46 protein-coding genes and 1 pseudogene (1 of these 47 running past the window's edge) are annotated in these 57,671 nt (G+C 64.9%); 26 read left to right on the top strand and 21 right to left on the bottom strand.

Annotated features, from left to right (window positions below; genetic code table 11):
* The 3 genes in view from AC6LKD_RS16670 to acnA are tightly spaced (at most 33 nt apart) and all read right to left on the bottom strand, a layout consistent with a single transcriptional unit that may run on beyond the window.
* Positions 1-626, bottom strand: partial view of an isochorismatase family protein gene (locus tag AC6LKD_RS16670; protein ID WP_013396600.1) — the 5' portion only. Its footprint begins 103 nt before the window's first position; 626 of the gene's 729 nt are visible here — the first part of the coding sequence; the start codon lies at positions 624-626; its stop codon lies off the left edge, out of view.
* Between the two features lie 33 nt (positions 627-659).
* On the bottom strand, positions 660-2,021 hold the full coding sequence (locus AC6LKD_RS16665) for a dihydroorotase (protein WP_013396601.1): 1,362 nt from the start codon (positions 2,019-2,021) through the stop codon (positions 660-662).
* A gap of 30 nt (positions 2,022-2,051) precedes the next feature.
* On the bottom strand, positions 2,052-4,745 hold the full coding sequence (gene acnA / locus AC6LKD_RS16660; protein WP_498116861.1) for an aconitate hydratase AcnA: 2,694 nt from the start codon (positions 4,743-4,745) through the stop codon (positions 2,052-2,054).
* A 297-nt stretch (positions 4,746-5,042) separates the two neighbouring features.
* Between acnA and AC6LKD_RS16655 the strand changes: the two genes are divergently transcribed.
* The 5 genes from AC6LKD_RS16655 to AC6LKD_RS16635 are packed head-to-tail and all read left to right on the top strand — an operon-like array spanning position 5,043 to position 9,262.
* Positions 5,043-5,765, top strand: coding sequence for a GntR family transcriptional regulator (locus tag AC6LKD_RS16655; RefSeq protein ID WP_498116860.1), 723 nt, complete (start codon positions 5,043-5,045; stop codon positions 5,763-5,765).
* 21 nt (positions 5,766-5,786) lie between these two features.
* Positions 5,787-6,683: an isocitrate lyase/PEP mutase family protein gene (locus tag AC6LKD_RS16650; RefSeq protein WP_498116859.1), complete on the top strand. Its 897-nt coding sequence runs from the start codon at positions 5,787-5,789 to the stop codon at positions 6,681-6,683.
* Positions 6,684-6,693: 10 nt separating this feature from the next.
* On the top strand, positions 6,694-7,413 hold the full coding sequence (locus AC6LKD_RS16645) for an SDR family NAD(P)-dependent oxidoreductase (RefSeq protein ID WP_013396605.1): 720 nt from the start codon (positions 6,694-6,696) through the stop codon (positions 7,411-7,413).
* Complete coding sequence (locus tag AC6LKD_RS16640) at positions 7,410-8,183, top strand: SDR family NAD(P)-dependent oxidoreductase (protein WP_498116857.1); 774 nt, start codon at positions 7,410-7,412, stop codon at positions 8,181-8,183. Before AC6LKD_RS16645 ends, AC6LKD_RS16640 begins: the two co-directional genes overlap by 4 nt.
* Positions 8,184-8,242: 59 nt before the next feature.
* Positions 8,243-9,262 carry a Bug family tripartite tricarboxylate transporter substrate binding protein gene (locus AC6LKD_RS16635; protein ID WP_498116856.1) on the top strand — a complete coding sequence of 340 codons (1,020 nt, stop codon included), beginning with the start codon at positions 8,243-8,245 and terminating at the stop codon, positions 9,260-9,262.
* 52 nt (positions 9,263-9,314) lie between these two features.
* On the opposite strand, the gene AC6LKD_RS16630 is transcribed toward AC6LKD_RS16635, so the two are convergent.
* On the bottom strand, positions 9,315-11,570 hold the full coding sequence (locus tag AC6LKD_RS16630; RefSeq protein WP_498116855.1) for a TonB-dependent receptor: 2,256 nt from the start codon (positions 11,568-11,570) through the stop codon (positions 9,315-9,317).
* 310 nt (positions 11,571-11,880) lie between these two features.
* The gene (locus AC6LKD_RS16625) at positions 11,881-12,327 is read right to left on the bottom strand and encodes a hypothetical protein (protein ID WP_013396609.1); all 447 of its coding nucleotides are present in this window, start codon (positions 12,325-12,327) and stop codon (positions 11,881-11,883) included.
* A 117-nt stretch (positions 12,328-12,444) separates the two neighbouring features.
* On the opposite strand from AC6LKD_RS16625, the gene AC6LKD_RS16620 reads away from it, so the two are divergent.
* Complete coding sequence (locus AC6LKD_RS16620; RefSeq protein ID WP_013396610.1) at positions 12,445-12,834, top strand: SecDF P1 head subdomain-containing protein; 390 nt, start codon at positions 12,445-12,447, stop codon at positions 12,832-12,834.
* A 7-nt stretch (positions 12,835-12,841) separates the two neighbouring features.
* On the opposite strand, the gene AC6LKD_RS16615 is transcribed toward AC6LKD_RS16620, so the two are convergent.
* The 7 genes from AC6LKD_RS16615 to AC6LKD_RS16585 all read right to left on the bottom strand — a co-directional run bounded on the left by AC6LKD_RS16615 (position 12,842) and on the right by AC6LKD_RS16585 (position 21,077).
* A complete protein-coding gene (locus AC6LKD_RS16615; protein ID WP_498116853.1) occupies positions 12,842-14,704 on the bottom strand; it encodes a sensor histidine kinase in 1,863 nt (620 codons plus the stop codon).
* A complete protein-coding gene (locus tag AC6LKD_RS16610) occupies positions 14,701-15,411 on the bottom strand; it encodes a LuxR C-terminal-related transcriptional regulator (RefSeq protein ID WP_498116851.1) in 711 nt (236 codons plus the stop codon). Before AC6LKD_RS16610 ends, AC6LKD_RS16615 begins: the two co-directional genes overlap by 4 nt.
* Positions 15,412-15,516: 105 nt before the next feature.
* Positions 15,517-16,302, bottom strand: a complete 786-nt coding sequence (locus AC6LKD_RS16605) for an EAL domain-containing protein (RefSeq protein ID WP_013396613.1) — start codon at positions 16,300-16,302, stop codon at positions 15,517-15,519.
* Between the two features lie 79 nt (positions 16,303-16,381).
* A complete protein-coding gene (locus tag AC6LKD_RS16600; protein WP_498116849.1) occupies positions 16,382-16,780 on the bottom strand; it encodes an Hpt domain-containing protein in 399 nt (132 codons plus the stop codon).
* Positions 16,781-16,804: 24 nt separating this feature from the next.
* Entirely contained in the window at positions 16,805-17,434 is a 630-nt protein-coding gene (locus tag AC6LKD_RS16595) for a response regulator (protein ID WP_498116847.1), read from the bottom strand.
* An 11-nt stretch (positions 17,435-17,445) separates the two neighbouring features.
* Positions 17,446-19,149, bottom strand: coding sequence for an ATP-binding response regulator (locus AC6LKD_RS16590; protein ID WP_498116846.1), 1,704 nt, complete (start codon positions 19,147-19,149; stop codon positions 17,446-17,448).
* Entirely contained in the window at positions 19,149-21,077 is a 1,929-nt protein-coding gene (locus tag AC6LKD_RS16585) for a hybrid sensor histidine kinase/response regulator (protein WP_498116844.1), read from the bottom strand. Before AC6LKD_RS16585 ends, AC6LKD_RS16590 begins: the two co-directional genes overlap by 1 nt.
* Before the next feature lie 448 nt (positions 21,078-21,525).
* Here AC6LKD_RS16585 and AC6LKD_RS16580 point away from each other — a divergent pair, with 448 nt between their 5' ends.
* The 10 genes from AC6LKD_RS16580 to AC6LKD_RS16535 all read left to right on the top strand — a co-directional run bounded on the left by AC6LKD_RS16580 (position 21,526) and on the right by AC6LKD_RS16535 (position 33,694).
* Positions 21,526-22,056 (top strand): fimbrial protein, encoded by a 531-nt coding sequence (locus AC6LKD_RS16580; RefSeq protein ID WP_498116843.1) that lies wholly within the window; start codon positions 21,526-21,528, stop codon positions 22,054-22,056.
* 111 nt (positions 22,057-22,167) lie between these two features.
* Positions 22,168-22,950 (top strand): fimbrial biogenesis chaperone, encoded by a 783-nt coding sequence (locus AC6LKD_RS16575; protein ID WP_498116841.1) that lies wholly within the window; start codon positions 22,168-22,170, stop codon positions 22,948-22,950.
* A gap of 41 nt (positions 22,951-22,991) precedes the next feature.
* Entirely contained in the window at positions 22,992-25,475 is a 2,484-nt protein-coding gene (locus AC6LKD_RS16570; protein WP_498116839.1) for a fimbria/pilus outer membrane usher protein, read from the top strand.
* 41 nt (positions 25,476-25,516) lie between these two features.
* A complete protein-coding gene (locus tag AC6LKD_RS16565; protein ID WP_498116837.1) occupies positions 25,517-26,515 on the top strand; it encodes a fimbrial protein in 999 nt (332 codons plus the stop codon).
* A 35-nt stretch (positions 26,516-26,550) separates the two neighbouring features.
* Positions 26,551-27,351 (top strand): winged helix-turn-helix domain-containing protein, encoded by an 801-nt coding sequence (locus AC6LKD_RS16560; RefSeq protein WP_498116835.1) that lies wholly within the window; start codon positions 26,551-26,553, stop codon positions 27,349-27,351.
* Positions 27,352-27,674: 323 nt separating this feature from the next.
* Entirely contained in the window at positions 27,675-28,235 is a 561-nt protein-coding gene (locus AC6LKD_RS16555; RefSeq protein WP_013396623.1) for a fimbrial protein, read from the top strand.
* 13 nt (positions 28,236-28,248) lie between these two features.
* The gene (locus AC6LKD_RS16550) at positions 28,249-28,980 is read left to right on the top strand and encodes a fimbrial biogenesis chaperone (protein ID WP_498116833.1); all 732 of its coding nucleotides are present in this window, start codon (positions 28,249-28,251) and stop codon (positions 28,978-28,980) included.
* Between the two features lie 81 nt (positions 28,981-29,061).
* On the top strand, positions 29,062-31,692 hold the full coding sequence (locus AC6LKD_RS16545; RefSeq protein ID WP_498116831.1) for a fimbria/pilus outer membrane usher protein: 2,631 nt from the start codon (positions 29,062-29,064) through the stop codon (positions 31,690-31,692).
* Positions 31,689-32,468 (top strand): fimbrial biogenesis chaperone, encoded by a 780-nt coding sequence (locus AC6LKD_RS16540; protein ID WP_498116829.1) that lies wholly within the window; start codon positions 31,689-31,691, stop codon positions 32,466-32,468. The genes AC6LKD_RS16545 and AC6LKD_RS16540 overlap by 4 nt, the downstream gene beginning before the upstream one ends.
* Before the next feature lie 35 nt (positions 32,469-32,503).
* Entirely contained in the window at positions 32,504-33,694 is a 1,191-nt protein-coding gene (locus AC6LKD_RS16535) for a fimbrial protein (RefSeq protein ID WP_498116827.1), read from the top strand.
* Between the two features lie 67 nt (positions 33,695-33,761).
* On the opposite strand, the gene AC6LKD_RS16530 is transcribed toward AC6LKD_RS16535, so the two are convergent.
* Together AC6LKD_RS16530 and AC6LKD_RS16525 are read right to left on the bottom strand one after the other, a co-directional pair.
* Positions 33,762-36,788 (bottom strand): two-partner secretion domain-containing protein, encoded by a 3,027-nt coding sequence (locus AC6LKD_RS16530; RefSeq protein ID WP_498116825.1) that lies wholly within the window; start codon positions 36,786-36,788, stop codon positions 33,762-33,764.
* 80 nt (positions 36,789-36,868) lie between these two features.
* On the bottom strand, positions 36,869-38,503 hold the full coding sequence (locus AC6LKD_RS16525; RefSeq protein ID WP_498116823.1) for a ShlB/FhaC/HecB family hemolysin secretion/activation protein: 1,635 nt from the start codon (positions 38,501-38,503) through the stop codon (positions 36,869-36,871).
* Between the two features lie 493 nt (positions 38,504-38,996).
* Between AC6LKD_RS16525 and AC6LKD_RS16520 the strand changes: the two genes are divergently transcribed.
* The 4 genes from AC6LKD_RS16520 to AC6LKD_RS16505 all read left to right on the top strand — a co-directional run bounded on the left by AC6LKD_RS16520 (position 38,997) and on the right by AC6LKD_RS16505 (position 45,114).
* A complete protein-coding gene (locus tag AC6LKD_RS16520; RefSeq protein ID WP_013396630.1) occupies positions 38,997-39,695 on the top strand; it encodes a response regulator in 699 nt (232 codons plus the stop codon).
* Positions 39,696-39,924: 229 nt separating this feature from the next.
* Positions 39,925-43,305: a hybrid sensor histidine kinase/response regulator gene (locus AC6LKD_RS16515; RefSeq protein ID WP_498116821.1), complete on the top strand. Its 3,381-nt coding sequence runs from the start codon at positions 39,925-39,927 to the stop codon at positions 43,303-43,305.
* A gap of 184 nt (positions 43,306-43,489) precedes the next feature.
* Complete coding sequence (locus AC6LKD_RS16510; RefSeq protein ID WP_492274020.1) at positions 43,490-43,951, top strand: PaaI family thioesterase; 462 nt, start codon at positions 43,490-43,492, stop codon at positions 43,949-43,951.
* The gene (locus AC6LKD_RS16505) at positions 43,951-45,114 is read left to right on the top strand and encodes a CaiB/BaiF CoA transferase family protein (RefSeq protein WP_498116868.1); all 1,164 of its coding nucleotides are present in this window, start codon (positions 43,951-43,953) and stop codon (positions 45,112-45,114) included. Before AC6LKD_RS16510 ends, AC6LKD_RS16505 begins: the two co-directional genes overlap by 1 nt.
* Here the strand turns inward: AC6LKD_RS16505 and AC6LKD_RS16500 are convergent.
* Positions 45,091-45,882: an IclR family transcriptional regulator gene (locus AC6LKD_RS16500; RefSeq protein WP_207467860.1), complete on the bottom strand. Its 792-nt coding sequence runs from the start codon at positions 45,880-45,882 to the stop codon at positions 45,091-45,093. The two genes, AC6LKD_RS16505 and AC6LKD_RS16500, sit on opposite strands and share 24 nt — an antisense overlap.
* A 126-nt stretch (positions 45,883-46,008) precedes the next feature.
* On the opposite strand from AC6LKD_RS16500, the gene AC6LKD_RS16495 reads away from it, so the two are divergent.
* The gene (locus AC6LKD_RS16495; protein WP_498116819.1) at positions 46,009-47,025 is read left to right on the top strand and encodes an acrylyl-CoA reductase family protein; all 1,017 of its coding nucleotides are present in this window, start codon (positions 46,009-46,011) and stop codon (positions 47,023-47,025) included.
* 63 nt (positions 47,026-47,088) lie between these two features.
* Here the strand turns inward: AC6LKD_RS16495 and AC6LKD_RS16490 are convergent, their stop codons facing one another.
* The 6 genes from AC6LKD_RS16490 to AC6LKD_RS16465 form a co-directional block, all read right to left on the bottom strand.
* Positions 47,089-48,123: a Bug family tripartite tricarboxylate transporter substrate binding protein gene (locus AC6LKD_RS16490; RefSeq protein WP_498116867.1), complete on the bottom strand. Its 1,035-nt coding sequence runs from the start codon at positions 48,121-48,123 to the stop codon at positions 47,089-47,091.
* Between the two features lie 62 nt (positions 48,124-48,185).
* Complete coding sequence (locus AC6LKD_RS16485) at positions 48,186-48,953, bottom strand: glucose 1-dehydrogenase (RefSeq protein ID WP_207467858.1); 768 nt, start codon at positions 48,951-48,953, stop codon at positions 48,186-48,188.
* 20 nt (positions 48,954-48,973) lie between these two features.
* Positions 48,974-49,447, bottom strand: a complete 474-nt coding sequence (locus AC6LKD_RS16480; protein WP_173145130.1) for a MaoC family dehydratase — start codon at positions 49,445-49,447, stop codon at positions 48,974-48,976.
* Between the two features lie 22 nt (positions 49,448-49,469).
* Positions 49,470-50,624, bottom strand: a complete 1,155-nt coding sequence (locus AC6LKD_RS16475) for an acyl-CoA dehydrogenase family protein (protein WP_498116817.1) — start codon at positions 50,622-50,624, stop codon at positions 49,470-49,472.
* Entirely contained in the window at positions 50,600-51,862 is a 1,263-nt protein-coding gene (locus AC6LKD_RS16470) for a CaiB/BaiF CoA transferase family protein (protein WP_492274018.1), read from the bottom strand. The genes AC6LKD_RS16475 and AC6LKD_RS16470 overlap by 25 nt, the downstream gene beginning before the upstream one ends.
* Positions 51,863-52,065: 203 nt before the next feature.
* The gene (locus tag AC6LKD_RS16465; protein WP_492274017.1) at positions 52,066-53,040 is read right to left on the bottom strand and encodes a Bug family tripartite tricarboxylate transporter substrate binding protein; all 975 of its coding nucleotides are present in this window, start codon (positions 53,038-53,040) and stop codon (positions 52,066-52,068) included.
* Between the two features lie 193 nt (positions 53,041-53,233).
* On the opposite strand from AC6LKD_RS16465, the gene AC6LKD_RS16460 reads away from it, so the two are divergent.
* The 5 genes and pseudogenes from AC6LKD_RS16460 to AC6LKD_RS16440 all read left to right on the top strand — a co-directional run.
* Entirely contained in the window at positions 53,234-54,004 is a 771-nt protein-coding gene (locus tag AC6LKD_RS16460) for an enoyl-CoA hydratase/isomerase family protein (RefSeq protein ID WP_492274016.1), read from the top strand.
* A gap of 49 nt (positions 54,005-54,053) precedes the next feature.
* On the top strand, positions 54,054-56,072 hold the full coding sequence (locus tag AC6LKD_RS16455) for an oxidoreductase (protein ID WP_492274015.1): 2,019 nt from the start codon (positions 54,054-54,056) through the stop codon (positions 56,070-56,072).
* Positions 56,073-56,168: 96 nt separating this feature from the next.
* A complete protein-coding gene (locus tag AC6LKD_RS16450; RefSeq protein ID WP_492274014.1) occupies positions 56,169-56,978 on the top strand; it encodes an enoyl-CoA hydratase/isomerase family protein in 810 nt (269 codons plus the stop codon).
* A gap of 67 nt (positions 56,979-57,045) precedes the next feature.
* Positions 57,046-57,495 carry a MarR family winged helix-turn-helix transcriptional regulator gene (locus AC6LKD_RS16445; protein WP_207467849.1) on the top strand — a complete coding sequence of 150 codons (450 nt, stop codon included), beginning with the start codon at positions 57,046-57,048 and terminating at the stop codon, positions 57,493-57,495.
* A gap of 25 nt (positions 57,496-57,520) precedes the next feature.
* Positions 57,521-57,671: pseudogene (locus AC6LKD_RS16440) on the top strand (electron transfer flavoprotein subunit beta/FixA family protein); the annotation flags it as partial.

The following is a 57,671-nucleotide window of genomic DNA, read 5'->3' as shown; positions in this document are numbered from 1 at the left end:
CTCATGGCATGGCTGGCCTGGAAGCGGTCGAACGCCGCCTCTTCGGGAATGATGACCTTGAAGTTGTACGAATAGGCGTCCACCGTGGTGGCGCGCAGGCATCCCGACGAGGTGCAGCCCACCAGGATCAGCGTGTCCACGTCCAGGAAGTTCAGGTGGCTCATGAAGATGGTGCCGAAGAAGCAGGACGGCTTCTGTTTGGTGATGCGGATGTCCTGCGGCCGCGGCGCCAGCGGCTCCACGGTCTGGGTGGCGTGGGTATTGGCCAGCACGGTCTTTTCGCCGCCGCGATGGTTCTTGCCCACCTGCACGCCGCTGTCCAGCAAGTCGGCGCGGCGGCCGCTTTCGGTGTAGAAGACCGGAATGTTCTTGTCGCGCGCCAGCTCCAGCAGCGGCACGATATGCGCGACCGCGTCCCAGGCTTCTCGGCCGCAGTGGGTGCGGTACTGCTTCAGGCCTTCCAGGATGTCTTCGGGCGTGTCGCCGCAGAAGTTGTATTGCACGTCGATGATGAACAGGGCCGGCCGCTTGCCGAAGCCGCCGCGCTTGCCGTAACCGGCCTGCGCCAGCACCTGCTTGTCGCGCTCGGTCAGAAAGTCGTCCCAGATTCGCTTGGTTTCGCTCATGGTAATGCCTGCCAGAAAGAGAGTAGGTTCAGTTCAAAGACGCTTGAGATAGCGGCCGCCCGGGTTGCTGCGCGCGGCATCGGTGATGCGGCCGTCCAGCGCCACGGTGCGCCCGCGCACCAGGGTGCGCACGGGCCAGCCCTTCAGGGTCATGCCCTCGTAGGGCGAATAATCGGAATTGGATTCGAGCGTGGCGGGATCGACGGTGCGCTCCAGGTCCGGGTCCACCAGAACCAGGTCGGCGTCCTTGCCGATCTCGATGCTGCCCTTGCCCGGCATGCGATAAATGCGGGCAGAGTTTTCGGTGCAGACCTTCATCAGGGTTTCCAGCGGCACGCCGCGGCGGTGGTAGCCCTCGTGCAGCAGGATCGGCAGCATCAGGCCGGTGCCGGGGAAGCCGTTGCTGGCAGCCCAGATGTCCGTGTCCTTGGTGGCGCGCTTGCGCGGCACGTGATCGGTGCCGATGGTGGTGATGGAACCGTCCAGCACGCCTTCCCACATGGCGTCCACATCGCCTTGCCCGCGCACCGGCGGGTTGACCTTGGCATAGGTCCCGGCAGGCGATTCGTCGTTCAGGAACAGGTAGTGCGGGCAGGTCTCGACGTAGATGGGCGGCGCGTCCGGCGTGCGGCGGTGGCGCCGCGCCTCGTCCAGCGCTTCGCGGCTGCTCAGGTGCACGATGTTGACCGCGGCGCCGGTCTTGGCGGCGAAGTAGCAGACGCGGTGTACGTTTTCCGCTTCCAGGAAGTCCGGGCTCTGTTCGTTCCAGGCCTTCAGGTCGTCGCGGCCCGCGGCTCGCAGCGGGTCCCGCAGGACCGGAATCACTTCGACGTTTTCGCAGTGCACGCCCATGATCGCGCCGGGGATCGCGGCGGTGGCGCGCAGCGCCGAATACAGCAGGCCGTCGTCAATGTCGGTAAAGCCCTTGGACAGGCCCGCCGCGCCCTTGTACATCATGTAGAGCTTGTAGGAATTCACATTGAAGCGGCGCGAGATTTCCTCCAGCGTCTCCACATGCAGATTGCTGGTGATGCCGAAATGGAAGCCGAAATCCACGCAGCTTTGCGACAGGGCGCGGTCACGCACCTTGTCAAAGGATTCACGGATGTCCGCCGAGCGATGAAACGACAACACACTGGTGGTGCCGCCCAGCGCGGCGAAGCGCGACTCGGTTTCGAAGTCGGTCTCGGGCGAGCCAAAGCCGAAATGCACGTGCGGATCGATCAGTCCCGGCAGTACCCACAGCCCTTGGCAATCGATGGTCTCGCGAGCTTCCAGCGGCGTACCCGGCTCGGCAATGATGGCGATGCGGCCATCGATGACGCCAAGCACGCCTTCGGTCAGGCCCTGCTGAGGCAAAAACAGTCTTGCATTGGTGAGTAGCAGATCCAGCATGATGTCGTGTGTCCTGAGTGATGCGCGTTGTCAGCAATGGGCCGCATCCGCGGCCTCCGTGTCGTTCAAGAAGCCGTTGAGGACGCTGGCCGGGATGCCGCCTTCCGCCATGAGCTTGCGTTCGGCGTGCGTGAGGACCTGGGCGTAGGCATGGAAGACGATGCGGCGCTCGCCGTCCTCGGCGATGACGGTGATGGGCTCGCCCTGGAGCACACCCTTGGCCACGTTCTCGAAGCGCAGGCTTTCCGCGCCGGTCAAACCCAGTTGGCGCCAGCCCTCGTCCGCCACGAACGCCAGCGGTAGCACGCCCATGCCCACCAGATTGGCGCGATGGATGCGCTCGAAGGATTCCGCGATCACGGCGCGCACGCCCAGCAGCGCCGAGCCCTTGGCGGCCCAGTCGCGGCTGCTGCCCATGCCGTAGTCCTTGCCTCCCAGGATCACGCTGGCCTCGCCTGCGGCGCGATACGCTTGCGCCGCGTCGACCACCGCCATGCGCCGGCCGCTGGGGTAATGGCGGGTCACGCCGCCTTCCACGCCGGGCACCATGGCGTTCTTGATGCGGATGTTGGCGAAGGTGGCGCGAGTCATCACATGGTGATTGCAGCGGCGCGCTACATAGGTGTTGAAATCGCGCGGCGTCACGCCCTTGTCGATCAGGTACGCGCCGGCCGGGGTGTCCGCCGGGATCTCGCCGCTGGGCGAGATATGGTCGGTCGTCAGCGAATCGCCGAACGCGGCCAGCACGCGGCCGCGCGTCAGGCTGGCTTCCAGGTCGGCCAGCGCATCGCGGCCAGGCTCGGTCTTGAAGAAAGGCGGCTCGACCAGGTATTGCGATTCCGGATCCCAGGGGAAGCGCAGTCCCGAGGGCGCCTGCAGGTCGCGCCAGATGGCGCTGTCCAGGCTGGCCGGGTCATAGACCTCGGCGAACAACGCCGGGTCCGCGGCCAGCGGCAGCAAGGCTGCGATCTCCTCCTGGCTGGGCCAGACATCGCGCAGATAGATGGGTACGCCATCGGCGCCCGGACCCAGTGGCTCATGTTCGAAATCCACATCGATCCTGCCGGCCAGCGCATACAGCACCACCATTGCAGGAGAGCCTATGTAGTTGGCGCGCAGCAGCTTGTGGATGCGCCCTTCGAAATTGCGGTTGCCGGACAGCACCGCGGCCGCCACCAGGCCGCCTTCGGCGATGGCATCGGCCGCCGTGGCATCCAGCGGGCCGGACTTGCCGCCGCAGGTCGTGCAGCCATAGCCGATCACGTGGAAACCTTGCGCCTGCAAAGGCGCCAGCAGGCCGGCCGATTCCAGATAGCGCGTTACGGCGCGCGAACCCGGCGCCAGCGAACGCTTGACCCAGACAGGCGGTGTCAGGCCCAGCGCCAGCGCCTTTTGCGCGACCAGGCCGGCTGCCAGCATCACGCTGGGATTGGAGGTATTGGTGCAGGAAGTGATAGCCGCCAGCGCCACGGAGCCGTGGCCCAGGGAGGCGCGGCTGGGCGGGTGCGCGGTCGCCGCCTCCACGCCGAATCCGCCTTCGGCCAGCGACATGTTCAGACGACGGCGGAAGTCCGCCGCGACGTCGCCCACGTCCATGCGGTCCTGCGGCCGGCGCGGACCAGCCACGCTGGGGCGCGCCGCCGACAGGTCGATCTCTATCACCCGGCTATAGGCCGGTGCGGCTGCGCCGGCTTCGCGCCACAGGCTGTTGGCGCGCGCATAGGCTTCGATCAGCGCCAGCTGTTCCTCGCCCCGCCCGGTCATGCGGGCATAGTCCAGCGTGCGGGCGTCGATCGGGAAAAATCCGCAGGTGGCGCCGTACTCGGGCGCCATGTTGGCGATGGTGGCGCGTTCCGGCACGCCCAGCGCCTCTGCCGCGGGGCCGAAGAATTCGACCATGCAACCCACCACGCCCGCCGCGCGCAATTGCTGTGTGATCAGCAGGGCGGCGTCGGTGGTGAGCGCGGGCGCCTCGATGGCGCCGCGCAGCCGCACCCCCACTACCTCCGGAATCGGAAAGGTGTAGGCATGGCCCAGCAGTGCCGCCTCGGCGTCGATGCCGCCCACGCCCCAGCCCAGCACGCCCAAGGCGTTGACCATGGGGGTATGGGAGTCGCCGCCGATGACGAAATCGGGGTAGGCCCAGTCGCCATCCGGACGCGATTGGCGCGCGACCACCGGCGCCAGGTACTCCAGGTTGACCTGATGGATGATGCCGATGCCGGGCGTGATGACGCGCAGGCCCTGGTAGGCCTGCTGCGCCCACTTCAGGAACCGGTAGCGCTCGTCGTTGCGCTCGAATTCACGGCGCAGGTTGCGCTGCACCGCGCCCGCGTCGCCCCAATGGTCGACCTGCAGGGAGTGATCCACGATCAGGTCCACGGGAATCCGGGTGTCCACCCGCGCCGCATCCCCGCCCGCCTGAGCCACTGCGTCACGTAACGCCGCCAGGTCCTGCAGCACCGGCAGGCCGCTGGAATCGGGCAGGATCACCCGCGCCACATGCAGCGGCAAGTCGGCGCCGGGATGTTCGCGCCAATCCCAGAGCCTGCCGATTTCTTCTTCGGAAACGGCAGCGCCCCAGGCGCGGTGGCGCAGCAGGTTCTCCAGCAACACGCGGATGACATAGGGATACGCGGCGATGTCGCGGCCCGCCGCAAGGGCGGCAGCGGACAGGTCCGCGTAGCGCAGCGTCCTGCCGCAACAGGAGAAAGACTGGATCATGGCAGCGGTAATCGGGAAAATCTCAACTGGGTCCATCTTACGGCTTGCGAAACAATAGTGTCAACACTACAGCAGAGACACCGAGCAGAAAAAGACTCACCAAAAACAGTTCCGTGGAGTTCTGACGCAAGTGTAGATAGATTAATCCTCCACTCAGACTCAGGGATAACCCGTAAATTTCTCGGTAAAATAGACAAATTATCCGTATAGGCCAGGCAAACCAGGCCTGCATTCAAAACAATCCCAACTCCAAAAGAGTTGACACTTTTTAGATCTCTTTGATAGGCTGTCAACACTATGAACACCGTCACGACCTCCATCGCCATCAAGGAAGACGCCACCGGCCCGCTGGCCGACGTGGTCTTCGACCAGGTGCTGGATGCCATCTACCAAGGCCGGCTGGCCCCGGGCAGCGTCATCAATGAAGTCGCGCTGGCCCAGGAATTCGGCGTCAGCCGCGGTCCGGTGCGGGAGGCGGTGCGCCGCCTGCAAGGGATCCAGCTGATCACGCGCGAGCCCTATATCAAGGCGCGCGTGGTGACGCTATCGGCGGAGTCCGCGCTGGAACTGTTCCAGATGCGCATGGCGCTTGAAGGTGTGGCCTGCAACCTGGCCACCCGCCGCATGAGCGATGCGGAAATCGCGCAGTTGCTGGCCGAGTTGGAGCAGGATCGCCAGCGCCGCCTGGAGGCCGCCAATGGCGGCGCCGCGGCGCCGCGTGTCTTCGACTTCCATGAGCGCATCGTGCGCGCCAGCGGCAACAACCGCATCATCAACGCCCTTTGCGGCGACCTCTATCACCTGCTGCGCGTCTACCGCCGGCACTCCGGCACGGTGCTGGAGCGCAAGGACGACGCCTACGCCGAGCACTGGCAAATCCTTCGTGCAATCCGCGCGCGCGACGCCGAACTGGCTGAATCGCTGATGCGCTCGCACATCGAACGCGCGGCGCAACATCTTTTTGAACATCTGGCGGAAGGGGCGTCCGGCATCGCCGGGCACCCCGTCTCCGCTGCCTGACACTCTTTGGAGCAGTACGACATGAACAACCCGCGCCACCAGTTCCGGCAATTGCTGAAGAACGAACCCTTCATCGTCTCCCCCGGTGTGTACGATGGATACAGCATCCGCCTGGTCGAAGCCGCGGGTTTCAAGACCGCCTGCACCAGCGGCGCGGCCGTGTCGAACGCATTGCTGGGCATCGCCGATATCGGCGTGATGGGGCTGTCGGAAAACGTCACCCACTGCCGCCACCTGGCGCGCTCCGTCTCCATCCCCCTCACGGCCGACGCCGACACCGGCTATGGCAACCCCGTGAACGTCTATCACACGGTGCAGATGTTCGAGGAAGCCGGCGTCGCCGGCATCAACCTCGAAGACCAGGTCAGCCCCAAGCGCTGCGGCCACATGCCCGGCAAGGACGTGGTGAGCGAGGCGGAAATGGTCAAGAAGATCGAGGCCGCCTGCCTGGCGCGGCGCGACGATGACTTCGTCATCATCGCTCGCACCGACTCCCTCGCGATCGAAGGCATTGAAGGCGCGGTCAAGCGCGCCCGCGCCTATGCCCGCGCCGGCGCCGACATGCTGTTCCCCGACGCCGTGCGCACCGAAGACGACATCAAGCGCCTGGTGGACGCCGCCGGCATCCCGGTCAGCATCAATATGGGATTCGGCATCCGCAACCGCCCCACGACGCCCCTGATCCCCCTGCCGCGCCTGAAGGAAATCGGCGTCAAGCGCATCAGCCTGCCGCGCATGCTGCCGGCCGCCGCCATATATGGCATGCGACAGGCGCTGCAAGTGATGCAGGGCGTGATCGCCAGCGGTGAACCCGCCGACCGCCCCGACCTGCTGGTGGGCATCGAAGACATCATGCAGTTGATGGGCTACGAGCAGATGCGCGCCATGGAAAAGCGCCTGACGACGCTGGCCGACTGAGTACCTCGCCATGACTGAGCGGAATGCGCAGGCGCATTGCGTCCTGACGGGTTCATCGTCCGGCATCGGCCTGGCGTTGGCCGAACTGCTGCTGGCGTCCGGCTGGCGGGTGACGGGCGTGGACATCGCGCCTGCCGCCATCCTGGACCATGGGCAGTATCGCCATCTGCGTTGCGATCTGGCCGACGCCACCGCGCTGCGCGGCCTGTGCGCCCTGCTGGACGACTGCGCCCCGACCGCGCTGGCGCATTGCGCCGGCGTGGTGCGCACCGGCGGCGCGCTGGATACGCGCCCGGAAGACACGGAATTGCTGTGGCAGCTGCACGGGGCCGCGCCGATGGCGCTGGTCCGCGCGCTGGCGCCGCAACTGCCGGACGGCCGCGGCCGCATCGCACTGGTGTCCAGCCGCGCCGTGCTGGGACGCGCGCAGCGCCTGGCCTATGCCGCGACCAAGTCCGCGCAGATAGGCCTGGCGCGCAGCCTGGCGGCCGAACTCATCGGCCGCGGCATTACCGTCAACGTGATCGCGCCTGGCGCGGTCGATACCCCGATGCTGCACGACCCGCAGCGCGGCGCGCCGCCGCGGGTCGATCTGCCCCTGGGACGCCTGATCGAAGCGCGCGAAGTCGCCGCGGCCATCGCCTTCTTCCTGGGCGAGCAGGCCGGCGCCATCACCGGACAGACGCTTTATGTCTGCGGCGGCGCCTCGCTGGGAACGATGCCGCTATGACGACGACAGCCACACCCGCACTGGATGGCAAGACCGTGATCGTGACCGGCGCGGCCGGCGGACTGGGCCAGGCGATCGCCGCGCACTGCCTGCTTGCCGGCGCCCGCGTGGCCTTGCTGGACCGGGATCTGGAATCGCTCGCGCAATGCCGCCAGACACTGGGCGCGCCGGATGCCCGCGTGCTGACGCGCGTCTGCGACGTGACCGATGCGGACGCCACCCGCGACGCAATCGAACATGCCGCCGCGCACTGGGGCGCCATCCACGCTCTGGTGAACAACGCCGCCACCGTCACGCCGGGCAACAAGGTCGCGGACTTGACGCTGGAACATTGGCGACAGGCGCTGGACGTGAACCTGACCGGCGCGTGGCTGATGAGCAAGTACGCCATCCCTCACATGGCGCGGGCCGGCGGCGGCGTGGTGCTGAACATCGCGTCGCAGCTGGGCAGCGTGGCCGCGCCAGGCCGCGGCGCCTATGGCGCCAGCAAGGCCGGCCTGATCGCGCTGGCACGCGCCATCGCGGTGGACCATGCGGCCGACGGCATCCGCGGCCTGAGCCTTTCTCCAGGCGCGGTGCTCACCAGCCGGTTGGTCGCGCGCTACGGCAGCGCGCAAGCCGCCAGCGCCGCGCTGTCGGCCAAGTATCCCGCCGGACGCCTCGGCACCACCGACGAAATCGCGCAAACAGCAGTTTTCCTGATCAGCGATGCCGCCTCGTTCATCACGGGCGCGGACATACGCGCGGACGGCGGATACACGGCGCTATAGCGCGATCGCCGCCACCCACTTCACGCACGGCTTACATCACACTACAAGGGGCTTGAACCATGAAGTACTCGACTACCTCCCTAACGCACTCGCGGCCAACCACCCGCCGCACCATGCTGGCGCTACTCGCCGGCGCCATCGGGCTGGCCGCCGCCCCCACCTTTGCGCAGGGCACGGACAACTTCCCCACGCGCGCGGTCACCATCGTCGTGCCCTTCCCGGCCGGCGGCGCCACCGACATCACCGCGCGCCTGGTGGCCGAGGGGCTCTCCAAGAAGTGGGGGCAGCCGGTCGTGGTGGAAAACAAACCTGGCGCGGGCGGCAACGTCGGTTCGGAATACGTGGCGCGCGCCGCGCCCGACGGCTACACCCTGGTGCTGGGCGTGACCGGTTCGCACGGCATCAACACCTCGCTTTACAAGAACATGCGCTATGACCCGATCAAGGATTTCGAGGCCATCACGCAAGCCACGCTGTATCCCAACGCCATCATCGTCAACAACGACGTGCCGGCCAACAATCTGCAGGAACTCATCGCCCTGCTGAAGAAACCCGACGCCCATTACTCGTATGGCTCGGACGGCAACGGCACGGCCTCGCACCTGGGCATGGAACTGATCAAGAATCAGGGCAAGTTCGAAATCGCGCACATTCCTTACCGCGGCAGCTCGCCAATGGTGACCGACCTGCTGGGCGGCCAGATCCAGGTGGGCATCACGGGCCTGCCCGCCGTCCAGGCGTATGCCAAGAGCGGCAAGCTGAAGATCGTGGCGCTGACCACGGGCGAGCGCTTTGCCAGCGCGCCCGACTACCCCACGGTGGCCGAACAGGGCTTCCCCGGCTATGCCGCGCCGCCCTGGTCGGGCTTCTTCGCCCCCAAGGGCACGCCCAAGCCGCTGGTGGAGAAAATCTCGGCCGACATGCGCGAAGTCATGGCCGATCCGAAGACCAAGGAGAAGATCGTCGCCTCCGGCAGCGAGTTCACGCCGTCCACGCCTGCACAGTTCCAGGCTTTCGTGCAGCAGGAAATCGCGAAGTGGGCCGAGGCCGTCAAGATCTCCGGCGCGCGCATCGACTGACACGCGCAGCCGGAGCGCCAGCCCCGCAGGCGCGGGGCTGGCGCGATCCACGTCAGTTGTACCGGAACGTGGCGGTCAGCATCGCCGAACGGCCCGGTGCGACGTAGCTGAACAGACCCACGTGCGAGGCCTCGTAGATGGTCTCGTCGGTCAGGTTGTTCAGGTTCAGTTGCAGACCGAAGTTCTTGTTGAACTGATAGGCCGCCATCGCGTCATAGCGCCAGTAGGAAGGCAGCTGGTAGACGTTGGCGTCGTCGACGTAGCGCTTGCCGGTGAAGGTTGCGCCGGCGCCCACCGTCAGCTCGGGCAGGAACTTGTAGGTCGTCCACAGGCTGGCGCTCTGGCGGGCGATGAACTTCATCTGATTGCCGCTGAAGTCGCTGCCGCCGCTCTGGTAGCTGGTGACCTTCGGATCCATGTAGCTATAGCCGCCCCAGACCTGCCACTTGGGCGTGATGGAACCCGCCACGCCCAGTTCGATGCCGCGCACGCGGTTGCTGCCGGACAGCGTCACGTCGCCGGTGATGGGATCGGAGCTGCGCGCATCGGTCTTGCGGGTTTCGAACACTGCCGCGGTCAGCGACAGGCGCTCGTCGAACACATCCCACTTGGTGCCCAGTTCGATGCTGCGGCTCTTCTCGGGCGCCAGCGCCGCGGTGCCTGCGGTCAAGCGGCCGCCTGCCGCGCCGTCCGCGCCGCCGGACTGGCCTGCCGTTTCGCCGGACGGATTGGACGAGGTGCCGTAGGACACGTAGATGCTGCCGTTGGGCGCCGGCTTGTAGACCAGGCCCAACTGGTAGTTCCACATATTGTCGGTACGCTCGACATTGCCGCTGGTCACGCGGTAGTTGTCATAGCGCAGGCCGGCGTTGGCTTCCCACTGCTCGCTGAACTTGACCGTGTCGAACACGTAGGCCGCGCGCGTGATGGTCTTGGCGGCGTCGTAGCGCGGCCCCCAGCTCAGGCTGCCGGTATACGGCTGGCGGGGATTCGGGTTGTACAGATCGTCCACCAGGGTCTTGTCGAAGCCGCCCGACGGCACGCCATCGCGCTTGCTGATGGTTTCCGTGCTGAACTCCAGGCCGGCCACATAGCTGTGGCGCAGCCCGCCGGCGGTGAACTCGCCGAACATGTCGGTCTGGTTGATGAAGGAGCGGTTGGTCTGGTTCAGGCTGCGCAGAGCCTTGCTCATCTGCACGCCATCCGCTTCGTTCGAGCAGGGCGCCACGCCATAGGCGGGGTTGGGCCTGCCGCCCACGCGCGCCGCGCAGTTGTCGAAGGACGGGCGCGTCATCACGTATTCGTTGGTGGATTCGCTATAGCGCGTGCCGTTGCGCAGCTTCAGCTTGTCGCTGAACTTGTGCTCGACCATCAGGGTGGTCATGTCGGCCTGGTTCTTGCGGTAGTCGCGGCCGATCAAGCCGTAATAGTTGTCGCGGTCCACCTTGGGCGGAGTGACGCGGTCGGGGCGCGATTCGTTCTTGAACGGAATGCCCAGATCGGGCGTGTCGTCGTTCTGCAAGTGGTAGTAGCTGAGCGTGACTTGCGTCGGCGTGCCCAGGCCCCACGAGAACGAGGGCGCCACGCCCCAACGGTCGGTTTCGACGTGGTTGCGGCCCGGAATGTCACCGCCCTGCTTCATGAAATTCAGGCGGAACGCCGAGCTTTCGCCCAGGGCCCAATTGCCGTCACCCGTCAGGCGCCAGTTGTCGTCGGTGCCGACGCCGACCGTGCCTTCCGCGAAGTTCTCCAGCTTGGGGCTCTTGCTGACCAGGTTGATGCTGCCGCCGGTCGACCCGCGGCCGGAATACGCGGAGCTCGGCCCCTTCAGGATCTCGACCGACTCCAGATTGAAGGTCTCGTGCGAGAAACGTCCCAGGTCGCGCATGCCGTCGACCATCATGTCGGTGCTGGCTTCATAGCCACGCACGAAGGGCCGGTCGCCGGTGGGCGTGCCGCCTTCGCCGGCGCCAAAGGTAATGCCCGGCGCGGTGCGCAGCACGTCCATCAGCGAGGTGGCGGCCCGGTCGCGCATCAGCTGTTCGGTGATCACCGTGACCGACCTCGGCGTATCCAGCAAGGGCGCCGTCATCTTGGGAGAGGAGGCGATGTTGGCCTCGTAGCCGTCACTGACCGCCTGCCCTTGCACGTGGACGGGCGACAACTGATGCACTGCGCCTGGCGCCTGGCTGCCCTGGGCCAGGACCAGGCCCGGCGACATCAGCGCGCCGCACATTGCTGCATAAATGGAGGCCGAAGGGTTGCCACCGGCCTTGGCATGGGCCGTCGATCTATCTGCTTTGCTCATTGGACTCTTTCAGGAACCGCCCCGCGGCGGGTGCGCCATGCGCGCTCTTGGTTTTATAAGATCGCCAATGATATTCATTCCTATTTTTACATTCAACAAACAGTCAGCTTTTATTCAGAAAAATGTCAATTTCATGGAATTTAGTGGCCAAGGCAGCCGCAAAAGCGGCGTAATAACAACATTCCAGCACGAAAACTGCTTTCAGCACGCAGCCATCGCCGCGCATCCGCTGGCTTCAGACGGCAAAAAGCCCCTTTCCCGATGGGCAACCATCGGAACAAGGGGCTGGACAGTCGGACGCAGCGTCCGGCTACAGCGAGTAGCGGTATTCGCAGTTCAGCGTGGCCTTCAGCGGGGTATCCGTCTGCGCCCCCGACATCGTGCGCGGCCGCGCGGAGGTCAGCTTGGCCTGAAACTTGCCGGTGACGTCGCCGTTCTCGCGCTTCTTTACCGCGACGCTGGACGGCAGGGCGTACAGCGTCAATGGCAGGTCCCGGGTCGCCACCACCAGGGTGAACACCGACTGCGGGAAGTCTTCCGCCACGTAGCTATCATTCTTGCTCGAATTGAACGACAAGCCGCCGTCGGCATAACGCAACTTCAAGTCCAGCTCCTCCGAAGACGGCGAAGGAATCGAGCCTTCCAGCGCGACCTTGCCGCTATCCGAGACACAGCGCAGCTCCGCCGGCGCCGATCCCGCATAGGCCGCGCCCACCAGCAACCAGCCAGACAACAACCAGATTCCGCGCACTGCCATGAAACTCTCCTTGGTGGCGGCTCGGTCCAGAGCCGAGGCGCAATATTAGACCGCGCGGCCGGGCGCTGGTGCGACATGGGCTAGCATGGAGGGGCTGTCCCTCGGAAGGAGCTTGCCATGCCATCAATGAGACAACTCGGCCGCGCGGCCGTGCTTGCCGCGCTGCTGCCCTGCGCGGCCTACGCTGAAACCGTCGTGCTGCAGGTGGCGCGGGCCACCGCCGGGGCCGACCCGCAAACCTCCGCCAGGACGGTGGATGTCGAACTCAAGCCCGAAAGCCGCCAGGCCCTGGCCGACTTCACGCGAGACCGCGTGGGCAAGCGCATCCAGCTGCGCTCAGGCGGCGTGCTGCTGTCCTCGGCCACGCTGCAGAGTCCGCTGGAAGGCGACAGCTTCCGCATCACCGCGGGCGAACACGGCTTCGCCGGCAAGTCCGCCGAAGAGATCGCCCAGAGCATCATGAAAAGCGGCGGACTGACGGTGGACGACGAAAACACCGCCAAATAGACGCGCCTCAAGCCTGAGACGCGCGCAACTCCAGCGTGGCGGTCAGCACGGTCTGTCCCGGACGCGACGCCACTTCGAGCGCGCCCCCTACCCTGGCGATACGGGCGTGCATGCTGCGCATGCCCACGCTGATGCCGGCCCGCAGCACTGCGGCCACGTCAAAGCCGACGCCGTCATCCTCGATGCGCAGCTCCAGGAGGTCGGATTCAGACTGCCGCAGTTCCAGCTCCACGCGGCGGGCACGGCTGTGCTTGAGCATATTCACCAGCGACTCCTCCACCAGCCGCGTCAGCGCCATGCATTGCAGGGCGCTGGGCGGCGTACGCCATAGTTCGGGCACTCGCCAGTTGGCGCTGATGTCCAGCTCGTCGAACAGCTGCATGAAGCGGTGGCGCAAGGGCGCGATCCATTCCCGCGGCGTGGCCGGCACCTTGACGCCCGCGCTGGAGCCGCTGTCTATGGTCTGGCGCAGGTCATCGCGCAGCAACTTGAGCATCGACAGAAATTGCTGGCTCTGCAAGGGTTCATTGGCCTGCTCCACCATGGCCATCATGCGGACCAGGGAGCCGCCCAGACCGTCATGCAGATCGTGCGCAATCTGCAGCCTGTCCTGCAGCCGGGCGTTCGCCAGCGCCAGGCCGTGCTCGCGCTCCAGCGTCGTGGCAAGTTCGGTGCGCGCCTGCTCGATACCATCGGCCAGTTCCTGGTTGAAGCGCTCAATGCGGCGCACACTGCGCGCATGGCGCAACCCCAGCACCGCGGACATGCACAGCGTGACCACGACGCTGGTGAACGGCGTGTATGAACTCTGACTGCCGGAGAGCTTCAACAGCCGCAGCAGATCATGGACGCTGGCGGCAAGAAAGATCAGCAGGCACACGGCCAGCATGCCGTGCTCCGGCCGGCGGGTCCGCCACGCATGCACTTGGAACTGCAGGCAATTGGCGAAGAAAATCGCCGACACGATCAGCACGACCGCCAACTGCACCTCGGCCAGATACACCTGCGGCGTGAATGCTTCGAGCCCCAGCAATACGACTGCCAGCGTCCACAGCGCCTTTTCGATGCGCGGCAACGACTGCCCACCGAAGCGCCACGTAAAGATGCAAAAACACACCACGTACAGCACCAGGACCACGATGTTGGCCCGGGCCAGCATCATGCTGTTCGGGAACGGCCAGGGGCTGGTCATCAGCACATTGGCGATGAACAGCACCCAGAACAAGGCCATGAGCGCGTACCAGCCATAGGTGCGCTGCTCGCGGCGCATGAGCCAGATGCAGAAGCACAGTCCACCCATGACGGCCGAAACGATCAGGTTGAGCGTGAACAGGGTGCGATTGCTCCACCACAGGTCTTCGTACTGTTGCAATACCGACGATTGCCCGCCCAGATAGACCGGCCCCAGGCCCGGCGACTGTCCTGCCACGCCGACCACCCGGACCCATAACGTGTTTTCGCCAGGATGCACCAGCGCGTCGGGAATCAGCCAGTAGCGCGGCATGTTCCAGCTACGCGACAGCGGCTCGGTCAGCTGCGGATCGCTCCAGATCCGTTCGTCGTTGATATAGACCTCGCCCGCCATGACGACCGACTCCAGCGCCAACGCGACCTGCCCGTCCGCAGCGCCTGCGCAATCGCGCCGCCAGCCTATTCGATACCAGGCCGTGCCGCTGTATCCCGGCCAGCGGGCGCTCCAGTCATCGGGCAGCGCGACCGTCTGCCACTGCGCCGAATCGGGCCTGCGGCCGTCGTTGCCGCCCTGCGCGACCTGTATCGACAGCACCTGCGCCGTGCAGGCGCCAGCGGGTTCCTGGGCCCATGCCGGCGCCAGCCACAGCGCCAGCCACAGGACGGCAAGCCACTTCAATCGAGCAAGCCGCGCGTGCGCGCCGCGTGTATGGCCCGAGTCCGCGAAGAAACGGCGAGCTTGCGATAGATGTGCTTGACGTGGCATTCGACGGTATAGCGCGACAGGTGCAGTTCCTCGGCGATCTCGCGGTTGCCCAGCCCCTCGGAGACCAGGCGCAAGATCTGGCTTTCGCGCGGGCTCAGGGTTTCGCCCGAATCAGCGGACTCGGCCGGGTCGCCCGCTGCCGCATCGGACGGCTCTGTCCGCCTGGGGCGCAGCTCTTCGATGATGCGACGGGCCACGAAGGGATCGATCGGCGCCCCGCCGCGCAGCACGCTGCGGATCGACAGGGACACCTCCAGGTCGTCACGCTCCTTGAGCACATAGCCCGTGGCGCCCGCGCGCAACGCGGCAAGGATTGCGTCCTCCGTGCTCCATGCCGAAATCACCAGGATCGCCAGGCTGGGATCTTCCGCGTGCATCTCGGCGATCAGGTCCGTGCCGTTGCCGTCAGGCAGGCCCAGATCGACCAGCGCCAGCGCGAACGGCTGGCTGGCAAGGCGCTCGCGCGCCTGCGCCAGCGTCGCGGCGTACACCAGCGCCTCCGGCGCATAGCCCAGCTGCAGCAACAGGCCTTCCAGCCGGCGGCAGATCAGGGGTTCGTCCTCCACCAGCAGCACCGGGGCAGGCAGGGTCGACTCGGAAGCAAGCATGTGAGCGGTCATCGGATGAGAGCGGGCGGAATTGCCCAGCCTGAACTATGTCTCAGCCGGGTGAAACCGCATATCCCTGGAAATGGGTATTTTCACAGGAATTTGGCCCTGGCGCGGCTAGCGCTTGCGGCTTTCGAGAAACTCGGAAAGCAGGATGGGCGGGGACAGCACATAGCCCTGCCCGTGGCTGCACCCCATGGACTGGAGCAGGGCGATATCCGGCGCGCTTTCAATGCCTTCGGCGACCACGCGCAAACCGAGCCGCTCCCCCAGCAGCACCGACAGGCGGGTGATTTCGCGCGCCTTCCTGTCGCGGCGGATGCGGCGCACGAAACGGCCGTCGATCTTCAGTTCGGCGATGGGCAGCGCGTTCAAGAGCTGCAAGGAGGCGTAGCCGGTTCCGAAATCGTCCATGCTGACTTGGCAGCCCGCCTTCGCGAATTTCTTCAGCGACCTGCGCAACGGTTCGAGGCGGGTAACAGGCTGGTCCTCGGTCAACTCGATGCGAAACCGCGTCAACGGAATGTTCGCGGCTCCCGCATGGTGCACCAAGGCATCGATCGCGCCCTGGCTGGACAAGGTCGAGGCCGATGCGTTGATCGCCAGGGGCACGTCGATTCCCTGCGCGCGCAGGGCGGCCGAAGCGGCGACCGCCAGGCGGCAGATCTGTTCAAAAAAAGGCAGATCCACGCCAAGGCGATGAACGGCGGGAACGAATTCGGCCGGTCCGATCTCGCCCCTGACCGCGTGAGTCCAACGGGCCAGGCATTCCGCGGCGACCATTTCGCCATTCAGGAGATTGAACTGCGGCTGCAGCACGACGCTCAAGCCGTCGCCGCGCCGTGCCATCAACATGACTTCTTCGTCGCCAAGCTGCTGGCTTTGCGCTATGGCGCGTTTCATACTTCATTCCTGGTGGGCTTGGGGCGAAATTACATCCCGCCACTCTACGACGCTTTGGGAACGAAAAATGTAGGATGATTCAGAATGTGCGCCTCACGCGCTCCAGGATTGCGCTCAAGTTTTGGACCACCGGCACATAGTCGTCCAACAGTTCCGCACGCGCCTGGCCGCCTTCCTCGGCTAGCATTCCCTCGACGCGCAGGCAAAGCTCAACCAAGGCGCCACAGCCCAGCAACTGCGCGGTGTTCAGGATTCGATGCACATATCGCTTGACCTCCGCCCACCGCTCCTGCGTGACCGCCAGCAGCAAGCCATCGACGTCCTTCCTATGGTTCTGATCCAGGCTCCGAGCAAGCTCCGCGGCGATGTCCAGGTCGTTGCCGACTTTGGAAAGCAGCTCGCCGCGCAACACCTCCGCTACCTGCGCCTGCCGGGCTTCCTGCACGGGATGAATGGCCGGAGCCGATGGATTGTTCACGCGGGAATACGCCGTATTGAGTTTTTACATCGAAATTTTCGACTTTCTTGCGAAATCGACCAATTCAACCAGAGACCCGATCTGCAATTTGTTCATTATCCTGGTCTTGTGCGTGCTCACCGTTTTGTTGCTGATGAATAGCGCGTCGCCGATTTCCTTGTTGCTCAAACCCTGAGCCAGCATCTGGGTGACGACCATTTCCTTGTTGGAGAGCAGATCAAGTTTCTTCTGATGGGAATCCACCAGATCCGCGTTGCTGGCCGCCTTGGCCGAGTTCGGAAATACGCTATAGCCCGCCAGCACGGATTCGATGCAACGCACTAGTTCCTTGATTTCCAGACGCTTGCTGGCGTAGCCGCAGGCGCCAAGTTCCGCCACGCGCGGCGCAAATACAGAAGGATCATGCGCTGATACCACCAGTATCCGCAAGTCCGGATTGACGGCAAGGATTCTGGAAATGGCTTCCAGGCCGCCCATTTTGGGCATGTCCAGATCAAGCACGATCAAGTCGGGGCGTTCGCTCCTGGCCAGCGCCAGCGTGTCGACCCCATTGTCCGCCTCAATTATCCGGCTCGCGCTGGGCAACAGCGCAATCTGCGTCCTCAGGACCAGACGAAACGCGGGATGATCATCAACAATCAGCACAGTCGACATCTCGTCCTCCTTCAGTGAATCGTAGACCCGCGAGCCGGCGGTCGCCTGCCATGCGCGAGGATGAAGGATTGCAGCGTCTGCAGATCCACAGGCTTGATCAGCACGGCGTTCATGCTGGTCCGCGCGCCGGAAGCCAGATCGAGTTCAAGTTCGCTCGCGGTGTAGCCCAGCACCGGCGTTGCCGCATTCAGGCCGCCGCCCGCCCTCAGGGCGGCCGTGAACGCGGCGCCGTCCATGACGGGCATGACGCAGTCGCAGATGATCAGATCGAACTCCAGCCGCTCCGCCAATGCCAGGCCAGCCGCGCCGTTCTGCGCGAATTGCGCGGAATGCTTCAACATCCGCAGCTGATGCTTGAGCAGCAACCGGTTGGCTTCATGGTCGTCGATGACGAGTATGCGCAGGCCGCCGGCGTCGGCCGCCGGAGCCGCCGGAGCCGCCGTCACGGCAGCATGTTCGGAAGGCGGCAGCGCCAACGGCAACGGCACCGATATCCTGGCGCCCTGTCCCGCCACGCTGGAAACCTCCAAGGCCCCGCCCATCAACCGCGCGAGCTCGCTACATATGGACAGCCCCAGTCCGACGCCCCCGCCCTGCTCTCTGAACGCCGGCTCAAAGTGCCGCGCGGCCAGCCTGGCCTGAACCTCCGCGGCGATCCCGGGACCGGTGTCCGCCACGCAAAGCGTGATCCACTGGATCTCCTCGGTCGCCCGTCCAGCACTCAACGCGACATCGATGCGGCCATGCTCCGTAAAGCGAATCGCATTGGACAACAGATTGTCCAGCAGTTGCTTGATACGGATCGGATCCGAAAAATGACGCTCCGCGAGGTCGCCGGTAATCTCCAGCGACAGTTGCAGGCCCTTCGCTTCGGCGGCAACCTGGAACGGCGCCACCGTGCTGGCCGCCAGCGCGCGCAGGTCGATGATCTTGCGCCGCAGCTGGAAATGGCCAGTCTCCAGCTTGGATATGTCGATCAGGCCGCTGATCAGGGACAACAGCGATTGAGCCGACTGGCGCGACACAGCAAGCTTCTCTCGCGTGTCGCCAGACAGGCCGCCGCGCTCCAGCATCAGCTCGAGCATGCCGATGATCGCATTCAGGGGGGTCCGGATTTCATGGCTGATGAACGCAAGATACGTCGACTTCATCAAATTGGCCCTCTCCATGTCCAACCGGGTCTCGGACACTTCCCGGAGCAGATCGGGAAATCCGCGAAAACGCGCACTGCCGCCGATCAGGCCAATGGTGATGCCGTCCGCGCCGCGCAACGGCGCAGCCCACGCGGCCACCCCAGACATGGCATCATGCTTGAAGGCATGCTCGCGGACCAGCGTTTCGCCGCTGGCCAGCACCTGGCGATAGTCGCGGATGATCTCGTCCAGATTGGCGGGCTGATCGCTCCCAGGGGCCGGCGCGGACAAGGACGCCAGCGTGGCATGCAGAGGCAGGCCCCAGCCCTCGCTGCGGCAAGTGGCGGCGTACGTCTTGAGCGAGTCGTTGCGCGTCAACAGGTTGAGGTCGAGATCCCGGATGAAAAGCCCGGCGGGCAGCGTATCCGCCAAGCGCGCCAGCCCGGTCAACTCGCCGCGCGCAGACCTGGCGCCGCGAAGGCGCAGCGCGATCCAGACCAACGCGCCGACCAGCGCCGCCGCCAGAACCATGTTCAGGAACACGGAAAGCGTGAATACGGCGCTTGCCTCGCGATGGGCCACTATGCCGCTCCATCGCGCACAAGCCCGCCAGGGGTGCGTACCACAGGCAGGCAGAAAGCCAGCGCCTGTTCCAGGTCCCGCAGGCCCGCAGGCTTCACCAATACCTCGATCATGCCCGCCCGCAAGCCCGCCTCGCAATCGTCGGTACGCGCGTCAGCCGTGTAACCCAGCACGGGGGCAGCGGCGCTTTCACCTGCACCCGCACGCAGCATCTGAACGAACCCGGCCCCGTCCATATCGGGCAGCGCGCACTCGCAAATAATCAGATCGAACCGGCGTCCCCTGGACAGCGCCAAACCCTGCGCGCCGTGCTCCGCCACCTGGACGTCATGGCCGAACAGTTCCAATTGGCTTTTCAGCAGCAGGCGGTTGTCGGCCTGGCTCTCGACAACCAGCGTCCGCAATCCGGTGGCCGGCCGTTGCGCCAAAGCCGACTCGGCGTCTTGCGCCTCCTGGATCAATTGGCCGGCGCCGAGCGCCAACGGCACCCGGACATGGACATGGGTGCCCTCGCCCACAGCGCTGGAAATGCGGATGGTTCCGCCTATGCGGTGCACCATCTGCTGGCAGTAGTGCAAACCCAGGCCGGCGCCATCCGGAGAGGCGCTCAGTCCCGCCTCATAGCGGAACTCCGACAACTTCTGCTGTATGTACGGCTCGATGCCGCTGCCGGTGTCGATCACGGACAGCGTGACCCACTGCAGGCCATTCTCCACTGGCGCGCCGTCCAGGTGTATCCGGACTCCGCCGCGCGCCGTGTGACGTATGGCATTGGACAGGAAATTGTTGAGTAGCTGATTCAACCCTTGCGCATCCAGCAAATGACTGGCGGCCACCTCTGGAGCCACCTCCAGCGTCAGGCTTATGCCCTTCTCATAGGCGCTGGGCGCGAACAGCGCAACCACATCCGCAGCAACCCTGCGCAAGGAAACGGGTGCGTTCGTGCATAGCAGATCACCCCTCTCTATGCCGTGCGTATCGACGATGGACGGAAGCAACCGAAGCAGCGACTGGGCTGAAGATCGCACGGCGGCCAACATCTCTTTCGATTGCCGGGGAGTCGCGGGGTCGAGCGCAGCCATCTCCAGCAGCCCCGCCATGGCGTTCAAGGGATTGCGCACGTCGCGGCTGACCGCCGCGAGAAATCGGGTCTTCATGTCATTGATGCGCTCTGCCCTGCTGTGCGCGCTGACTGAATCGTCCAGCGCCTGACCATGGCCCAGGAAATACAAGCCCTGCGACAGCATGCCTATGACTTGATGGTCAGCGCCCCGCAATGGAAAAACCCATGCCTGATGCCGCGCCTTGACGCCGACCCTCTGCACCTCAAGATTGAAGTCAAAGGCACGCTGCTCACCGCTGGCCATCGCAGCCTGGAACTCTCGCGCCATGACGGCAACTTCCGGGGGCAGTGGAAACGGGTCTTTCTCGCCTGCCGAAAGCAAAGTGAAGTGCTCTGGCCTGGTCCATCCATTCGTGACGACAATGTCGGCGAACCGCTGCAGGCCGGCGCTGAGGCCGACCAGGCGCAGCGACTTTTCCCGCACGCCCATGTCCACGGGCGCTGCGGCAATCAAACGGGCGACTTGTTGCAGGCGCCGCAGCGGATCGCGGCTTTTCATCACGGCGCGTCGCATTACCAGCCCGGCCGACAAAAGCCCAAGCAATAACGCGCCGTTCAATGCCCAGGACCAGGTTGCGGCCGATGCGAGCTGTTGCTGCAGGGACCCGGCAATGATGGGCGCGCCAAACCCAAATAGGGCTATGAGAATCGCGGCCGCCACAACCGACATCCGAGTGCGGACGACACCGCTGCGCTGCATAGCGTTCGCAAGAACTTCCGGCTTCATTCTGGAGAGGGTCGGTGGTCGTGCCTGTGGCTGGATTCGGTACGCGCTGCGCAGCCAGGATTTTATCGCAGAAGGCATGTTGCAAACCCATTGCACGCGTCTGCGGCCCAACAAAATCCACGAAACGTTGCTTTCAAATCACGGCCCAAAGAAGGCCAAAAAATACCAATTAATTCGCCTCATTCGGACAACATTGGCAATTATTGGCAAGAATCGCCAATCATCTTTTTCATATGAAATTTCATACAACAAGAAGGGAGGATTCATACATTTCAGAATTACCGGTTCTTCTAACTTTCGTCTGCCGACGGAATGCAGGCTGCGCGGTTAGAAGGAGCAGACGAATGGATTATCTGGCTGCGCCCTCTTATCAACGTTCGAATAGCACGTTGATAACAATGGGGTCAAACGGAAGTTAATTCCTGAAAACCGAAAGAACGCATTTCGAAAGTCGGACGCCCTCTGTATTCGATAACTCTCGGACGGCGCTTTTGATTATTAATCGACTATCAGGATATTAACTTCCATGAACAAGAACACGATTGCCAAGTTTGCCCTGCTTGCCTCGGCCGCCGCAATTTCCCAAACCGCCCTGGCCGAAGACGGGCGCATTAATTTCGTCGGCGAAATCGTCGATGCGCAGTGCGACATCTCACCCCAAGCGACCAACCTGGTCGTCCCGCTTGGCAAAGTGTCAAGCTCCACCCTGAACGGCTCCGCCGGCAGATACTCGACGCCCGCGCAATTCGAACTCCGTCTGGCCAACTGCGGCGCCGCGGCGAAGGGCGCAAGCGTGACGTTCGCCGGCCTGGCAGACACCATCAAGAAAGACTCGCTGGCCATCGACTCCAACGAACTTAATAGCGCCACCGGCGTGGCCGTCGAACTGCGCGATGCCTTACAGAACAAAATCGCGCTGGGAGCGGAGTCCACCAAATACACGCTGCACGAAGGCACCAACAATATGAAGTTCAACGCCGTCTATGTCTCGACGGGCGAGAAGGTCACCCCCGGCGCCGCCAACGCCACCGCTCAGTTCACGGTGAACTACAAGTAGGCCACTTCGCGGACAGCCGCCCCCTCAAGAAGCAGGGCCGGCCGCCAGCATCCTCGCAGCCGGCGGTTCCTCGGGAACCGCATGGCTTGCGAGCAAGACATCGAGACCCTCATGCTGAAAGACATCGCGCAACGGTTCGCCCTCAAGGCGCGGCCCTTCATGATTTTCGCCCTGGTGGCCACGCTGGCCCACGCCAATGCAGCAGCAGGCGTGCTGGTCGGCGGCACCCGCGTCATTTTCAACGAGAAGAACCGCGAGTCCTCCATTCCGGTCCAGAACACTGGCACGTCCCCTTACATCGTGCAGGCCTGGATCGATGCCGGCGAAGGCAATACCAAAGCGCCGTTCGTGGCCAGCCCGCCGCTGTCGCGGCTGGATCCGGGCCAGGAAAACGTGCTGCGCATACTGCGCCTGGCCGGCAACCTGCCCCTCGATCGCGAATCGGTGTTCTGGCTCAACGTCAAGGAAATCCCGGAAAAGAGCCAGGACGAAAACGTGCTGCAGATCGCGGTGCGCACCCGCATCAAACTGTTCTACCGGCCCTCGGGCCTGGCAGGCAAACCTGGCGAACAGCGTCAGCAACTGCAATGGGCTGTCGCCGCCGGCGGTAGGGGTGCAGTGCTGAAGATCGCCAATCCGTCCGCCTATCACGTCACCTTCGCCACGCTGACCATCAACGGCGGTCAGCAAGAAATCAACGGCGGAATGGTGTCGCCCGGCGGCGCGCTCGAGTACCCCTTGTCCGGCCTGTCCGCGCCCCAGGAGGTGGACGTCGTATTCACGACCATCAACGACTACGGCGCCGAGACCCCAGAGGAGAAAGTCCGCGTGCCCAGCGCGCAGGTCCCTGTCCACGTCAAGGCCGAGCCCATCGCGCCTGCCGCAAGCCGTTGATGCTCGGAGTTCACGCAATGATAGGCATATCGCGGAGGCGCATGCCCCCTACAGCGGCATTGGCATCGCTGTTGCTGGGTCTGGCCTCATTTTCGGGTCAGGCCGCCGAGCCGGCGGGTACCGTCTTCAATCAGGAATTCCTGGGCACGGGCGGAGACCAGCCGCAGGCAGACCTGTCCATCTTCAGTTTCAGCAATAGTGTGCTGCCGGGCGAGTACCTGGCCGACGTGTTCGTCAACGATCAACCCATGGGCAGGAGCAGAATCCTCATCGAGACCCAGGAAGGCCAGAAGCAGCCCTCGGTCTGCCTGACCCGCGGCCAACTGGAGACCTGGGGCGTCAACATGGCCGCACTGCCCGAGTCCGCTGGTGCGGATGGCGCCTGCGTGGACCTGTCCGCCCTGGTGCAAGATGCGGCCGTGCGCTTCGATGGCGGCAAGCAACGGCTGCTTCTGAGCATTCCACAAGCAGCGCTCAAGCGCTCGGCGCGGGATTCGATCGATCCATCACGCTGGGACAAGGGCATCACCTCGGGTCTGCTGGATTATCAACTCAACATGTCGCGCCAGGGCGGAGGAAATTCTTCCGGCGGCGGCGCCGAATCGCCCTACATGGCTTACGCCGGATTGCGCGGAGGCTTGAACTTCGGCGACTGGCGCCTGCGCCACGCCTCCAACTACAACCGCGGCACCAACGGGCGCGGAGAATGGCAGTCGGGGGAAACCAATCTGCAGCGCGACTTGCGCTCGATCAACGGTCAACTGCTGCTCGGCGACAGCTATACGCCGGGCAACTTTTTCGACAGCGTGCCGTTCCGCGGCGTTCAAGTCTATTCGGACGACGCCATGCTGCCGGACAGCATGCAAGGGTACGCGCCGACCATACGCGGCATCGCCCAGACCAACGCCCTCATCACCGTCAGGCAGAACGGCTACATCGTGTACAACGCCTATGTCGCCCCCGGCGCCTTTGTGCTGGACGACCTGTACCCCTCCTCCTCCGGTGGCGATCTGGAAGTCACCATCACGGAATCGGATGGCCGCCAAAACCGCTACGTGCAGGCCTATGCCTCCGTGCCCACGTTGTTGCGCGAAGGCACCTGGCGCTACAGCGCCACCGCCGGACGTTACCGCAGCAACGCCTACGGTTCCAACGAACGCGAGCCCACCTTCCTTCAGGGAACGGCGGCGCACGGCCTGGGCCATGATTTCTCGCTGTATGGCGGCGTCACCGCGGCCAGCATCTATCAGTCCGGCGTAGTGGGCGTAGGCAAAAATCTGCGCAGCTTCGGTGCGATATCTCTGGACCTGACGCATGCGCGCACCTCCACCGAACGCTTGAAAACCCAGGGCCAATCCATACGCTTCCTGTATGCCAAATCCGTCGAAGAATCCGGCACCAACTTCAGCCTCGCCGGCTACCGCTATTCCACCAGCGGCTACCGGACCTTCCAGGAATCGACCCGCATCGACGACTTCGAGCGGGGCAGCAGGATGCCCAGCCGCCGTAACGAACTGCGGTTCGAGGTGAACCAGTCGCTGGGATCGTGGGGTTCGATCTACGCGACGGCGCGTCAGCAGTCGTACTGGCAGACGAATCAGAAGGAGCGGCTGATCCAGGTCACATACGCCGGCTCCTACAGACACGTCAGCTACAACGTCATGGTCGACACAAACACCGGCCTCAACAGCTCGAAAAACCGCCGGGTCATGCTGTCGCTATCGATTCCGCTGGGCTCCACCCGCAGCAGCGCCAGCTATTCCCTGACCACCGGCAACAATGGCGAGACCAGTCACACAGCCATGGCTTTCGGCTCCGCGCTCGAGGACAACCGGCTCACCTACAACCTGGCGGCCACCACTTCCAACCAAAACGGCGCCAACAGCACCGGCAATGCCAGCTACCTTTCCCGGGTCGGCCGCTTCGAAGTGGGCGCGGCGCAGGGACGCAATTACAACCAGATCAACGCGGGCCTGTCTGGCGGCATCGTCGTGCATGCCGGCGGCGTAACGCTCGGCCAACCCCTGGGTGAAACCGCGGCGCTGGTGCACGCGCCATCGGCCGAAAATGTGCGCTTCGAATCGCATCCAGGCGTCAGCACCGATGCCAACGGCTACGCCATCGTGCCGAGTCTGAGCCCGTACCGTTCGAACCGCCTGGCCATGCTCACCGCGGACCTGGGCGACACCGTCGAAGTCAAGAACGCGGCGATGAATCTGGTGCCTACCCGCGGCGCGGTGATACAGGCAGGGTTTGAGACGGTGGTGGGCTATCGCCTGATGCTGACGCTGACCCGCAAGGACAACAGCGTGGTGCCGTTCGGCGCGCGCATCGACAACGAAGCGGGCGAGGAAATCGGCATCGTGGGGCCGGACGGCCAGGCTTTCGTAACGGGGGCACAGCAGTCAGGAACCATGCGCATCGTCTGGGGTCGCGGCGCAGGCGACAGTTGCGGCGTGTCCTACAGCCTGCCCGAGGACGACCGTCCTCCACCGATACGTGAAGTCAGCTACGTATGCCAGTAGTGCCGAATTCAGAAATCGCGAGCCATAGGGACCCTCATGAAATGAAAGACTATCAAGCCAACAAAGGAAGACGCACGGCTGGAACTTTGGCGATCTTGTGGCCGGCGCTGGTGCTATGCGCGTATGCGTCACAGAGCCAGGCGGAATGCGAGCTCGGATCAGGCATAGCCAAGAACGTGATCAATATCGAATTTGGCAACATAGCGATACCGGTGAACGCCGCGAACGGCGCGCGTCTTGCCGAGATACAAATTCCCATCAACCACACGGGAAAAAGTCTCCTCACCTGCAAATCGGGCATTGGAGCGGTGGTGGCGGATATTCGCAAAGGAACGGTCAAAAGCAACCACGTCGTCACAACGAACATCCCCGGCATCGGCATCATGATCGGACTTTACACATCCAGTTCCGGAACAGTCCTCCCGTTCCCGTTTATCTATCCAAGTTCACGTGGCGTCCTCTCGATGGGTACCATCGGCAGAATTCACGTCCAACTCATCAAGATCGCCGGCAACACTGGCAACGGCGCGCTCGACGAGGGGCTGTATGCCACCATGTACTCGAAGGATTCCCCGGACAAAGCCCTGCAAGTGATAGTCAGCGGGCGCGCCACGACCATCATCACCCCTTCCTGCACTGCCGCCCCCACCCCCCCCGTCCAGTTGGGCAAGGTCTGGAAAAACCTGTTCAGCTCGGTCGGCAGTACGGCAGCCGAACAACGTTTCAGCATCAAGCTGAATTGCCGCGAAGCCAAGCCGGAACTGCATAGCGTGTACCTGCGCATGGACGCCAGGCCCGACGCTTCAGGCACGCCCGGCGTGATCGCCCTGAGCCCTGACACCAATGCCGCGACCGGCGTCGGCATCCAGATCCTGGACAAGGACCGTCAGCCCGTCGCGTACGGCCAAAGCACCTTGGTCGGCATGTCCAAGAACGGCGTCTATGACGTGCCGTTCCACGCCCGCTACTACCAGACCGCAGACAAGGTGACCGCAGGTGTGGCGAACGGCTCGGCCACCTTCACGCTGGAATACAAATGATCTTCTCAGCTTCCACGAACCCAAGGCCAACGATCATGAAAAAGACCGCGTTCAATCACACCGTCCATGTCTGCGTCGAAGCCATAGAGCCGGCCGCGGCGCTGGTGCAGGGGCTGGGCGACCGCGCCCAGATGGTGTGCCTGACCCAGTCCGCCGCCAGATTGCAGGAGCAGCTGGCCGAACCCGGCCTGCACCATGTCGTGTTGCACGGCAGCGCGGAATGGCTCGCCTCGATGCTGTACGCGCGCCGCGGCCCCTATGTCGCCGGACTGGTGTTGATGATCACCGCCAATGACTCCTCCAATACCAGGGCCGAACTGGTATGCGCTGGCGCAGACGCCTGCCTGTCCTCGGATGCGGGTATCGACGAATTGCTGGCGGCGCTGAGCAGCCTGGAACGCCTGTCTTCGGCCTTGCGCGCGCGTCTGCAGCGCGAAGCCGTACCCTCGCAGGAGGCGCAGGCACGGCAACGGCGAGCCCTGACGGGGACCGTCGCGAGCGTCCGCGTCACGCCGGTCCGCGAGTGGGCGCTGATCGAGACGGAGAAGACGCTGCGCGCGCCAGACAGCGCCGGCAAGATTGCGCTGAGCAACAAGGAATACGCGCTGTTGTCGTGCCTGAGCGGCCATGACTTCCGGTATCGCAGTATTGCGGACCTGCACCGCGAGGTCTGGCCGGATGCCGCTGGCCGCCCCGCGCACCTGCAGCGCGCCATCGTCTCCAGCGTGGTCGGCCGCCTGCGCCGCCGGGCGCGGCTGGCGGGGATCGAACTGCCGCTGCGCACGAGCTATGGGCAGGGCTATACGTTTGTTCATCCGCTGAGCAGCGCAAACTAGCAGCGGCCGCCAGGCGCCGCGCAGCAAAGGCGGCGGCAAACTCACCCTCGACGCACTTTCGTATTCCTCAGACGCGGAAATCGATGTCTTCCGACTAAATTTCCCGGCCCTGCCCCATACAGTATCCGTACTCGCCGGCATGCGCTGATTCGCGCATGCGGCCGGCGGGTATGAGCCGCCATATCACCGCATTCGCGGTGCCTGGCCTTACAGAAATCCCTCAAGAGATCGACGCCCTCCTGACGCGCAAGGACCCTGGTCCGGCCCGCGCCCGGGATGGTTTCGATCGCCGCGGGCAAGCCTAGCTTCAAAGGAAATACAACATGAAACGCAGTCTCGTCGCCTCTCTCCTGGCATCCGGAGCCTTGGTCTCCGTGCTCGCGCCAGTACCCGCCCATGCCGTCGACGGCGTCATCAATTTCATGGGCGTGATCCGCGCACCCGGTTGCGATATCAACGGCAACACGCCTGGCCTGGGCAACACGCAGACGGTGCAGCTGGGCACGCCCACCCCGGAAGAAGTGGGCCTGGGCAACGCGGTCGAAGCCGAGTTCCAGCTGAACCTTGCTGGCGGCGCAGGCTGCACCGATGGCAGGAAGGTCCGCATCATGTTCGACCCGACCAACGGCACGCCCGCGGGCAACCTGGCGCTGCTGGACGCCGACCGCGCCCCCAACGTCGAGATCCAGATCCGCAACAACGCAACGGGCAACACCTCCGTCATCCCCATCGGCGGTTCGGAAACCACGCCGCAGATCGCCACAATCGCGGGCAGCCCAGGCTCCGCGGAACTGAAGTACGCCGCCAAGTACGTCGAGGTCGGCGGCGCGGCGGGCGCCGGTTCGGGCGCGTCGAGCATCAAGTACCTGCTCTCCTACAACTGAGCGCGGGCCGGTCATGGCGTCGACAGCGCGCATCGTTTCATCCCTGGCGGCCGCTTGCGCCATGACCCTGTGCGCCTGGGCGGCTCCCGCCCGGGCCGGCCTCGTGCTGCAAAGCACCCGCCTGGTCATTTCGCCAGAAACCCGGGACGCGACACTGGCCATCCGCAACGCGGGCGCCGGTCCCGTGCTGGCGCAGAGCTGGCTGGACGACGGCAATGCCGATACCTCGCCAGTGGACATGCGCGTGCCTTTCGTCCTGGCGCCAGCGGTCGTTCGGGTGGACCCCGACAGTGGCGCGGTGCTGCGAATCTCATATACCCGCGAGCCGCTGCCTGCCGACCGCGAAAGCCTGTTCTATCTCAACGTGCTGGAAACGCCGCCGCGCGACCCGAACGACGCCAATGTGCTGATCTTCCAGTTCCGGTCGCGCATCAAGGTGTTCTTCAGGCCGGGTTCGCTGCGCCCCCATGTTCAGGCCGCGCCAGGATTGCTGACCTGGAAGCTGAGCGGGCAGGCGCTGGAGGTCACGAACCCGACGCCCTACCACGTGTCCTTCGCGAGCGTCGATCTGATCGCGGGGGGCAGGCGAACCGCCCTGGAAGGCGGCATGGTGGCGCCCTTCGACAAAACGCGCTTCGCCTTTCCGGCACGCGCGCCCAAACCTGCGGGCAAAGTCTCGGTCCAGTACGAGGTCATCACCGATTACGGCGGAACCAGCAAGAACGAGAAGACCGTTACCGAATAAAGGCGCGGCGCAACTTAGACCTGCGCATCACAGAGCTGACACGTCCCGATGGATTACCCACACGCAAGGGCTTGCCCCCGCTTGCCAAACCTCGCTCGTCCCGCGAGCCCGCGCCCGGCCGCGTTCAGGTCGGCATCCGGCCTTTCTGCCGCTCTGCTGGCGGCGGCGGCCTGGGCCGCGCCCGTACACGGCAAGCAGGCGTTCTTCGACCCGCAGATGATGTTCCAGGGCGCCGGCGGCACGGCCATCGACACGAGCCGCTTCGAACGCGGCAACCTCATGGAGCCTGGCCTGCACCGGCTGGACATCTACGTCAACGGACAGTGGCGCGGCGTGGAGGAGATCCAGTTCCGCCTCCTGGCCGGCAGCGACGGCGCCACGCCCTGTTACGACGACGAATTGCTGGCGCGCCTGGGCCTGGACACGGACAAGGCCGCGCGCGGCGACGGCATGCTTGCGCTGTCCGCAACTGCAGCCTGCAGCGAGTTGTCGCACTACGTGCCCGGCGCGCAGGTCAAGCTGGAGGCGGCCGAGCAGAAGCTTTACCTCACCGTGCCCAAATACTATCTGCGCCTGGCCACGCCTGGCGCCTACGTGGATCCGTCGAACTGGGACAGTGGCGTGACGGCGGCGCGACTGAACTACAACAGCAATCTCTTCACGTCGGACAGCCGGGGGACGCGGACCACGCGCGGCTATGCCGGCCTGAACGCCGGCATCAACGTGGGCGCATTCAGGCTGCGCCACTACGGCAGCGCCACCTGGTCGCCCGGCCACGGCGCCAGCTATCAGCGTGGCTATACCTACCTGAAGACAGATGTGCCGGCATGGAAGTCGCAGCTGCTGATGGGCGAAAGCTCCACCGAAGGCGATCTGTTCGACTCCGTGTCGTTTCGGGGCGTGCAGCTGGTCAGCGACGAACGCATGCTGCCCAGCGCGCTGCGCTCCTATAGCCCTACGGTGCGCGGCACCGCCAACAGCAATGCCCAGGTATCGGTGTACCAGCGCGGCTATCTCGTGTACGAAACCACGGTGGCGCCCGGCCCCTTCGCGATCGAGGACCTGCAGGCCGCTGGATACGGCGGGGACCTGGACGTGCGCATCGTCGAGGCGGACGGCAGTTCGCGCAGCTTCGTCGTACCCTTCGCCACGACGGTCCAGTTGCTGCGGCCCGGCACCAGCCGCTACAGTTTGACCGCCGGGCGCGCGATAGACCTGGGCATGGGCAGCAGCTCGCAGTATCTGCTCCAAGGCACGTTCAAGCGCGGACTGGGCGACATGTACACGGGTTACGGCGGCCTCGCGTTCACCCGACACTATGGCTCCGTGCTGGCGGGCGCCGCGGTAAATACCCAGATTGGGGCATTCGCGGCCGACATCACATTGTCCCGTGCCGATCTGCCGGACGAAGGCGCCCGTACCGGCGCCAGCTACCGCCTGTCGTACAGCAAAAACCTGCCGAACAGCGGCACCAACTTCTCGCTGCTGGCCTACCGCTATTCCACCAGCGGCTTCGTGGGCCTGCGCGAGAGCATCGCGCTGCAAGGCACGCCGCAGCGCTACCGCTGGTTCGGCGACATGGGCCGCACGCGCGGCCGGCTCGACGCCAACATCAGCCAGCAGCTGGGCGCCAACGGCGGCAACGTCTATTTGTCGGGTTCGGCCATCCAATACTGGCAAGGCCACGGCAACACCATCAATTTTGCGCTGGGCTATAGCAACCGCTGGCGCGATGTCTCCTATTCCTTCGGCGTGCAGCGCATGCAGAACCTCGCCACGCGCAGTTCCTACCGGGGCGGCGGTCGCGACAACTCCACCCTGATCACCGTGAATCTCTCCATTCCCCTGGGGCGGGCCGAGCGCGGCGCCCCCACGCTCAACACCTATTACAGCGCAGACTCGCGCGCCGGCGCCAACGTCACCACCTCGGTCGCCGGCACGATGGGCGAATCCGACCGCGGCACCTATTCGGTGTCGGCGTCTCACGCCAGCCGCGAGAACGCCAACTCGGCAAGCGCGAACATCGGCTACCGCCTGCCGCAGGCCTGGGTGGGTGCGGGCATATCTCAAGGCTCCGGCTATCGCCAGGCATCGCTGAACGCATCCGGCGGGGTGCTTGCCCATGCCGGCGGCGTGACCTTCTCGCAGACGCTGGGCGAAACGGTGGCGCTGGTCCGCGCCGACCACGCCGAAGGCGCGCAGATCGGCTATGGCGGCGATCGCCTGGACGGCCGCGGCTACGGCGTCGTCGCCAGCCTGAGCCCTTACCAGCTCAACACGGTCGACATCGATCCGCGCGACATCCCCGACGACGTGGAGTTGCAGGCCAGTTCGCGCAATGTGGCGCCGCGCGCTGGCGCGGTCGTGCTGCTGTCCTATCCCACCCGCGTGGCGCGGCCAGTACTGATCGACGGCCGCCAGGCCGACGGCTCCGCGTTGCCCTTCGGCGCGGAAGTGCTGGATGCCGCCAACGACAAGCCGGTGGGCGCGGTGGGCCAGGGCAGTCGCATCGTCATGCGGGTGGAACAGGATCGGGGCCGCGTCATCGTGCGTTGGGGACCCGGGCCACAGCAGCGCTGCGCCATCGACTACGCCTTGCCGGAGCGCGCGCGGCAGCGCGACCAAGGCTATGACGAGCTCTCCCTCACATGCGCGCCGATGCCGGCGGACGGCGGCGGGCCAGCGAGCCCCGGCCCGCTGGCGCGTCGATGATGCGCCTGCGATCCTGCCGGGCGATTCTGCGCGCATGCGCGCCATGCCTGGCCGCCGGCCTGCTGACGACCGCCATGGCGGCCTGGGCGCATGCGGGCCTGAGCGTGATCGGCACGCGCTTCATCTACCCGGCGCAAGCCAGGTCGCTGACGATACGCACCGGCAACTCGGGAGACGCGCCCATTCTGGTGCAGGCGTGGCTGGACCAGGAGCAGGCGCAGACGCGCACCGACCCCAGCAAGCTGTCCGCGCCCTTCGTGCTGACCCCGCCAGTCTACCGGCTGGATGGCGGCGAGCGCAGGGCGCTGGAACTGCGCTACACGGGCGGGTCCCTGCCGCAGGACCGCGAGTCGGTGTTCTGGATCAACTTCCTCGAGATCCCCTCGCTGCCGCCATCACGCCGCAACCGGCTGCAGCTGTCGGTCCGGCTGCGGATGAAGGTCCTGTTCCGCCCCCCGGGACTGCAAGGCAAGCCGCGGGAGGCTCCGGCACACGTCACGTGGAAATATGGGCGAACCGGCGACGCCGCCGCGCCATGGCAGCTGGAGGCGCGCAACCCCACCCCTTTCCATGTGTCGCTGGCGCGGCTGGAGATCCCCGCCGCTACCGGCATGCGGCGCCTGGAGGGCTTGACGCTGCCGCCCTACGCCACCAGCCGGTTCACGCTGCCCGCCGGCCATCAACCCGAGGCAGGCACCACCACGCTGCACTATGAGGCGGCCGACGACGCCGGCGCCCTGGTCCGCGGCGTGGCGACGCTCGCGCCCGCAGACTGAGTCCGGGCAGGTCCCGGCATCCAGGAGAACACCCGATGAACAAGCCTCCCATTCCCGCGCTCACTCACGGCCCCGACCGCCTGGCACGGTCCGCCATCGTCCTGCTGGCCGCTGCGGTGGCGCTGCCATGCGCCCCGGCCCGCAGCGAACTGGTCATGAACCGCCCCGCCATCCACTGCAGCCAGTCGAATCAGGCCGGCGGCCCCTGGCGCGAAGTCTCGCCGCTGACCAGTTCCTCGCAGATCGGCGACGTGCTGTTCGAGCGGGGAGCCGGGCTCTTCAACAACTTCCAGTTCGGCTCTGGCGTATCGCCAGGCGTGCTCCACGAACTGGTCGCGGCGGCGCAATGGGGCCACAACGTAGGCGTGGCCGCCGACGGCACGGCGCAGACGAACGTGCCCGGCATTGGATTGCAGGTATCCGTCATGGGCGCGGATGGCGTCGAAAGACGGATCAAGCCCGGCGCACTGCCCGTGGTCGTGGACAAGCGTCCCGTGTACTACGACACCTCCGGGTCGGCATCGCAGAAGAACTCCACCGTCACCGAATACATCCAGCGCCTGGTACTGACCGACTCCGCGGCCAATCTGCCCAGCGGGGAACTGAAAGTGACTGGAGTAGACCCCAACATTACGCTGATGCTCTATGCGGTCAACTATCAGCAGGGCAAAGTGGGCTACGGCGAGGTCATCCAGAGCTTTCCCGTGTGGACGCCGGGTATTGCCGGCGTCTGCGGCAATCAGCCCTTTTCCTACCAGGGCACGGGCGTCATCGGCATCGGCGGCGGCACCGGCGTGATCGTGCCCAACAGGTGCGAGGTCGGCGCCTATCGGACAATAGAGGTCTCGCTGGGGGACTTGCCGATCTCCATTTTCGATACGCCGGGAGCCACCTCGCCTTCCAAGGAATTCTCCATCGTGCTGAGCCAATGCAGCGCCGCGGCCAAGCCGACCATTACCTTTTCCGACAAGTACGGACCCAACCCGGATCCCCATGTGCTCAACCTGAAACCCGGCTCGGAAACGGCCGAGGGCATAGGCATCGCAATGATCGACGATGCCGCCAATACCCCTGTCCGCCACGGCATCGCGTATGCCATGCAACGCGTCGGCGACCAGGCCGTGCTGGCGCTGCGGGCCCATTACGTCCGCACGGCGCCGACCGACGGGACGGTCAAGGCCGGCATCGCCGACGGTAGCGCGGAGTTCACCTTCGAATTTCCTTGAGATGGCTGCGCCTCTTGCGAACAGGCCATGGACGCAAGCGCCCACGGCCCTTTTCAAGCACCGCCAATCAACGTTCGACGATGCCGTGGTTCAAGCCCACTTGCGGCACCAGGGATGCCAGTCCGAACGTGCTGTTGGCGCGCATCACCCCATAGTTCACACCGGCCAGGCCGCCATAGGTGTGCGAAAGGGAGTTGACGAAGTTCACCTTGCCGCTCGCGCTGGAATAGGTGATCGCGCCCTGGTTGAGGCCCGCGATGCCGCCAAGGTAAGCCTGGCCGGCACCGCCCACTTCCCCCGCGGAAGACGACTGCAGGACTTCCCCCATGCCGCCGTTCTCGCCCACCACGCCGCCGACATGGCTGTTGAAGCTGCCGTAGACATTGCCGTTGGCCATCGCTGAAACGATAAAGCCCTGATTGGCGCCGACCAGCCCTCCTACCGCGCTGTTCTTCCCTGCCTTCACGTCGCCGTTGGCGTTGACCGTTGCCAGCGTCCCGGTGTTGTAGCCGACCAGGCCTCCGGTGTAGGCATAGGCCCCGCCAGCAACCTTGCCGCGGGCGACCGAGGCTTCTATCCTGCCGCTGTTGTAGCCAACCAGACCGCCCGCGTGGCCGCCATTGCGGGTTTGGCCGGCCCTGACCTCACCGCCCGCTTCTGCCGTATCGATGCGCCCGTCGTTGGCGCCGACCAGACCGCCCACATTGACGCCATACGCGGCCGTCACGTCGCCCGCGGCCGTGACATCCGCCAGCAGGCCGCTGCTGGTGTTGCGTCCGGCAAAGCCGCCGGTCGATCCGCCGCCCTCGGCACTGACACCGCCCTCAGCTGCCGACCCGGAAATGCTCCCGCTGTTCAAGCCCACCAGGCCGCCCGTGTAGGCGTTGCTGCCGTTCTGCACCCACCCAGTAGCGAACGAGCGCTCGATGGCCCCGCCCAGGTTGTTGCCCACCAGTCCGCCCACGCTGTGGCCAGCGCCCGTGGCCTGCGTGCCCGCGTGGCTGGAGGCGTCCGCGACCAAGCCGCGATTCACACCAACCAGACCACCCATGCCGCCCAGTTCATCGCGCTGCATGACGCCCGATACGGCGTTGTGCGAGACGCTGCGCGTGATGGTGCCGCGACTCGATACGGAGTTCAGGTTCTCGCCCGCCAACCCGCCGAGCGCGACCGTGTGCGAACCCGCGTACACGTTGCCCGCGACGCTGGCCCGGTCGATGCTGCCGCCGACGTTGGTGCCGACCAGGCCGCCCACCACATTGCGGTGGTACGAACTGCCCTTCACGTACATGCCGGTAGTGGACACGTTGATGATCTGGCCTGAGTTGTAGCCCACCAGCGCGCCCACCGACATGGACGCCACGCCGCTGGACGGCGTATTCACCTTCATCGACGCCAGGTTGATATTGCGGATGCTGCCGGAGGACGCCGCGAACACGCCCACATTGGGACCGGCGCCGCTGACCGAGTAGCCGCTCAGCGTATTGCCCAGCCCGTCGAAGGTACCCGAGAAGGTGCCGTGCGAACCGCCTATGGACTGGATCGCGCCGCGACCACTCAGGTTGTTGCCCAGCACGTACAAGCCGCTCAGATTGCGGTCGATATCCTGAAGTTGAGCGAGGTTCTGGATAACGGCGTAGCGCTGGCCATGCGCGTGGAACGAGGCGCCCGCGCCGGACAGCGTGATCGACGCGCCTTCGCCCAGCACATGGTCGCCTGGCGCCTGCAAGGACAATGCGCCATTGATGCCGCTGACGGCGGTCTTGCCGTTGAGCGCGATTTCGCCGCCAGCGGACATGGCGATGGCGGCGTTCTGGCCGGTCGCGGTCAGGTCTCCGGTGACCGCAATATCCCGCGCCGCGATCAAGCCTAGCGTGTTACCGCTGCGCCACGCGACCGAGCCATCGAGCGCGACATCGCCCGCAGTGCCTTCCAACACGATGTTGGTGGCCGCGAGGTTGCTGGCGATGGTGTCCGCATGCACCGTGGCGTTTGCCGCGCTGGCGTTTGCACCCACGGCCACGTCCGCCGAGGCGATGCGCCACGTTCCGCTATCGCCATTCAACGCCCGCGCATCGACCTCGGCGCCGAGCCGCACTGTCACCTGCTGCCCGCGGATCTCCACCTCGCCCCCATTGCCATGCGAGGCAAGCGCGCTCGCATTCATCTTGCCGGCAGCCACCACCAGGCCGGCGTCGCCGCCATCCAGCGTAATCCTGCCGCCCTGACCCTGCAGCGTCTTCGCTTCGATGATGCCCTGGCTGTTGACTACCGTGCGCAAGGCTGCGCCGGCAGCCTTGGCGGTCATCAGCACCTGCCCGCCGTCGGCGCTCAGCATGCCGCCATTCTCGGCCAGGGCGGACAGCGCGGCGCCATCCATCCGCAGATCGAGCAAGCCGTTGCCGTCGAAGTTCACGGTGAACGCTCCGCCTGCCGCCAACGCGATCCGTCCCAGCCGCGCCTGGATTACGCCCTGGTTGCTGACCTTGGCGCCCAGCAGCGCGACACTGCCCCGATCGCGCGCCGCGATCACGCCCTGGTTCAGCACAGCGGCCTCCGACGCCCCCGTGAAACGGTAGTTGCCCGCGTTGAAATCCGCGTCGGAAAGCAACTTGGTCGAGGCAACCAGGCCACCCACATTGACCTCCGCGCCCTTGCCGAAGACGATGCCGTTGGGGTTGACCAGGAAGACCTGGCCATTGGCGTCCATGCGCCCCAGGATCGAACTCGGCGACAGACCATTCACTCTGTTCAGCGCGATGGAACTGGCGCCCGGCTGGTTGAAGGCGACACGTTCATCGGCGCCAATGTTGAAGCTGTTCCAGTCGATGATCAGCTTTTGCGTGTGCTGGTTGATCGACACCTGCTTCCGGTCCAGCGTATTGTGGATATCGCCGATACCGTTGCCGGCCGCAATCGTTCCGCCCGTCGGCGCAGCATGCGCGGAAGACAGGCCCGCCAAGCCGATCAGCGCCAGCGCCGCGACGCTGCCGCGCCTGCCGCCCCCCTTTTTTCCGTGACGCCGCACGGACTCGCGCGTCACGCTCCAGCATTGTCTGGCCTCGTTCCATACCAATGCATATGTCTTGTTCATGATTGCCTCGCAAGAGTGGCGGGTCCGCCGTCATGGCAGGCTGCGCCGGTTGGGAAAATTGCGCGCGTGCTGCGCCTGGATCAGAAGTAGTGCGATGCCTGGAGCCAGAAACGGGGCTCCTGGTCCGCCTCCGTCGCGAGTGGCTGCTGCCCAATCGGCCAGGCGATGCTCACATTCACCTGATGGCTGGCGCCGAACTGCGTAATGCCGAATCCCGCCGCGCCCAGGCCGTTGCGGTTGTCGCCCTGCGCCCAGCGGCGTTTGCTCAGACGCACGCCCCCCCGGTCCGCGAAGGCGTTCAGTTGCCAGCCGGGGGCCAGCTGGTAGCGCAACTCGGCGCTGGCCAGCCAACCTTCGTCGCCGCTGGCCGCGCCCAGCGGGTACGCGCGCACGCCATAGGGGCCGCCCAGGCTGAATTTTTCCGAACTGTCCAGGTTCCTCGAAGCCCACTGTGCCTCCAGCCGCGCAAACAGCTGGAAGCGGCCTGCGAGCTGCTGCAATCGGCTGGCCGAGAGATTGGTCCTGCCGAACCAGCCGGCTGCACGCACGGTCTGGCGATCCTCGCGCCCGGCCTGCGCGTCGCCCAGCCGCAGCCGGCCGCGGCTGTGCGACAGATTCCAGGCGTTCCGTCCACCGCCGAACCATCCGTCCTCGCTGTTGCCGGCCAGGGCCAAGGTCCATAGCCCGATACGCTTGCGACTGCTGAGCTCGAAGAGGTCCATGCGGTCAGCCAGACGCTTGCGCTCATACTGCAATTGCAGGCGCAGGCTGGCGCGACGCGTGCGCACCAAGGGCTGCTGAATGAACGCGGTCGACACTTCGGCGCGGCCATGCGCACCCAGAGGTTCGAAGCGCTTGCCCAGTTCGTACCGCATGCTGGACACGCCCACGCCGACCCGCGTGGACCAGGGCCCCAGCGGCAGCTGATAGGCCGCGTTGTAGTAGCGTTGACCGCGGTCGCTACCCAGCAGCCGCAGATTGAGCTGATCGCCCAGGCGCAGGGGGCTGTTGACGCCGAAGCTGCCGCTCAGCCGGTACTCGCCGGTGTAGTAGCCGCCGAAGTTGTCCGCGTCCAGGCTGCCGAAGATGAGCGGCCCCGCGTCAGCGTCCACCAGCAGGCTGGTGGTGCCGGTTTCGGCGCCAGCCTGCAGCGTACCCGTCACGGCCACGCCGGGCAGGTCGCTCAACAACAGCAGCGCGCGCTCCAGTTCGTCGGCCTGCACCGTATCGCCCGCGCTCAGGACGGAGAGCGGCTGCTCCAGTACCACGTCGCGGACCCGCGAGCGGTTCTGCAGGCGGATATCGCCGTAGCTGCCCTCCAGCACGGCAATGCGGAGGATGCCCGCATCGAGGTCCTGCGGCGGCAAATAGGCGCGCGCCAGCACATAGCCCTGATCGTGGTAGTAAGCAGTGATGCGATCGGCGGCCGCGCGCAGCTCCGGCAACGTCAACGCCGTGCCCGCCAGATCGGCCAACAGCGCCTGCAATGTGACCGCGTCGACGACATGGTTGCCTTCGTAGCGAAATTCGCGAACCAGGACGGAAGGGCCCGCGTCCGCCTCGCCAGACGCGGCGGCAGGCGGCTGCGGCTCGGGCAGCTGCACGTCGGGTGCGCTGCTGGCCGCGGGCATGGCGGGCAAGGCCGATTCCAGATCGCGAATGGCGCGTCCCGCATCCGGAATCTGCGCCCACGAGCTGCTCGCGTAAAACACCATGGTCAGTCCGACGCCCGTAGCGGCCGCTCGTTGGCATGCGCTTGAGCGCTTGCGGCGCAAGCATGCGTCCGCCTGCCCGGGTTTGCCGGTACGCTCCCCTGTCATTCCCCATCCCCTTGCTCTCAGCCACCTTGCACGGGCAGCGCTCGCTGCCCGGCCGGCTGCCGCTCCGGCCATGCCGGGCGACGCTCGTCTTGCAGGCAGAATACGGATCGCGCGGCGGCGGGGCTTTGGGAAGGCTACGAAAACGGAGTCGTACTTCTACGATTCCGCAGCAGGCTGCCACGGATTGCAAAGCGGCGGCGAGGGAGGCCGCACTTTCGTACTCCTCCTATTCTTCCGCGTTCCAGCAGTCGGTACTATGGCGGCAAGCGGCATCGTCACAACTGCCGCGCACATACGGCGTTTCAAACGCCTGCTTTCGAATCCCGCCGCAACCGGCCATGGACGCGCGGCGGTTCCAGTAGCAGGCTCTGGATGAACGGAAAAAAACATGTCACACGGCCGCATCCGCGTCATCGTCGCCGACGATCATCCCATCGTGTCCCTGGGCGTGAGCCATGAGCTCGCGCGGGACCCGGCGATCGAAGTCATAGGCTGCGCCAGGAATTCCACGGACCTGGTTGCCCTGCTGGAAGCGCAACCCTGCGACGCGGTGGTCTCGGACTATGCGATGCCGGGCGGCAAACACGGCGACGGCCTGGGGCTCATCGGTTTTCTGCGACGGCGTTTCCCGGCGCTGCGCGTGGCCGTGCTCACGATGATCGAGCATCCCACGCTGCTGCGGGCGCTGCTGGCCGAAAAGAATCTCTGCATACTCAGCAAAGCGGACTCCACGCGCCATATCGCCGAAGCGATACACGCGATGAGCCGCGGCCGGACCTACTATTCGCCGACGGTCAAGGACATGATCATCCGCGAATCCCTCTCGCCGCAACCATCCCGGCTGACGCGGCGAGAGGCCGAGATCATCCGCCTGTTCTGTGCGGGCACCACCATCACCGAAATAGCGCAGATCTCCAGCCGCAGCGTGCAGACGATCAGTTCACAGAAGCGCAGCGCGATGAAAAAGCTGGGTCTTGAACGCGATGCGGACTTGATCCGATACGGCTGCGCCGCACTGCCGGACCAGCCCGCCCTGGCCGCGGCCAACGCGGCGCTGCCCCAAGAGGAGGACGAGCAAGTCGCTTGAATCCCCGCCGGGCGGGCGCCCCACACGCTGTCGCTTGTGCAATGTCGACACGTAGAACGCATCCAGCATCCGAATGGCAGCCGCTTGATCCACATCAAAGCCGCCACCGCCCCTTTGCGTCAAAGCGGCCGGAATGATGTTCAAGTGATTGCGCCCGCCCCTGAAACCCGCTGCGCCCGCCCATCCGCGGCGGCATGCCGGCGCCGCCTGATACATATCCTGCCGCATCTTGATTCGACTACGCCACCGCCTGAGCCCCTCGCGGCTCGACACCGTGACGCGCTTTCGCCGCTATCAGCGCTGGCAGAGCCTGGGCGGCGGAGTGCTGATCACGGCTGCGGTGCTGTTGACCTTCGCCCTGGAAGCAAAGACCACCGCCGACAAGTACCTGGAGTATGTGCGCCAATCCTTCGTGGCTGAACACGCCGTGCTCATGAAGGAAATCTATACACGCGAGAACGCCTTCCGCATCGGTCTGGCCAGCGCGGAACTGATGTGGCGGGAAGCGGCTCCCTTCGACGCTGTGCAGATCGCAAAGTACCGCAGCCAGGGCGAAGAACTGTTATTGGAATCCGACGAGGATTCCCGCTCGCAATGGATATTGGGCTCGGGGAGCGGGCGGGTGGCGAATGCGGCAATAGGCAAGTTCTTCAATCTGGCCGAGCAGATCGGCCGCATTCCTTCAGGCAGCCCCGCCGACCATGGCAACTCGCTGGCCTCGTTCTTCTTTGGCGTCAACGGCAGCATTGCGGGTCTGGTCCCCGCCCCAGACCAGGCCGTCCGCCAAAGGATCCTGGCCGACCGCGACCGCTACCTGGCCCTGCTGACGGGCGAGGTCAGCCGGCGCATGCTGATCGCCACGGACGCAGGCACCGATACGTGGCGCTCCTTGCGCTGGATCCCTCCCGTCGCCAATCCGATTACCGGCAAGCAGGTGTTCCGCATCGGTGGAACCATACTGGACAAGGGAGTGCCCGTCGCCGTGCTGGTGACGGAGTATGCCCCCCTGCAGCCCGGCGCATCGCCAGCGGCGAATCGGCAGGCTGGGGATTTCGCCATCCTGTCGGCCAGCGGTCAACTCATCGCCGCATCGCCGGGCGCGGAGTCCGACCTCGCACAGGACGCGGCGCCTGCCGCCGATCTTGCAGACATCCCTGCCGGCACACGCCAGGAAAGGACACGCTCCGGCCAGTTCTCGATTTCGGAAGGCCTGGGTCCCACCAGTTGGGTGCTGGTCTTTACGCTGGACTGGAGCAGCATCGTCAACGCCATTGCCGCGCAGCTGACCATGCCCGCCACCATGACCGCAACGACCTTGGCGCTCATATGGGCCCTGCTGTTCTACTTTGAATTGCGCGTGGTCCGGCCCTTGATGAACCGCTCCCGGTTGGCGCTGGAAAGCGAGCATCTCAACCGTACGCTCATCGAGACAGCGCCGGTCGGCCTGGGCCTGATCGATGCGGCCAGCGGCAGCCCGCTGCTGCACAGCCCGGCCATGGAGAAGATGACTGCGCGCGTGGGCGCGGGAAAGTTCAGCCTGTCGGCGGAACTGGCCAACCGCTACCGGCGGCGCGCAGGCGTGGCTGCAGGCACGCGCGACACGGATGTGGTCGAGGAAGACCTCTCTTTCGTGGCCCGCGACGGCAATCCCGTCACCTTGTCGGTCAGCATGGCGGGTGCGCGCTACCGGGGTGCCAACGTGGTCGTGGCCGCATTCATCGATGTCACCGAAAAGTACCAGTTGGCGCAGCGCCTGCGCGAGGCCAAGGCCGCTGCCGACCGCGGCAATGCCGCCAAGTCGGCCTTTCTGGCGGCGATGAGCCATGAGATCCGCACCCCGCTGCATGCCATCCTGGGACACCTCGAACTGCTCTCGCGCTCGCGCCTGGCGCCAGTCCAGCGCAACCGGCTCGAAACCGTGCGCGCCTCGTCGGGCCTGCTGCTCGCCACGATCAGCGACGTATTGGACTTCTCCAAGATCGAGGCCGGCGAGCTCAGCCTGGAGCAGACGGAGTTCGACCTGCTCGAAGTCGCCTCGCGCGCCTTGTCCATGTTCGCGCCCCAAGCTCAAGCCAAGGGCCTGGCCTTGCTCGGCGAGCTGGGCGCTGCGCTCAGGCTGCCGATGCGGGGGGATGCCACCCGGCTGGGACAGGTGATCCACAACCTGCTCTCCAATGCCATCAAGTTCACCGACCAGGGCCAGGTGGTGCTGCGTGTCCGGACCGACACGACCAGCATCGCCATCGAGGTCGAGGACTCGGGCATAGGCATGACCGAAGAACAGACGCAGAGCGTCTTCCGCGCCTTCAGCCAGGCCGACGCGACCATAGGCAGACGCTACGGCGGCACCGGCCTGGGGCTGACCTTGTGCTGCCGACTGGTGGAGGCGATGGGCGGCTCCCTGTCGGTGCGCAGCGAACCTGGACGCGGCAGCCTGTTTGCGTTCACCCTGGAACCAGGTATCGACGCCGGTGAAAACGACAGGCCATGGTTCGCCGGCGAACAGGTATTGCTGCTGGCTGCGCGCGACAACTGCCGCCACCATCTGGAAGCCGTCCTGCGCACCTGGGGACTGCGCGTTCACGCCCGCCGCCACCCTTCCGAGCTGGACGCGGACATGCTGGACGAAGCGACGGTCCTCATCATTTGGGGGAACAAAGCGGATTGGCAGCCCCGGGACGAGGACAGATTGCTGGACCAGTCCTCATGGGTGATCGACTGCGGCATGCTGGGCCCCTCCATGCCACAGGATGCGGGGCGCAAGCTCAGCGTGTCCATGTATGGGCTGCAGGGCCTGGCCTGGGCACTGCGGCACGCGTTGCAGGACGCGCCCCTGGCCACGGCAATGCCCGTGCCGGCGCCGCCGCATCCGGTACGATCGTTGCGGGTACTGGTGGCCGAAGACAACGCCGCCAATCGCGGCTTGTTCGAAGAGCAGTTCAAACTGCTGGGCTGCGAAGTCGATCTGGCGGAGGGCGGCGCGCAGGCTTGCGCGCTGCTGGCATCACGCCGCTATGACGTGCTGGTGACGGATCTGGCGATGCCCGGCATGGACGGCTATGCGCTGGCCCGCCAGGCCCGCTCCGTCCGGCCGGACATGCCTGTCATCGCCGCCACCGCTTGCGTGACGGAAAACGAGCGGCAACGTTGCGATGAAGCGGGCATCGCGCGCGTGCTGACCAAGCCCTTGCCGCTGGCCGAACTCGAACTTGCCTTGCTGGACGTGTGCGGACAAGCCGCGCCCAGCCTGCAACAGTCCACGGCGGATTCCGGCGGCCCGCAAGCCCTGACCGACGGACGCGCCTTTCCACCCGCGCTGCTGCGCACCTTCGAACAATCCTGCGCACAATCCCTGGCCACCATCAAGCGAGCCGCCATGGACCAGGATAGCGGCCGCCTGCGCGGCGAACTGCACGCCTTGCGCGGCATGCTGGCCATCTTCCGCCTGCCTGCGCTGGCCGCACAATGCGCCCGGCTCGATGCGCACCTGAACCAGTTGGGAGTCCGCGGATCGGCGGATGCGGTGTCAGGCATCTGCGACGATGTGCTCGCGGCCGTGAAGAACGCCGTCGAGACAGCCGACGGCCAGCGGACTACGGAACGGGCATGAACGCCCTGCCCACGCCGCGCGGTCAGGCGATGCCGGACGCCGGCACGCAAGGCCCCGAATTTCCGGCCTTGACACTCCATTTTCTCCACCAGTATATTTATGAATGACGTTCATAATAATGAACAATCAAAAATCTGACCCGAGCGGCCGAAGACCGGCGGGCAGACCAGCCACATGAGGCCTTATGAGTCCCACCGCATTCGCCGAGGCAAGCCGCATCGTCAACCGCAGTCCCTTGAACCGATGGTTAGGCATGTCCGTGCTGCGAGTCGATGACGACGGCATCGCGCTCGGCATCCGCTGGCGCGAGGAACTCATTTCCAACCCCGATATCCGCTCCACGCATGGCGGCATACTTGCGACGCTGATCGATGCCGCTGGCGACTACGCGGTCGCCCTGAAAGTGGGCGTTCCCGTCCCCACGATCGACATGCATGTGGACTTCCACCGCGTGGCCAAACCGGGCGACTTGCGGGCCGAGGGCCAGGTCATACACCTGGGCAGGCGTTTCGCGACCGCGCATGCCCGCGTGCTGGACACAGAGGGCAATCTCATCGCCAGCGGCCGCGCGCTCTACCTCGTGCCGGCGCCTGTCAGCGCGGCGCCCGGCGGCGAGACAGCCCCGGCCAGTCAGGGAGAGGCATGATGGGTCCGCTCAAGGGAATCAAGATCATCGAGTTCGCGGGCATAGGTCCCTGCCCGATGACCGCAATGCTGCTCGCGGACCTGGGCGCTACCGTGCTGCGCATAGACCGGCCGGAACCCCCATCGCTGGGCATCGAGCGCCCGCTCAGCTTCAACTTGCTGTTGCGCAACCGCAAAGCCATCGCCCTGGACCTCAAGAGCGCCACGGCACGGGACCTGGTGCTGCGTCTGGTCGAAAGCGCCGACGCCTTGCTCGAGGGTTTCCGGCCCGGCGTGATGGAACGCCTGGAACTGGGACCCGACTCGTGCCTGACACGCAATCCGCGTCTGGTCTACGGCCGGATGACGGGTTGGGGCCAGACCGGACCGCTGGCCCAGGTGGCCGGCCATGATCTCAATTACATCGGCCTGACCGGCGTGTTGCACGCCATGGGCCGCGAAGGCCAGCCGCCGACCCCGCCCCTGAATCTGGTGGGAGACTTCGGCGGCGGCGCGCTGTACCTGGCCCTGGGCGTGCTCGCCGCCATCATCGAAGCCGCCCGGTCAGGACAGGGCCAGGTCGTCGACGCCGCCATCGTGGACGGCACTGCATCGCTCGCGACCTCCCTGTTCGGCCTGCATGCGGCCGGGCTTTGGAACGACAAGCGTGGCCACAACATGCTGGATTCTGGCGCTTATTTCTATGACGTCTACGAGTGCGCCGATGGCAAGTGGATTTCCGTCGCGCCGCTGGAACGCAAGTTCCACGACAAGCTGCTCGAACTCATGGGTCTGGACCGTGAATCACTCGGCCGCCAAGCCGACCGCGACGGATGGCCGCTGGCCAGGTCCATCTTCGCCGACGCCTTCAGGAAGAAGACGCAGGCGCAGTGGTGCGAACTGCTCGGTACGACGGACGTATGCGTCGCGCCGGTGCTATCGCTGGACCAGGCCGCCGAGCACCCTCATATGCGGGAGCGGGAGGTCTTGATCGAGGTCGCCGGCGTCATGCAGCCCGCGCCTGCCCCGCGCTTCTCGCGCACGGCCCCGGGAAAGCCGACGCCGCCCGAGGCCGCTAGCGCCAGCACGATGGAAGCGGCGCTGGCGGGATGGTTATCGCCCGCCGAACAGACACAATGGCGCAATCAGCTGGCTGGAGCCTCAATTGCCGGGCATGTGCCGTAAGGTTGCGGAAGCATCTGCGGCCACTTCCTGCAGCAGCTGCCGCAAGGCGGGCAGCGACTGCACGAAACGGTCGCTGGGCGCCGCAATCATCAGCGCGTAGCTGGCCGTGCCGTCAGCCTTGACGATCGGCGCGGCGATGCCAGACGCGCCTGCGACCGCCTCACCCATGCTCACCGCAATTCCGGAAGCACGTATTTCCTGCAGCTGCGACTCGAAAGCCTCCTTGTCCGGCAGAGGCTTGCCAGTCATGGACTTGAGTTTTGCGGTCTTGAGGTACTTCTTTTGCCAAGCCTGGTCCTGAAATGCGAACAGCAACTTGCCCGCAGCCGACACGTGCAGCGGCCGCTTCGTGCCGATCGGCACCGAGTACCGGACCGGTTGCTTGCTGTCGATGCCATCGATATAGGTAACCGTTTTCGCTTCCTTGTCGATCAGCGCCAGGAACACACTTTCCTCACAACGCGCCGCCAGCTCCTCGACATAGGGCCGCAGGATCTTGGTGACACCCGCGCTGGCCAGCACCTCGGCCGACAACTGGAAGATGGATGGCCCCAGTTCGTAGCGTCCGGCCGCATGCATCAGGTACTTATGGGCCACCAAGGGCCTCAACAGCAAGAGCAGGCTGCTCTTGGGCGCCTCGAGTTCGCTGCTCAGTTCCGCGAGCGTGGCGCCACCTGCACCGCGCGCCAGCACCTCAAAGATGCCGAGAATCCGCAGCAAGGAGCGGGGCTCGGAAGTGGCGGGACTCGTTTCGGATCGGGTTTTCATGAATGGGTCAGATCAGCCTGGAGCAATGTGTATGCACTGCGTTCATATTCTCGAATGATACCTGTAAAAGCGGCGCCGCTTGGACCGGCGCAATGATCAAAAAGCAGCAAGAACAAGGAGACCTCAATGCAACCAACACCCACGGGCGGCGCGCCAGGCCCCGGCGCATTCCGCGCATACCAGATCCGGCGCGACGGGCCAATGACCTCTGGCCTAGCGTGCCTGGCCCTGGCCGATCTATCGCCGGGGGATGTGGTCATACGCACGGCGTACGCCGGCGTCAATTACAAGGATGCGCTGGCCACTACCGAGCATGGCAACGTCATCCGGAAATTCCCGCGCGTCGCGGGCAGTGACGCCTCGGGATGGATCGTGGCGTCCGGCGACCGCAGGTTCCGTGAAGGGGATGAAGTCGCCGTGCTGGGACGGGGCTTCGGCGTGGACCACGACGGCGGATTCTCGGAGTACTTGCGTGTCCCCGCGGACTGGGTCATCAAGCTACCCGGCGGGCTCGCATTGCGCGACGCCGCCACGCTCGGGATCGCCGGCTACACCGCCGCGCTCGCTGTCCACCTGCTGCAGGGGGCCCGCTGCCAGCCCGAACGGGGCGAAATCCTCGTCAACGGAGCGACCGGCGCTGTCTCGAGCATGGCCATCGAAATGCTGGCGCGGCTGCAATATCGGGTCGCAGCGGTCAGCGCCAAGCCTGGCCGCGCGTCCTATCTGCAAGCCCTGGGGGCCCAGGCCGTTCTAGGCACCACGGATCTGGTCGACCAAGGCAGGCCGCTGGAGCCGGCCCGTTGGGCTGGCGCGCTGGATGCGCTGGGAGGCAAGCCGCTGGACCTGATGCTCCGGTCCACCATGCCGCGGGGATGCGTGGCGAGTTTCGGCAACGTGGCCGGCAACGAATTGTCCACCAGCGTGCTGCCCTTCATCCTGCGCGGTGTGCGCCTCATCGGTGTCAACCTGACCTACTACCTGGATCTGGAAGCCGAGCTTTGGACTCGCCTCGCTGGCGACCTCAGACCCCAGCACACGCTGGAACAGGTGAAGACCATTACGCTCGATGAGCTTGCCCAACAACTTCAGCGCATGCTGGACGGTCGATCCTGGGGTAGGACCATTGTGGAATTTCCGGCCTGATATCCGGAACGACCGCAGGCCGCAACGTCCAGTGCGTTGCGGCCCGCTGCAATTGGCCTGACGTCAATCCAGCGTTACCCCGGCCTTCTTGATGACCTTGGCCAAAGCGTCAATCTCCTTGCTCAGGAACGCTCCATACTCCTGAGGTGTGGACGACGAGGCCTGCGCGCTCTGGTTGGCGAAATACGCCTGCACTTCCTTGTCCGCCAAGGCCTTTTCAATTGCGCTATTGAGTTTGACGACGATAGCCGGCGGCGTTGCGGCTGGCGCCATCATCCCGGACCATGCCGACATCTCCAGGCCTTTGGCCACCGTTGCATCCAGCGTGGGCACATCCGGCAGGGTATCCAGCGGCACCTTCGTCGCAACCGCCAGCGCCTTCAGGCGTCCCGATTTGACTGCGGGAATGGCGCCCGCCGACGTCGCGAAGTAATAGTCAACCATGCCGGCCATCAGGTCGACCAGCGCGGGCGCCTCGCCCTTGTAAGGGATATGCATGCCCTTGATGCCAACGGCATCCTCGAACGACAGCGCGGCCAGATGAGTCACATTGCCGTTGCCTGCCGACGCGTAGTTGAGCTTCCCGGGATTCGCCTTGGCGTAGGCCACCAGTTCCTCCACGGTCTTGAACGGCGACTTTGCCGGCACCACCAGCACGATCGGCAGGCTGGCCGTGAGCGCGACTGGCACAAGGTCCTTGCTCACGTCGTAGGACAGCCGTTTGCTGTAAAGCGCGGGGCTCGACGCAATGGATGAGGTGTTGTACAGCAAGGTATAGCCGTCGCCCGTCGCCCGGCTGACTTCCTCGGCAGCAATGTTGCCGTTGGCGCCGGGCTTGTTGTCGATCAACACGTTCGCACCCAGCGTGCCGGCCATGTGTTTCGCCAGCGCGCGCGCGATCGCATCGGTCCCCCCGCCGGCGGAAAAGCCCAGGACGACCTTGATAGGTTTGGAAGGATAGTTTTCCTGGGCCATGGCGTCGGGCGCCGCCACGCCCGCCACGATCACCAGAACAGCCGAGCCCGTGACGCCGGCCAGCCATGCGTATCCGCGACGGCCGTGACCGGCCGCCCTGCGGGAGTGCTTGCAGTGAATCATGCTTGTCTCCTGTTCCTGCCTTTCGGCCATGGGCGCTGCGCGCCCTGTTTTGCTGGCGGGATCTAGCCCGCCATGGTCAATCCACCCGACACCGAGACAACCTGGCCGGTGATGAATGCCGCGTCGTCCGACGCCATGAAACACACCGCGCCAACCACATCGCCGGGCTGGCCCAGCCGGCCGAACGGGATGGCCTTCTCCAGCGCGTTACGCAGCTTGGCGCCGCTTTCACCTTCGCCGGCGAAATCACGGAAGAGCGGAGTGTCAGTCGGACCGGGGCAGACCACATTGACGTTGATCTGCTTGCGCGCAACCTCGCGCGCCATGGTCTTGGTGAACGCAATGATCCCGCCCTTGCAGGCCGAATACACCGATTCTCCGGAAGAACCGACGCGGCCGGCGTCGGACGCGATATTGACGATGCGCCCCTTGCCGCGGACGACCATGCCCTTGAGCACCGCGTGATGCAGGTTGATGGGGCCCTTCAGATTGATGTTGATGATCTTGTCCCACAATTCCGGATCCGTATCGAGGAACCGCGCGGCATGGTCCCAGCCCGCATTGTTGACCAGCACATCGACCGGACCCTGCTCGCCCTCGACCCGAGCGACGGCGGCGACGATTCCGGCGTAGTCGGTGATGTCCACGCGATACGCGGATGCCTGGCCGCCTTTTTCCCGGAGGCGCGCGGCGACCTGCTCCGCCCCTTCGGCGTTCAAGTCGAATATGGCGACCTTGGCGCCTTCCTCGGCAAAGCGTTCGCACAGCGCGGCACCGATGCCGCCGCTGCCGCCCGTGACGATCACAACCTTTTCTTTCAGGCCCTTCATGGTTTCTCTCCTGGCTAGTCTTAGTTACGGCACTTGATCATGCGCAGGGGGGTGTACGTCATCACGACCGTGCCGTCCTGCTTGACCACTTTGTTGAAGGTACGCACCAGGCCCCGCCCCGGGCGGCTGTTGGACAGGCGCGCTTCTATCACCTCGCACTCGACGTGGATGGTGTCGCCGACGAAAGCCGGTCCTTTGATATCCAGTTCCATGTTCAGAAAGGCGTAGCCCGTCTTCTGCATGGTCGATTGAGTCAACAACCCTTCCGAGATGCCATACACGAACGATCCAGGCGCGAAGCGGCCCTTGATGTCGGATTCGTTCTTGACGAATTCCATGTCGGTGAACAACACCTCGGTCATATGTATGCAGTTGATGAAGGCGCATACGTCCGCATCCTGGATAGTGCGTCCCAGCGTCTTGAACTTGCGTCCGACCGGCAGGTCTTCGAAGTACATGCCCAGGCCTACGGTTTCGATCTCTTCGCGGTTCATCGCGGTCTCCTTGTGTGTGTCTTTACTTGCGGGCTGGACGGCCCAACAGACTGTTAGAAATGATGTTGCGTTGGATCTGGTTGGTGCCCTCGATGATCTGCAACACCTTGGCATCCCTGAAATAGCGGTTGATCGGATACTCCGACGAGATTCCCGCCGCACCGAACAGCTGCACGGCATCGGTCGCGACCTTCATGGCCGTGTCGCTGGCAAAGCATTTCGCCATCGCCGCCACCGGGGCCAGGGCCGCCGCCGGCGCGCCGCCATCCACCAGCGAGGCAGCGCGGTAGACCAGTTGGCGCGCGGCTTCAGTCTGCATCGCCATGTCGGCCAGCATCCAGCGCACGCCCTGGAACTCACTGACTTGTTGGCCGAATGCCGTGCGATTGGTGACGAATTCCATTGCGTGGTCCAGCGCGCCCTGGGCCAGGCCGACGCCGCGCGCCCCGATCAGCGGACGGCTGGCGTTGAACGCCTCCATTACCGCCCTGAATCCACCGCCCAGCATGTTCGCGTCGGGCACAAGCACGTTGTCAAGAAACAATGGGCAGGACGGCACGCCGCGTGCGCCCATTTTTTCTTCCTTGCGCCCAACCTGCAGGCCGGGCGTACCTCTCTCGACGATGAACAGGCTGATTCCGTCTTTGCCGTCTTCGCGGTACTTTGCCGCCACCAGGATGAAGTCCGCGATGTCCGAGTTGGTGCACCAGATCTTGGCGCCGTTCAGCAGGAAGCCACCGTCGACTTTCTCGGCGCGGGTCTTGATGCCGCTGACGTCCGAACCGCTTTGGGCCTCGGTGGTGGAGAAGGCGCCGCGCAGGTCGCCACTGGCCAGGCCGGGCAGCAGCCGCGCCTTCTGCTCCTCTGTACCGCCATGCAGGATGGCGCCGAACGGCACCCACTGGACCAGCAGCAGGTAGGCGGTGTTGTAGCAAACGCGACCGAACTCTTCGATTGCCAGGCATGCCGACAACATGCTGCCCGCCCCGCCATACTGCTCGGGGAACGGGAGAGTGAACAGCCCAAGCTCTTTGAGCAGGGCATACATGTCATGGGGATACTCGGCGCTGCTGTCGATCTCGTTGGCTCGCGGCGCAACCTTTTCTCGCGCCACGCGCCTGATGAGATCCTGTATCTGCAGCTGATCGTCGTTCAAAGCGTATTGGCTGTCGTGCATGGGATGTTCCTGATCTCGATGATTCGTGTTGCTTCCAGCGCCTCGATGTCGGCCCCGGACTTGTTGAGCAGCGAAGCGAGCACCTCGGCGGTGTGTTGTCCGCGCAATGGAGGGGGATACCGGTACTCCACCGGCGTGCCGGACAAACGGATCGGATTGGCGACCATGCCCACCGTCGTGCCCCCAGGGTGAGGCATGTCCACGCGCAGGCCGCGATGTATTACCTGCGGATGCTCGAATACCTGCGCATAGTTGTTGATGGAGCCGTTCGGGACTTCAGAGTTGGCAAGCAGGCCCAGCCAATGTCTGGACGGCTGCGTTCTGAACAGTTCTTCCAACGCGCCCACCAGGTCGGCGCGGTTGATGTTGCGGCCGGGCATGTCCGTGAAACGCGGATCGCTGAGCATTTCAGGCATGCCGATCAGCTCGCACAATCTGCGGAACTGGCCGTCGTTGCCGCAGCCAATGATGATGTGCCCGTCTGCCGTGGGAAAGGTTTGGTAAGGCGCGAGGTTGGGATGCTCGTTGCCCCAGCGGCGTGGAACCGCGCCACTGGCGAAATAGCTGGCTATCTGGTTGGCCCCGAAATTGACGACCGTATCCAACAGAGCGACGTCGATATGCTGGCCAACGCCGGTTGCGTGCCGGCTCTCGATGGCCGAAAGTATGCCTATGGTGGCGTTCAAACCGGTCAGCACGTCGGCGACGGCAATGGCCGATTTCATCGGACCGCCACCCGGCTTGTCGTCGCGCTCGCCGGTGATGCTCATCAACCCGCCTTCGCCCTGAAAAATGAAGTCGTAGCCCGGCAGGTGGGCGCACGGTCCGTCTTGCCCGTAGCCCGTGATGGAGCAATAGACCAGGCGCGGATTCACTTCGCGCAAGTGGGCGTACGACAGACCGTATCGGGCCAGGTCCCCGACCTTGTAGTTTTCCACCAGCACGTCGCACTGGCGCGCGAGTTCGCGCACCAGTTCCTGCCCCTGCGCGGTCGAGATGTCGATGGCGACGGAGCGCTTGTTGCGATTGGCGGACGTGAAGTAGGCCGAGTCGCCCACGCGCTCGCCGCCGTCATTCTCAATCCAGGGCGGTCCCCAGTGCCGGGTGTCGTCACCCAGCACCGGGCGCTCCACCTTGATGACATCGGCCCCCAGGTCGGCCAGCATCTGCGTGCACCAGGGCCCGGCCAGCACACGGGTCAGATCCAGCACGCGCAAGTGAGAGAGAGATCCTGCCATATGCCCAGCCTCAGATGTAAAATCGTTCATATTTATGAATGATGTTTATTATTTTATATTCGACAGTACTGATGGACAATAAAATTCCGGTTCTTTTTTTGCCCATATATATCAATATCATGATGCATATGGGCGTACTACCGCGTTGAAACGACAAGAACAGGGAATGATTTCCTTCAGCCCGACCAACTGGTCGCGCGGCGTCAGTCCAGCTTAATGCCCGAGGTTTGCACCACGTCTTTCCAACGATCGATTTCGGCTTGCAGGAAGCTCCGGAACTCCTGCGGCGAGGTCGCCTTGGGCACCGCCCCCTGCGCCGCCAATTGGGCGCTCACCTTGGGGTCGCTCAACGCCTTCACGTAGGCCTGATTCAAGCGGACGATGACTTCCGGCGGCGTTCCCGCAGGCGCCATCAAGGCTTGCCAGGCGCCCATCTGGAAGCCGGGCAGGATCGCCTCCGACGCGGTGGGCACATCGGGCAGCAGGTGCGACCGGTCCTTGCCAGTCACCACCAGCGCCTTGACCCGTCCGTCCCGAACATAGGGATAGGCCGAATTGATGGGGTCCGCGAACAAATCCAAACGCCCCGCGATGAAATCGGGGAATGCCCCCGCGCCGCCCTTATAGGGAATGTGCGTAGCCTCGATTCCGGCCGCCTGCAGCAGCACGAACATGGCCAGATGCGTCAAGTTTCCCGTGCCTGACGAGCCATAGTTCAGTTTGCCCGGGTGCTTCTGCGCATAGGCCTTCAGTTCCTGCACGTTCGCCACGCCCAGGGGATTGCTGGCCATGACCAGCAAAGGCTGGTCGATCAGCAGGGAAACCGGGGCCAGATTCTTGTCCAGGTTGTATGAGACTTTCTGGCCAAATGCAGCCGTGAAGCCCAGCGCGGATGTGCTGTGCAAAAGCGTGTAGCCGTCGGGTGCCGCCTGAGCCACGGCTTCGGCGCCGATATTGCCATTGGCTCCCGGACGATTCTCAACCACCACGGGCACTCCCAGTTCGCCGGACACCTGGGCGGCCAACAGGCGTGCGACCTGGTCGGTAGCGCCGCCCGGCGCGAACGGAACGATTACCCGGATGGGCTTGGCGGGAAAGGCCGGCTGAGCGCCTGCCGCACCAGGGCCAAGGATCAGACTGCTGGCGAGCGCGGCCGCCAGTGTGCGCAACAGTTTCATGGTTGTCTCCTCCGCATGCCGGCTCCCAGGCCGGGCACATTCCCGTCTGTCGCCATGCGTCTTCTCTTTCGTTCACTTATATGAACGATGTTCATAATTATATGTTCGTGATCTCGCAAAAGGCAATTTTTCCTTTACAAGTGCTCCGCATTTAAATCATGATGTTGATATAAATTCAAAAACGGAGGCAAGCATGACCGTTGTGACGGATTTTCGCGACCAAGTCGCAGTGATCGAGTTGAATCGCCCGCAGGCCCTCAATGCGCTGAACGAGCAGATGCTCGCTGACCTGCGCACGGCGGTGGACGACGCGGAGGCTTCCGGCTGCCGCGCCATGGTGCTTACCGGTGCGGGCGACAAAGCGCTGTGCGCCGGCGCGGACATCGCGCAACTCCAGGCCCGCGCGCCCGCTACGCATCGCGCGAGTGTCAGCCAGGCGCAAGCCCTCTTCAATCGCATCCAGCAATCAGCCCTGCCCAGCGTGGCGGTCATTAACGGATTTGCGTTCGGCGGCGGCCTGGAACTGGCGCTTGCCTGCACCTTCCGCATCGCCACGGCCAAGGCCAGGATGGCATTGCCCGAAATCAAGCTGGGCCTCATCCCTGGCTATGGCGGCACCCAACGCCTGCCCCGTCTGATAGGTGAGGCCCGCGCGGCGGAACTGGTGCTCTCCGGCCGCGCAGTCGATGCCGAGGAGGCACTGCTTATCGGCTTGGTCAACCGCATCGTGGACGACGGCGCCCCGGCTGACCTGGGGCGCGCCTTCCTGGAGCCCATGATCGGACACAGCAAGGTCGCGACATCCCTGGCGCGCGAAGCCATGCGCCGCGGCCTGGACGGCGCGCTGGCGCCTGGGCTGGCAATAGAAGCCGACATGTTCGCGCTCTGCGTGCGGTCGCACGACGCGGCCGAAGGCATGGCCGCCTTCCTGGCCAAGCGGCCTGCCCGGTTCACCGACAGCTGACACGCGTCCGCCCCGCCCATCCCCAGCCTTTCGCAAATCCGGGTAAATCATGCACACCTACCCCAACTTGCTTGAACCCTATGACTTCGGCTTTCTCGCCTTGAGCAACCGGATGGTCATGGGCGCCATGCACACCCGAATCGAAACCCTGGATAAGCCATTGGCACGACAGGTGCAGTTCTTCCGCGAACGCGCGCGCGGCGAAATCGGCCTGATACTCACCGGGGGATACGCGCCGAACCTGGCGGGCCGGATGGAGGAGGACGCGCCCGTCCTCGAGCACCCGGAGCAATTGGCGCCGCATATGGCCATCACGCAGGCCGTGCACGAGGAAGGCGGCAGGATCGTGCTGCAGATTCTGCATGCTGGACGCTATGCCAAGCACCCCTTGTGCGTCGGTCCCACGGCGCTGCGCGCGCCCATCAATCGCCATACGCCTCGCGCGTTGACGCCGGAAGGCATTGCACAGACTGTGCAGGCGATAGCCCATACCGCGAGGCTCGCCCAAGAGGCCGGCTACGACGGTGTGGAGATCATGGGCTCCGAAGGTTATCTGCTCAATGAGTTCACGAGCCCATGCACCAACCTCCGCGGCGACGCCTACGGCGGCAGCTTCGAGAATCGCATCCGCTTTCCCATTGAAACCGTAGCGGCCGTACGCGCCGCCGTCGGCGTCCACTTCCTGCTCATCTACCGGATCTCGGCCATAGACCTGGTGCCAGACGGACTTACCGGCACCGACACCGCGCAGCTTGCGCAACGCCTGCAGCAAGCCGGCGTCGACATGCTCAATACCGGCGTCGGTTGGCACGAGTCGTCCATCCCCACTATTGCGGCGTCCGTCCCTCGAGCTGCCTGGGGGTTCGCCGTCCGCAACATCAAGCGCGCGGTTTCCATTCCCGTCATTGCTTCCAACCGCATCAGCACGCCCGAAGTCGGCGAGCGCCTGCTGGCTGGCGGCACCGCCGACTTCGTGTCAATGGCGAGGCCTCTGCTTGCCGATCCCGAATTCGCCGCCAAGACGCGCCAGGGCCGCGCCGACCTCATCAATAGCTGTATCGCCTGCAACCAGGCGTGCCTGGACCATATCTTCACCGAGCGCGCGGCGTCGTGTCTGGTCAACCCCCGCGCCGGGCGCGAACTCGACTACCCGGCAGGCCGGGCTGCGACGCCGCGCCACATCGCGGTAGCGGGCGGCGGCGCCGCTGGCATGGCCTTCGCCGTCTACGCGGCCGAACGTGGCCACAAGGTTGCGCTGTACGAGGCGGGACAGGATCTGGGCGGCTTGCTGAACCTGGCCCGCCGCATACCAGGAAAAACCGAATTCAATGAAACGCTGCGGTACTTCCAGGCGAGGCTCGCGGGACTCGGTGTGACCGTCGCGCTGGGCCGCCGAGTCACTGCCGCGCAATTGCAAGCGGGAGGATATGAGGCCGTCGTCGTGGCCACGGGCGTGACGCCGCGCTTGCCCGACATAGACGGCATCGACCATCCGAAAGTCGCCCTCTACGACGAAGTCCTGTCGGGACGTCGCCGCGTCGGCGCTCGCGTGGCCCTCATCGGCGCCGGGGGGATTGCCTTCGATATCGCGGAATTTCTCCTGGGCGACGCAGAGGAATCGCTGTCACCCGAACGGTTCCGGCAGCACTGGGGCATCGACGCATCCTTGGAAAACCCCGGCGGCATGATGCACATTTCGCCATGCGCGCCGCGGCGGGTCATCCACATGCTGCAGCGCAGCCCGGACAAGCCGGGCGGGCGCCTGGGTAAAAGCACCGGCTGGATCCTCAAGACCCGCCTGAAGCGCGCTGGCGTTCAGATGATTTCCGGCGCCAGCTATCACCGCATCGACGACGCGGGCCTGACCTACTCCTGTCATGGCGTCACGGAAGTGCTTCCGGTGGATGACGTCATCGTATGCGCGGGCCAGATAGCGCAGAACGAACTGAGCCTGGCCCTGGCCGGCTCCGGCCTGCGCGTGGAAACCATAGGAGGCGCGCGGCACGCGGCTGAACTCGATGCCGCGCGCGCCATCGAGGAGGCGCTGAGGCTGGCCCATGCCTTCTGACCGAGATATCGCTGTTCGCGGGAATCCATCCCGCCACGACTCCACCGCCGGATATCGCCGCGGCTTCTTATCCCCTCACTACAGGAATTGCTGACCATGAACGACCGTTATGCCTCCTACACCCGGCTCAAGTTCGACCGGCCGCACCCTCGCGTACTGCGCATCACCCTCGCCTCGCCGCTCAAGATGGGCGCCATGGACGCAGCCATGCACCGCGAAGTTTCCCAGATCTGGCGGGACGTGGATGCCGACCCCACGGTCTCGGCCATTCTGCTGACCGGAGAAGGCCGTACCTTCTCCGCCGGCGGCGATCTCAATCATGAACGCCATGGCGCCGACGACTACGACACCCGCATGCAGACGATGAAGGAAGCGCGCGACATCGTCTACGGCATGATCAATTGCTCCAAGCCGATCGTGAGCGCAGCGCGCGGCTGGGCCGTCGGCGCCGGCCTCGCGTGCGTGGTCCTCGCCGACATTTCCATCGCATCCAAGGACGCCCGCTTCTCCGACGGGCACATGAAAATCGGCGTGGCCGCCGGCGACCACGCCACCATCATCTGGCCGCTGCTGTGCGGCATGGCCAAGGCAAAATACTATCTGCTCACGGCGGACAGCTTCACGGGCGAGGAAGCCGAGCGCATGAATCTCATCTCTCTCGCGCTGGACGACTCGGAGGTCGAAGCCAAAGCGGTCGAGCTCGCATCGCGGCTGGCCGATGGCGCGCCTGGCGCCATCCGCTGGACCAAGCACGCGCTGAACAACTGGCTACGGCAGGCCGGCCCGATCTTCGATGCGTCGTTGGCGATGGAGTTCATCGGCATGGCCAGCCCGGAAGGCAAGGAGGGCATGGATGCCTTCCTGCAGAAGCGACCGCCCCGGTTCCCGATCGAAACCCCCTTCTAGGAAGCGTGCCCCGCAAGGCCATGAGGTAATCTCGCTTTCATTCATCTGTTGCAAGGGCGACAACATCGTGGCAAACAAATCAGGCGCCGAGATCCACAATCGGTTGTTCTTCCGTCTGTTCCAACTTGGCAACTCCCTGCAGCGCCAAGCGAGCAACGAGCTCGGCATCAGCACCGTGCAGTGGGCCGTGCTGGGCGCGCTGACTCGGCCTCAGGCGGCAGACGGCATGACCTTCGGCGAACTGGCCGACTATCTCGTGGTCAGCCGGCAAAGCCTGGACGGCGTGCTCAAGCGCCTGGAACGCGAAGGCCATGTGCGCCGGGTTCCCGACAAGAATGACCGGCGCGCGCGCGTCGTCATTCTGTTGCCGGCCGGCCAGCGTTTCTGGGACGAGATCCAGCCCAACATCTACGAGTTTTACCGGCAAGCGATGAAGAGCTTTCAATTCGACGATAGCGTGACCTTCCTGCATTACCTGAATCGCTTGCAGCACGACATCGCCGAGGTAGAACTCTGACGCCTGCCTATCGCTTAGGAAACCCATGAAAATACTGGTACCCGTTAAACGCGTCGTTGACTACAACGTCAAGGTGCGCGTCAAGTCTGATCAAACCGGCGTGGATATCGCCAATGTGAAGATGTCCATGAACCCCTTTGACGAGATTGCCGTCGAGGAAGCGACCCGCCTGAAGG

The organism is Achromobacter sp. D7-1, from assembly GCF_059760445.1.
Note: the sequence above shows the minus strand (reverse complement) of the source record. Positions and strands in the feature narration are given on the sequence as shown.

What these genes read in the sequence shown, in the direction of transcription:
- AC6LKD_RS16580 (WP_498116843.1), top strand. Translation starts at nt 21,526, where the DNA reads ATGAACAAGAACACGATTGCCAAGTTTGCCCTGCTTGCCTCGGCCGCC.
- AC6LKD_RS16510 (WP_492274020.1), top strand. Translation starts at nt 43,490, where the DNA reads ATGAGTCCCACCGCATTCGCCGAGGCAAGCCGCATCGTCAACCGCAGT.
- AC6LKD_RS16605 (WP_013396613.1), bottom strand. Translation starts at nt 16,302, where the DNA reads ATGAAACGCGCCATAGCGCAAAGCCAGCAGCTTGGCGACGAAGAAGTC.
- AC6LKD_RS16550 (WP_498116833.1), top strand. Translation starts at nt 28,249, where the DNA reads ATGGCGTCGACAGCGCGCATCGTTTCATCCCTGGCGGCCGCTTGCGCC.
- AC6LKD_RS16655 (WP_498116860.1), top strand. Translation starts at nt 5,043, where the DNA reads ATGAACACCGTCACGACCTCCATCGCCATCAAGGAAGACGCCACCGGC.
- AC6LKD_RS16635 (WP_498116856.1), top strand. Translation starts at nt 8,243, where the DNA reads ATGAAGTACTCGACTACCTCCCTAACGCACTCGCGGCCAACCACCCGC.
- AC6LKD_RS16650 (WP_498116859.1), top strand. Translation starts at nt 5,787, where the DNA reads ATGAACAACCCGCGCCACCAGTTCCGGCAATTGCTGAAGAACGAACCC.
- AC6LKD_RS16460 (WP_492274016.1), top strand. Translation starts at nt 53,234, where the DNA reads ATGACCGTTGTGACGGATTTTCGCGACCAAGTCGCAGTGATCGAGTTG.
- AC6LKD_RS16640 (WP_498116857.1), top strand. Translation starts at nt 7,410, where the DNA reads ATGACGACGACAGCCACACCCGCACTGGATGGCAAGACCGTGATCGTG.
- AC6LKD_RS16595 (WP_498116847.1), bottom strand. Translation starts at nt 17,434, where the DNA reads ATGTCGACTGTGCTGATTGTTGATGATCATCCCGCGTTTCGTCTGGTC.
- AC6LKD_RS16555 (WP_013396623.1), top strand. Translation starts at nt 27,675, where the DNA reads ATGAAACGCAGTCTCGTCGCCTCTCTCCTGGCATCCGGAGCCTTGGTC.
- acnA (WP_498116861.1), bottom strand. Translation starts at nt 4,745, where the DNA reads ATGATCCAGTCTTTCTCCTGTTGCGGCAGGACGCTGCGCTACGCGGAC.
- AC6LKD_RS16565 (WP_498116837.1), top strand. Translation starts at nt 25,517, where the DNA reads ATGAAAGACTATCAAGCCAACAAAGGAAGACGCACGGCTGGAACTTTG.
- AC6LKD_RS16630 (WP_498116855.1), bottom strand. Translation starts at nt 11,570, where the DNA reads ATGAGCAAAGCAGATAGATCGACGGCCCATGCCAAGGCCGGTGGCAAC.
- AC6LKD_RS16610 (WP_498116851.1), bottom strand. Translation starts at nt 15,411, where the DNA reads ATGACCGCTCACATGCTTGCTTCCGAGTCGACCCTGCCTGCCCCGGTG.
- AC6LKD_RS16470 (WP_492274018.1), bottom strand. Translation starts at nt 51,862, where the DNA reads ATGGCAGGATCTCTCTCTCACTTGCGCGTGCTGGATCTGACCCGTGTG.
- AC6LKD_RS16455 (WP_492274015.1), top strand. Translation starts at nt 54,054, where the DNA reads ATGCACACCTACCCCAACTTGCTTGAACCCTATGACTTCGGCTTTCTC.
- AC6LKD_RS16500 (WP_207467860.1), bottom strand. Translation starts at nt 45,882, where the DNA reads ATGAAAACCCGATCCGAAACGAGTCCCGCCACTTCCGAGCCCCGCTCC.
- AC6LKD_RS16480 (WP_173145130.1), bottom strand. Translation starts at nt 49,447, where the DNA reads ATGAACCGCGAAGAGATCGAAACCGTAGGCCTGGGCATGTACTTCGAA.
- AC6LKD_RS16520 (WP_013396630.1), top strand. Translation starts at nt 38,997, where the DNA reads ATGTCACACGGCCGCATCCGCGTCATCGTCGCCGACGATCATCCCATC.
- AC6LKD_RS16490 (WP_498116867.1), bottom strand. Translation starts at nt 48,123, where the DNA reads ATGATTCACTGCAAGCACTCCCGCAGGGCGGCCGGTCACGGCCGTCGC.
- AC6LKD_RS16465 (WP_492274017.1), bottom strand. Translation starts at nt 53,040, where the DNA reads ATGAAACTGTTGCGCACACTGGCGGCCGCGCTCGCCAGCAGTCTGATC.
- AC6LKD_RS16505 (WP_498116868.1), top strand. Translation starts at nt 43,951, where the DNA reads ATGGGTCCGCTCAAGGGAATCAAGATCATCGAGTTCGCGGGCATAGGT.
- AC6LKD_RS16620 (WP_013396610.1), top strand. Translation starts at nt 12,445, where the DNA reads ATGCCATCAATGAGACAACTCGGCCGCGCGGCCGTGCTTGCCGCGCTG.
- AC6LKD_RS16530 (WP_498116825.1), bottom strand. Translation starts at nt 36,788, where the DNA reads ATGAACAAGACATATGCATTGGTATGGAACGAGGCCAGACAATGCTGG.
- AC6LKD_RS16575 (WP_498116841.1), top strand. Translation starts at nt 22,168, where the DNA reads ATGCTGAAAGACATCGCGCAACGGTTCGCCCTCAAGGCGCGGCCCTTC.
- AC6LKD_RS16495 (WP_498116819.1), top strand. Translation starts at nt 46,009, where the DNA reads ATGCAACCAACACCCACGGGCGGCGCGCCAGGCCCCGGCGCATTCCGC.
- AC6LKD_RS16625 (WP_013396609.1), bottom strand. Translation starts at nt 12,327, where the DNA reads ATGGCAGTGCGCGGAATCTGGTTGTTGTCTGGCTGGTTGCTGGTGGGC.
- AC6LKD_RS16535 (WP_498116827.1), top strand. Translation starts at nt 32,504, where the DNA reads ATGAACAAGCCTCCCATTCCCGCGCTCACTCACGGCCCCGACCGCCTG.
- AC6LKD_RS16645 (WP_013396605.1), top strand. Translation starts at nt 6,694, where the DNA reads ATGACTGAGCGGAATGCGCAGGCGCATTGCGTCCTGACGGGTTCATCG.
- AC6LKD_RS16665 (WP_013396601.1), bottom strand. Translation starts at nt 2,021, where the DNA reads ATGCTGGATCTGCTACTCACCAATGCAAGACTGTTTTTGCCTCAGCAG.
- AC6LKD_RS16485 (WP_207467858.1), bottom strand. Translation starts at nt 48,953, where the DNA reads ATGAAGGGCCTGAAAGAAAAGGTTGTGATCGTCACGGGCGGCAGCGGC.
- AC6LKD_RS16585 (WP_498116844.1), bottom strand. Translation starts at nt 21,077, where the DNA reads ATGCCTTCTGCGATAAAATCCTGGCTGCGCAGCGCGTACCGAATCCAG.
- AC6LKD_RS16560 (WP_498116835.1), top strand. Translation starts at nt 26,551, where the DNA reads ATGAAAAAGACCGCGTTCAATCACACCGTCCATGTCTGCGTCGAAGCC.
- AC6LKD_RS16570 (WP_498116839.1), top strand. Translation starts at nt 22,992, where the DNA reads ATGCCCCCTACAGCGGCATTGGCATCGCTGTTGCTGGGTCTGGCCTCA.
- AC6LKD_RS16540 (WP_498116829.1), top strand. Translation starts at nt 31,689, where the DNA reads ATGATGCGCCTGCGATCCTGCCGGGCGATTCTGCGCGCATGCGCGCCA.
- AC6LKD_RS16450 (WP_492274014.1), top strand. Translation starts at nt 56,169, where the DNA reads ATGAACGACCGTTATGCCTCCTACACCCGGCTCAAGTTCGACCGGCCG.
- AC6LKD_RS16525 (WP_498116823.1), bottom strand. Translation starts at nt 38,503, where the DNA reads ATGGTGTTTTACGCGAGCAGCTCGTGGGCGCAGATTCCGGATGCGGGA.
- AC6LKD_RS16475 (WP_498116817.1), bottom strand. Translation starts at nt 50,624, where the DNA reads ATGCACGACAGCCAATACGCTTTGAACGACGATCAGCTGCAGATACAG.